We start from the raw sequence: 47,426 nt of genomic DNA on the forward strand, positions 1-47,426 counted from the left end.
ACCACGTGAGATGACCTCTTAGGCCCTGACCAGCGCGTTTATATCTTTCAGCGCTGTCAGGGTCTTCCCTGCTTGCACGGCGGAAAGTCCCTGGATCGGCCCTGGGACAGACGCGAAAGTCCCTGAAAAGTCCCTGGGATATCCCTGCGCAAGCAACCTTCCGGGGCCCGGGACCAGGGCCCCAATCCCTCGAAGGGACCGGCGAAGCCACCATTCGGCATAACGTTCAAGGCCCTCTCCTCCGCTCCACACAGCGGGGGAGACGAACGCGGGACGTAAGCTGACGTGATCAGTCAGAGGGGGATCATGGAAGCGCCGAACGTCATCGGAGACTGGCAGGACTATCAGTCCGATGAGTGGGCCGGCCTGCGTGTACGGGTGCACACCCTCACGAGGGGAGTGCCTCCGCAGGGTCGTAGGGACGAGGCGCAGGGGCTGACGTACATCTCGTTCCAGGTGACGTTCGAGAACCACCGTTCCACACATCTCTCCATCGATTTGTGCGACCATCCCCGCCACATTGACGTCCGTGTGGGACGAGACGGCCACGGCGCCTTCGTGGATGAGTACGGCTCCAGCGACATCGGAGGCTTCAACCTCTACCCGCAACGGCGGGCGACGGCCACCGTCTACGCCGCCGCACCCCCCGCGCAGTTGCGGCAACTGGACATCCAAATCAGTCCAGAGATCGACGGTGAGCAAGCGTTCGGATACCTCTGGGTCGGCGGACTTGGCATCCACGAGGGCTCAACGGGAAGGAACTCTCGCGCGTCAGCGGCTGATTCCGGCATGGCCCGCGAGGTGGAACGTTTCCTGGAGGAGACGGCTCCCGGTTCCTGGAGGAGACGGCTCCCGGTTCCTGAAACCACCATGTGCGACCGGGGGCGCCTGCAGCTCTGACCTTAACCGGGCCAGCGCTGTCTTCAGGTTTCGAACCCGAGACTTACGCATGACGAGCACGCTAGTGATCGTGCCGGGCTGTGTCGGCTGGTGTTGCCGAGTACCGTTTTGCCTGATCAGACCACCGGTGCAGGTCCGGCGGGTGCCGGTCCGTGTTGCACTGCCCAAAGGCGTCCCCGCTCCCCGTGCGCTCCCCTGGTGGCTGCTCGTGACCGGCTATGTCCGGTCAGCGACTGGCCCGTGGCTCCGGAACGGTCCTTGTCGCCATCCCACAGACACCTGGCCGGGGAGGTCACAGGGTCCTGGAGAGGGGGAAGTGGCAGTCGAGGATCTTGCGGGCTTCCCGCCGACGGGCGCGGCGGGGGTGGAGCAGGGCGACGCCGACAATGACGATGTAGACGGTGATCCAGATACACAGGGCGGTGATCAGTGTCCAGGGCAGGGGTCCGGTCGCGGGGAGGAGGTCGGTGAGAGTGGTGAGCATGGTGGTCTCCTGGTCGTTTGCCGGGCCGTGTGCTCCGGCGGTTCCCCTAGATCACCAGACCCCGTGCGCCTCGCCTGGATGAAGGTGGGAGGGCTCTATGTCCAAAACTGCGTCCTGCTTCCGGCGGTGTGGGTAGGTTCGCGGCATGTCTTCTACGGATGATCCGGTTTCCGCTGATCAGCAGCTCATCGACCATGCTCTTCGGCACGATTTGGTGGTGTCGGTGAAGCAGCTTGCGCTGTGGCGGCGGGCGGGTTTGTTGCAGGGGCACACGGTGCGGGCGCTGGGCCGGGGGCGCGGGAGTACGTCGGTTCCGAATGATGAGGCGTTCGGCCTGGTCGTGGCGCTCGCCCGGCTGGCACGGAGGGGTGCCCGGCCCTCGCATCTGGCGCTGGCGCTGTTCGGCGAGGGGCATCCAGTGCCGGAGGCGGCCGTACGAAATGCCTTCAAGAAGGCCGTGCGGGGGCACGGGACCGGCCTCGGCGAGGAGGATCCGGAGACCGGGGAGGACGAGGAAGAGTGGGCGGAGCGTGTCGCCGACGAGGTGGTCGCCTCCGGGCAGCGGGTCCGGCTGATTCCCGCGCGGGCCCGGCGGATCGACGAGGGCATCGCCCGGTACATGCGTGACCGTGGGGTGGTGTGGCCTCCCCCGGAGCTGGCCGGCCTGGACCGGAACCCGGAGCCGTCGAGTCCATCCGGTGGGGAGGTGACGGCCGCGGCGGTGACCACGGTGCTGCGCGGGGGTGCTTCCGTCACGCCGCAGGGGATCGGTGATGTGCTGCGGGCCATGCAGCCGGCGGGGTGGGGTAACCCCTGGGCGTCCCTGGCCGAGTACACAGTCGAGGACGTTCCGGATGCCTCCCAGGAGGTGTTCCTCCCCGACGGCGGGATGAGTACCGTCCCCGACGGGCCTGTTCTCGACACCCTGGTCGGTCTGGCGGTGACAGCGAACCTGAACGATCTGCGGGGCGCCTGGGCGGCGAGCGGGGCGACCCGGGAGTGGGCGCTGGACCTGTGCGGCCGGGTCGAGACGGAGCTGGCGGCCAACGAGCTGGGCAATGCGGCCTTCGAGTGGCTGATGGGCAGGACCTTCGTGTCGGGGATGGTACTGATGGCCGAGGTGGGCGATCAGCACTGGTCCCCGTCGGACCGGGCGAGGGACTCCCTGATGCTGCTGCTGATGCGGCAGGCGCTCCGCGATCTCGACGAGAAGGTGCCGGGCTGCCAGTGGGAGCTGCTCGAGTCCCCCGGGATCATGCCGGCCTCGCTGGTGTCTTTCCTCCGGCCGCAGCACGTCTCAGAGATCCGGTAGGACGATCATGGACCAGGGCACTCGTGAGACCGTGGTGGTAGCTGTGGCCGAGATGGCGGTGCTGCGTGCTCTGCAAGTCGCTGGCCGCCGGCTGCTCGCGCGGCGGAGCCGGGCGGTACGGGGCTCTCTGCAGGCCGTCCCTCCGTGGGAGCTGCATGTCCATGTGCCGGTTAGCGATACCGATCTGGATCTTCTCCTGCGGGACGCGTGGGTCATCCCTGAAGCCGTCGGCCTGCCCTCGATGATGATCGAGAGACTGGATCAGCATGTTCGGATTTTGCTCGCTGCCGGGCTCGGGTACCGCCGGGGCGACTTGATCAAGACGGTGTCTCGTCTTCCGCTGCAACAGCTTGAACTGCCCTGGAACGCGCACGCTGGGACGGATGAGACTCATGCCCCGGGCGGGTGATCCCGTGGAGCTGAGGACGGCAAGCGTCCTCTGGTATTGCACCGGTGAGACCGTCGAACCGTATGACCATTGCCCTCGGTGTGATGACTTCCATGATGTACGGGCTGATCGCAACGGCCGCTACGACTTCATGTGCGGCAGTGACCGGGCGGTCGAGGTCACACTGGTGACCAGCAGCGTGGCCCAGCAGAACCGGAGCGCCTGGGAGCCGTACCTCACCCAGCGGGCGGTACCCGAGCTGGATCTGGGCTGGCATGTGGTGTTCGCGAGCACGGCGAAGGCGACCTACGGAGGCCGCAAGGAGAACCCCCGATTCAAGGACGCCCTGACCGTCATCACCCCGGCCCTGGCCGAGCTGGAGCGGCGGGGCGTGTCCCGCTTCGGCCCCGGCACGGCCTGTATCGAGCAGCCACTCCACGAAGAGGCGTGCCCGTACGGCACCCTGGGCACCGCTGGGGTGACCTTCGGTTGTTCCATGCGCAGCGAGACAGGTGCCGGCTACATCAGCGCCGGGTTGTTGACAGGGTACGACCAGATGCCGGCTTTCAACCCGGACCACTGGGCCAAGAAGGCTGGGAAGAACCGCCGCCAGGGGAAGCCTCCGCCGCCTTCTCCGGTCCCGGAACCTCCTCAGATGGGCCCGGTGCTGCGGTCGTTCGATCCGGGCTTCATCGCTTTGCTGGAGGGGCGCCGGGCCGAGGACGAACGGAAGTGGTCCGAGACGATGCGAGCCCTGTTTCCCGGTCGCTACACCGATGCCGAGCTGTCCGAACTGGCCCACCGGGAGGTTAGTGAGCGGATCGCATGCGCACGATCCTTGACCTGGCGGACCGCGCTTCCGGCGAAGCCGCCGCCCATCGCCGACGCCGATGGTGGAACGGAGCTGGTGGAGCTTCTGGAGGTCGAGTTCGAGCTGCACGAGGACCTGGCCCTGAAGCTCAACGCGGCTTCTGACCGGCCGTGCCGAGAGGTGTTCTTCTGGCTCACCTGGATGCGTTCCTCCGCATGGCACCGCCTTGCCGACCCAGGCCTGCTGCCCCAGCGATCTCCGAACGTACCGGCCGGCATCACTGGCCTCTGGGTCGGCTGTCTGCTGGATAGAACCCACATCCTGCACTGGGACCGCGACGCTGGCTGGACGCGCCACCCGCTCCCTGACCCGCTGCCCACCCTCGAATTCCCTGGCTGCCCCTGACCAGGTGTCGAATGGCTTGGCGGCGTTCACGCATGCGGCCAGCAGGGTGGCCCCACTATCAGTTTGCCGTGCACCGAGGATCCGAACCTATGCAGTTTTGCCAGATAGGTATCGAACCGACCTGGTACGAGCCGATTGGGACGGTTGGTGTTGCAACATCGAAACCGCCCTACTCGGACTGATGTCTCCGGAATCACTTGCCAGCACCCCCTGGGGCGATCCACGAGCAGCACCTCCGCTGGACTGCCCCTTCTCGGTGCCGGAGCCGCAGTGCGGCGCGCTCTCTGTCCGACGCAGGGCCGCCTAGCAGCCTGGACCCGGAGCCCGCGAGCGAGTGCGGCGTGATGCCGCATGCCGGACAGGGCTCTGAGATCCGTCTCCCTCTGGGCATGGTCATCACCACAGCGGCACACGCCCCAGCCCTCCGCCTCCACTCGTTCGGCGACCCCATCGAGCACCCCGACCGGCACCTTCGCCGCCCCTCGGCGTGCCGCTTCACCAAGGCGCTGCCAATCTCGGTGTCGAGGTCCAACAGAGGGACTGCCGCCGGGCCGTCGCCGGTCAGGCCGGCTTACTTGCCGGCCTGCGCGGTGACCATGACCAGGTGCCCCAGCGACTCGACACGGACACTCACCAGCCGGTCGTCCACGCCGGACGGGCCGGACGGCGTGGGGCGGGACGGCTGCCGGCTACCGCTCGGCGGTCGCCGGCATGATGACGTCGGCCACGGCCTCCCGGGTGACCAGATGGGCGGCTTCGTCCTCGTCCGGCCCGACCCGCTTCGCCATGGTGCCGACGAAATGGGCGACGACCCCGCGCACAGCGGCGGTCACCACCTCTGGAACAGAAGGCCCTGAGGATGCGTGCACCAGAAATGCAACCCTTCTTTCTACTCACAGGTAACCACTCGCCATACCGGCACATAACAGGATCAAATCCTGCACTCTCTGAACCAAAGGTCTTGTTCGTGGCCATTGCCGCCGGAGAAGGCTCTCCCAACTTGGCCCAGGCGGGACGAGATTGGCACGCTACTGCCGGTCACGGGTCGACCTACGGCCCAGCGAACCCGGGAGGGGTGCGATGCTCACGGAGGGATACGGATCACGGAAGCAGTGGGAGCCCGTGAATGCCCGCCTGATCAACCTACTGGAGGGGCAGCTCTCTGTACGGGGCCTGACCTACGGTCAGCTGGCGGTGCTAATCGGCCGGGACTCATCAACCGTGTCGCGGGCGTTATCCGGGCGAGGGATCCCTTCTCGGGCTGTGACGGAGCTGATGGCCCGATCTCTCGGCCTGGACGAGCACACCATGATGGCAGTTAGGGGTGAAGCGGTGGCGATCAGGCGGAGGGGTCAGTCAGTTCGAGCCGCCGGGGGACCGCCTGACGGGATGCGCACCCACAGGGAGTTTCTGGATGCTCTCCAGGAAACGATTCGAGGGGCGAATCTCTCCCAGCGAGAGATTGGGCTCAGGAGTCACGGCACACTGAAGCGCTCCACTATCGGAGCGGTACTTCGCGGCGAGCGCAGTGCGCCACTCGAGCTCGTAATGACGATCATCGAGATTTGCGGCGTCGTAGCCCCCTCAGCCGTTGCCTCATGGGAGGAAGCCTGGTGCGACCTCGCAGAACCTGACCGGGAAAGGCGCCGACAGCGGAGGTGGGCGGGTTACAGCCTTCGACGGTACCTCCGCGGACTGCCAGCTCACCGAAGGCCGTCCGCCTGGGCCAGGTACGTGGAGGAGAGGAACCTCGATGACACCTTGAGGGGAAACCGCTGATAAGGAGTCCTCGCACCCCAGTCTCCCACCACAGGTTTTGGTGCTTACCTCCAATCCCTTAGCTACTGCTGGAGGAACTGACACAGGGCCGGAAGGGTTTCAAAGGCTCCCGCCCGCGCACCCTTCCGCACACCGGCTGCGCAGATGCACTCCCCTTGGACCGAGCGGCACGATCCGGGAAACCCGGCCCGGCCGCAAGAAGGGATCGGCTCAGTCGAAAGCCGGGCCGGACGGTGTCTGACCCGGCTTTCGACTGAGCCGCCTTCGGGATTGGAACCCGAGACCTACGCGTTACGAGACCGAGAGCGTTCGTGCCGCTTGGTGCCGCGCGGTGCTGCCCAGTGACGTTTTTCCTGATCAGAGTATGTGCGGCAGGTTTTCCCGTGCTGCCTTGTGTTGGCGCGTCCAAAGGCGTCTGTCCACCGGCTGTCCACCGGAGCACGCCTCTGGGCGGCTGCCAACGACCATCTGCTTGCGCCGGTGGGGCGGCCGGCACCGATTTCGCGCACCGTCCAACGTGCTTGTCAGAGTCCCACAACCGCCGCACGCGCTCCAGGCGGTGGTCAATGTGGGCCAGTGTGGGCTCGGCCAGTGGACGCGGCAGTTGGCCAGTCCGAACACTAGACATGCGTTCACCCTGCAAGCGGAATATCCAAGGCGTTCGTTCGATTGGCCTCCTTGCACAGATCACGGGAGGGGCGCTGGTGGCCGAGCTGATGATGTTCCGCCGGGACGCAGACGGACGGGATGTCGAACTGACCAGTTCGACGGTGGCGCTGGAGGTGGAATTGCAGCGACGAGTCGAGGCCGGCTTGGAGCAGATGCTCGGCATCCGCTTCCTGGCATCGGAGTACCCGACCGGCCCCTGGCACCGGGGACGGATCGACACCTTGGGGTTGGACGAGAACGGCAGCCCGGTGGTGATCGAGTTCAAGAAGGGCTCGGACAACGGGGTGCTGTCGCAGGCCGTCTCGTACTTGTCCTGGCTGGAATCCGCGCAGCACGAGTTCGAGGCGCTCGTGCGGAAGGTGCTGGGCGCGGAAGCCGCCGAAGCGATCGACTGGCGTCGTCCACGGATGGTCTGCATCGCTGCCGGCTTCTCGCACCACGACCGGGTGGCCGTGCAGCGACTGCCTGAGCGGATCGACCTGGTGCGCTACCGGATCTTCGAGGGTGGCCTTCTGGGTCTGCTGCTCGTTGACTCAGCGCCCGGTCTCCCGAGCGTCACCTCGCCCCGGCGGACCCGGGAGCGATCAACCGTGGTCGACAGCACCCTAGCGACGACGGCGCCTCCTTCGCCGGCGGGAATGAGCCTCGTTCCGGAGTGTCTGCGGGATCTATACGAGGAGCTGGACGAGGCACTCACGGCGTGGGGCGAGGTGGAAGTGGCGCCCTTGCGGCACTACATCGTCTATCGGCGGCTGGTGAACGTGGCATCGGTGATCTTCCGACCGAAACACGAGGCGATTCTTGTCTACCTCAGACTCGACCCGGACACGGTCGAGTTGGAGGAAGGCTTCACCCGGGACATGCGCGGCATCGGGCACCTCGGGACCGGGGACCTGGAGGTCCGCCTCGTCTCCGCGGCTGACCTGGAGAAGGCGGCGCCGCTGGTCCGACGGGCTTATGAGGCTTTCTGATAGTGTTGTCAAGCTGCCGCAGTCACCGGCGGTGTCACTTCGTAGCACCGTCGGTCACTGATCAGGGCCCAGATAACGTTGACGCGTCGGCGGGCGAGGGCGAGTACGGCCTGGACGTGCTTCTTGCCCTCGGCGCGTTTGCGGTCGTAGAACATCCGCGAGTTCGGGTCGTGTCGGACGCTGACCAGCGCGGAGGTGTAGAAGACGTACCCGATTCTACGCCTTCACGGATACCTGCTGGTCAGATGCGGTTACAGCGCAACCACAAGAGATCATTTCTCACAATCGTCTCTCAAGGTGAAGCGCCTCCCGCACGGCAAGGCGAAGGTGACGGCCACCGCGGGCCGCGCGCTCAGCACGATCGGGAACGTCGGGAGGGCTCTGAACCACCTCGACGGGCAGACCGCGACTACGTATGTGGTCACCCGGTATCGGACCTCCGGAAACCCGAACGTGCCGTCCGGAACCTACCTGGGGTCGACGGCCGGCCGGTCGGCGAACGGTGGTCTTCTGCGCCGGGCGAGCGGTGGCCCGGCGCAGCACTCCGACCAGGGCGGCTACATCCAAAGCCCGAGCACTGGCACCTCGGACAGCATCTGCGCAACGTGCGCGTCGGGCGCTGAGTCGATGGTGTCGAACACTGAGTACGTGATGACGGCGGCCGCCGTGCGGAAGTACGGCGTGAAAATGATGGACGCCCTCAACGAGGGCCGTCTGCCCATCGCGCATCTCGCCAAGGGCGGTCTGTCGCGGGCGGCGAAAGACGCCCGCGGGCAGCTTCGGGATCTCCTCGTTCGGAGGATGGCCGGTTACCAGCGGACCCCGTCCGAGAGGAGCCTGGGCGCGCCGTCGGACATCTCGAGCCTGGTGTCGGCGCTGAACCAGGTGGCGGGGCAGATCCGGGTGGCGTGCGCTCCATCCGCGCCCTGGTCCTGCGCCTGGCCCGCGGGCACCCGACCTGGGGCTACCGGAGCCTGCACGGTGAACTGCTCGTCCTCGGCGTGAAAGTGGCGGCGTCCACGGGCTGGGAGATCCTCGAGGACGCCTGAATCCCGCCGGCACCCGAGCGGACGTCCAGTACCTGGGCGGACTTCCTGCGTTCCCAGGCCGATGCCCTGCTGGCCTGCGACTTCTTCGAGACCAGCACTCTGTCCGGGACGCGGCTGTACGTGTTCGCCGTGCTCGAGTACGCCAGCCGGCGCATCCGGGTCCTGGGCGCCACCGCACACCCGACCGCCTCCTGGGTGACACAGGCCGCGAAGAACCTCGTCATGGACCTCGAGGACACCGGCTGCCGGGCACGGTTCCTCATCCGGGACCACGACGGCACGTTCCCCGCCCTGTTCGACACCGTCCTCAAGGACGCGGGGATCGACGTCGTGCTGACCGGCGTCCGGATACCGCGCATGAACGCGCTCATGGAACGCTGGGTACAGATTTGCCGGCACGAGCTGCTGGACCGCACCCTGATCTGGAACCAGCACCATCTGCTCCACGCCCTGCGCGAGTTCGAGCAGCACTACAACTCCCACCGGCCCCACCAGGGCATCGCAGGCGCCCGACCACTGCACGCCCTGCCCCCATCGATCACCAATTCGGAGCAGCTCACCCACCTCGACATACGCCGACGTGACCACCTCGGCGGCCCTCCACGAGTACCGACACGCGGCCTGACCGTCGTCGCCGTGGCCCTGCCCGACACCGAGTCCCCGCTGGCCGCGACCCGGCTGAAGTTCACCGGGCACGCCGCACGCAACCTCGGCATTCAGGTCCCCCGGACCTTCGTCACACCACCTGAGCGCTCCGCCTGCGCCGAAGCCGTCCAGGCGTTCCTGACCGGCGCTCCCGAGGTGACCGCCATCGCCGGCTTCAACGACGACGTCGCCCTGCGCATCCTCATGGCCCTGCGCGACCTCGGCCACCGCGTGCCGGACGATGTGGCCGTCATCGGCTTCGACGACAACGGCTACGGCGCCTACACGACCCCCGGACTGACCACCGTCCACGTCGACGCCGAGGCCCACGGCCGGCTCAGCGCCCGCCTCGCCCTGAACCTCGACACGGACGGCCTGCGCCCGCCGCCCGCGCGGGTCGTCGTCCGCGAATCGGTCTGACCGGTTCCTTCGCCGCGCGTTGCCGTCCCGGACACGACCGCGAGTCCGTGGTGCGCACCCGGCGCGGGCACGGCGGTGCGTCGCGGACACCGAGACCTGGCAGTGCCTTGGCCGGGGTGTCGACCGGTGCTGTGCGCAGGCCCTGGATTCCGGCCGTGCGTCTCCCGCCAGGTCCCAGCCTCCTCGCCCGTGCGGCGTGCCCCACCGGGCGATTGTCCTTCAGATACCCGCCAGCCTGGCGGGCCGGCCTGCGCCCGCGCGTCCGTCTGCTTGTCCGGCCGCCCCGGTGGCCGCTGTTCCTGGTACCGGACCACGGACCCGAGGCATCAGCACGGCCCCGGACCGCCCGCGCACCCGGTGATCGGTCCACCATGCGGTGCGGGCGGCCGGGCGCCCCTGCCCACCGGCCATCCGCGTCGGGGCTGCCGACGGCTCAGCGCTCGTGCCTGGAGGCGAGCGGGTCGCCGGCCTTGCGGACGGCCTCGGCGATCCAGGCCATGGCCTCGGGCACGTCATAGTTGCCGGCGTGCGGCTGATTCCAGGCGAGCTGGTAGTTCAGGTTCTCGACCTGCTTGTCGCCGGCGAGTGCACGGTCGAGGTTGACCGAGACGGTGAACGCGGTGTCCCGGTCGCGGGTGCCGTGCCGCACGTACCAGTTCGGTGCGGTGTCGGCCTTGGTGCCGATGAAGTCCATCGGGTTGATCAGGTGCACCTGGTCGTCGACGGTGGTGCTCTTCTTCGCGGTGTACTGCTTCCACGTGAGCCCGGTGTCGTCGAGGCCGCTGCCGTCGCCGGCCACGTCGTTGTGGTCCCAGCTGTACTCGGTGTAGTTCAGGTACTTCTGGCTGGGCGGGCCGAACAGGTCGGTCTCGGTGCCGCTGGTGGTGTTCCCGTCGACGCCCACCGCGTCGAAGGCGGGGGTCGTCTTCAGCGTGGCCTGGGTGGCGACGAAGGCCAGGTACTTCGTCATGTCGACGGAGCGGACCTTGCCGGTGGCGGCGTCGATGTCGATCCAGTCGTTGACGTACGACTTGGTGGTGCCTTGGGAGGTGATCTGGAAGGTGCCGCCCAGCGGCGGGATCGTGTGGGCCGGGTCGGCCTTCAGGTAGGTCTCGGCGGAGTCGATGACCTCCTTCTTGATGGTGTCGAGCATGGTGGCGGCGGTGAGCCGCGAGCCGTCGGGGTTGCGCAGTCCGAGGCTCTTCTCGTACGCCGCGAACCGGGACGCTATCTCCTGGGCCGCCTCGGGTGAGGGGTTGGAGCCGGTGGCGTCGCGGGTGGCAAGGACGTTGTACAGCCACTCGTAGGCGATGTCCGCGTTGCCGAGGTCGGTGATCGGGCAGTACGCGTTGACGGCGAACACGTCGTCGCGCAGGGTGCTGCGCCCCTTGGCGTCGATCCCGGCGGCGCCGATCGCGGCGAGGTAGGGGTCGTACTCGGCGCTGTTTCCGGAGGCGCCCAGGATCGACACCAGGGCGCCGCCACCGCTGGTGCCGTTGATGACGATGCGCTCCGCGCTGCCGGGCATCGCGGCGTCGTTGAGCCGCAGGTAGCGGACGGCGGCCTTGGCGTCGACCACGGCCGCGGGGGCCTTGCCGGGGGCCGAGCCGTCGGCGCCGGCCAGGCCGCGGCTGCGGTTGGCGACGTCAACGAAGACATAGCCCGCCTTCAGGGCGGCTCCGACGTTGCTGGTCGCGCTGGTGTAGGAGGCGCCGGCGGTCACGCTCGCCCGGAGGTAGCTGGCCTTCCACCCGCTGTTGTTGACGGCGAAGTAGACCGGGGTGCGCTGGTCGCCGAAGGCCCTCTCGGGGACGAACACGTTCATGCTCTGGTAGCCGCAGGCGGTGTCGGTGATCGTGGTGCTGCCGCCGCCGGGGCCGCCGGGCTGCTGGGCCGCCGCCGCGACCGGGTTCGCGACGTAGCAGATCTGCTTGTACCAGCGCACGTCCATCGGACTGCCGTCCACGGTGACGGTGATCGTCGTGTAGGCGGCGGAGTCGAAGTCCAGCGCGGCGTCCTGCGCGTCCACCGCGTGACCGCGACCGGCGGCGGGAGCCGCCACCGCGACAGAGGTCGGCACCGCGACGGTCGCGAACACCAGCGCGCCCGTCAGCGCCACGCCTCTGCACAGATGCAGGTGGGTACGGGACATGGGTCTCCCCTCATCGAGCACCAAGTGCTTCGCCGATGCCTCGGATTGGAGGCGTCCCGCACGCTACAAGATTGTTAACAATATACACAGCAATCTCGCGGTCATTTTCTGCCGCTCACGCCGGCCCTCCTCCAGCGAGAGGCTGCACGCGTCCCGCTCGACCGGCTTTCCTATGCCTTATGACACGACCGTTGACAAGTTGATCGCACGAGCGTAAAAAATCGTCACCAGCCGCATTTTTCCTTCGACTTCTGAATGCGCCCGCATCTCAGCCCGCCATCCCGAGCCGCCGGGTGCGTCGAGACCAGCAGTAGCCGTCTGCCCCTGTGACGTGCGCGTACCAACCCGCCGTACGCCCGACACCGGTATCACTATCACCACACACAGCGCGGCCGTCATCGATCATGCCGTTCGAAGCCGAAGCCGAAGCCGCATCCGTGCCGGGAGGGGCCGTCAACCAGCGGTGTGGTCCGTTGGGCGGCTCCCGGCCCGGGACGTTCGCGCGGGCACTGCGGCAACTTGTCGCCCTCCGGGCGCACGCACAAGGAGAAACCATGCTCAACAGTCCGCGCAGAACCGTGCTCGCCGTCACCGCGACCGGCGTGCTCGTCGCGGCCACCGTGCTCACCACGTCGGCGAACGCCGAGACTTCGGCAGCCAAGGGCTCCGCCTCCGCTCTGGGTCCGACGGTGACGCACACCGGCAGGGGTCCCACCGGTTACCAGGTCACCTTCCGCGTCAAGGACGCCTCGGCGGCCTCCATGCGGATCAGGGGCACCTGGACGTTCGCCTCCTCGGCGAGCACCAGCACCGACCCGACGAATGCCGCCGCCGTCACCGCCGCCGACTGGCAGCCCGGCGACTTCCCCCTGCAGTCGCCGAACCAGCCGAGCGAGAACTGGGCCGTCGCCTCCATGGAGCAGGATGCCAACAGCGGCGTATGGTCCTACACCGTGCCGCTGCCCTCCGGCACCTTCGACTACCAGTTCTACGCGGACTGCGCCTCGGCGACGCTGAGCGGCTGCACGGCGACGACCGATCCCGCCAACCCCGCCTGGAACACGACCGGGTCGGCAGCCGTCTACAGCCAGGTGTACGTCCCGTCGGACAAGAAGTCCGGCACCGCCGACCAGTCCTGGCAGGCGGACGTCCCGGCCTCCCGGCGCGGCAAGCTCACCGACCTCAGCTACCCGACCGCGAACGCCACCAGCGGCTCCAACCAGATGGCCGTCTACACACCTCCCGGCTACGACCCCGAGCGGTCGGAGCCCTACCCGGTGTTCGTGCTCAGCCACGGCGGCGGAGAGAACGAGGTCGCCTGGTCGACGCGGGGCCGCCTGGAGCAGATCGTCGACAACCTGATGGCGGACGGCAGGATGCAGCCGGCCGTGGTCGTCATGCCGAGGGGCACCGGGGTGTCCTCCGCCGCCTACACCGCGGAGATCACCGACACCGTGCTGCCCTACGTCGAGCAGCACTACCACGTCGGCACCAGTGCCGCCGACCGGGCCTTCGCGGGTACCTCCGCCTACGGCACCCAGGCCAACAACCTGCTCTTCAAGGACACCACCACCTTCGGTTACTACGGCGTCTGGTCCCCCGCCGCGGGAGCGCCGGCCGTGACCGTCACCGGCACCGGCAACACCCCGATCGACTCCGCGTACACCGCCGACGACCTGAAGAAGGTGCTCGGCATCCACCTCGCCATCGGCCAGCAGGACACCGGGGGCAACGCTCCGATGATGACGGCCACCACCGAACGCGAGGGCCTCATCAACGCCGGTGTGCCGTTCACGTACTACTCGGCCGGCGGCGGCCACACCTGGTCGTTCTGGCAGAACACCCTCTACGACTTCCTCACCCGCGTCGGCTTCCGCGCCACCACCACGGCCGTCACGACCGGCTCCGACAAGCTCACCGCCACCGTCGCCGCCGCCACCACGGAGCCGGCCACGCCCAGCGGCACCGTCCAGTTCCAGGCCGACGGCGTGGACATCGGCAAGCCCGTCAAGCTGCACGGCGGAACCGCCGTGCTCCAGGCCGGCGCCTCGGCGTGGTCGGGGAAGACCGTGACCGCCGTCTACGGCGGCGACGATCTGTACAACGGCAGCACCAGCGCCGGCTGAGTCCGTCCGCCACCACCGAGAAGGACAGAAGGGACCTGCCGTGTTCCGTGCACGACGGCACCACCGGCTCGACAGTCACACTCCGGGGAAGCGGACGGCCCTCGCCCTCGCCTCCCTGTCCGCCGCACTCGTCTGCCTGGTCTCCCTGTCGTCCTCCTCGGCGACCGCGCGGGGCGAGCACCGCCCCGCCGAGACACTGCCCACGGTGGTGCGCACCAGCGGCGGCGCGGTGCGCGGCGACAGCACCGAGGGAGTACGGCGGTTCGACGGCATCCGGTACGGACGGGCGCCGGTCGGTGACCTGCGGTGGCGGCCACCGGTCGCGGCCGCCGCCTGGAAGGGCGTCAGGGACGCGAGCGCACCCGGGGCCGACTGCGTACAGACCGCCGCCGCCTGGCGGCCCGCCGCGGCCTCCACCGACGAGGACTGCCTCTTCCTGAACGTGTGGACACCCGCCGAACGACCGACCGGCGGCACCCTGCCGGTGACCGTCTTCTTCCACGGCGGCGGCTTCGTCAACGGTTCCGGCACCGACATCGACCCGGTCTCCTACGTGCGGGCCGGCGGCATCGTCGTCACCGTCAACTACCGCCTCGGCGCACTGGGTTGGCTCACCCTGCCCGGCCTCGACACCGAGACCGGGCAGGGCACGTCCGGCAACTACGGGCTCCTCGACCAGGTACTGGCCCTGAAGTGGGTCAAGGCGAACGCCGCGGCCTTCGGCGGCGACCCGTCGAAGGTCATGGTGACGGGGCAGTCCGCGGGGGCCGAGTCCATCTGCGCCCTCCTGGCGTCCCCCTCCGCGGCGGGCCTGTTCCAGCGCGCCGCCATGGAGAGCAGCCTGCGATGCGCGGTCAACACCCGGACCGCCGCGCAGACCGCCGGTGCCGCCTTCACCGAGGCCGCCGACTGCGCGGGCACCGGTGCTCAGGCGGTGGCCTGCCTGCGCGCCAAGTCCCCGGTCCAACTCCTCGACGCCCAGAAGAGCGCGGGGAGTTGGCGCCCGGTCGTCGACGGCACCGTACTGCCCCGGTCACCGACCGACGCCTTCGCCTCGAGCCGGTTCCACCGGATGCCGATCCTCATCGGCTCCACGCAGAACGAGGCCGGTGCCTTCGTCTACGAGCAGTACGACCTGACCTCCCACCCCGTCACGCCCGCGCAGTACGAGTCCGCCGTGCGCGCCGCCTACGCAACGGACGCCGACGCGGTCCTCGCCCACTACCCGCTGGCCGGCTACAGCACCCCCGGACAGGCCCTGGCCGCGGTCCGCGGCGACAGCGGCTTCTCCTGCCCGAAACTGGCCCACGCCGACGCGCTGGCCACCCACTCCGCCGCCACATACGTCTACGAGTTCCGCGACACCACCGCACCACTGCGTTCCTATCAGCTCGTGCCGCCGTCATTCGGACTGGGCACCCAGCACTCCGCCGAGCTGCTCTATCTCTGGGGCGCCCCAGCCCTGACCCCGCTGTCGAGGACGCAGCGCGCGCTGGCCGACGAGATGATCGCCTACTGGCAGCACTTCGCCGAGACCGGTGACCTCTCGCCCTCCGGCCTGCCCCGGATCTCCGCGTACAGGGCCGGTACACCCACCGAGGTGGCCTTCACCAGCCACGGTTCCGAAGCCGTGAGCGACGAGGCGGCAGCACACCAGTGCGCCTTCTGGTCCACCCTGGTCTGACCCAGTACAAGGCAAGCCGCGTGCAGCTGAAAGGCGAGTGGTACTTCGATCGACCGAGCACGCTCAGCCCGCGGCCGAACACTCCCGACAGGTCGTGGAGAGTGCCGCGGCCCGCTGCCGCGGCAGTGGCAGCCGGGGCACGTACCGATCTTCCACCCCAACTCCACCAGCCCCAACTGGCCGGTCATCGACACGGACATGGGACGGCCTCTCGTCGACGCGCAGGCCGACGACACCACCACCGGACTGTTGTCCGATCCTGGCAACCCCGCCGCAGACCTCCGCGAGCGCGGGATGGGTGTCCGAACCGTCAGGCCGCCTTCTGCGCGAAGAGCCAGTCGCGCAGTGGGGTGATCTTGTAGGCGGGTTCGAAGGAGGCCATGTGTTCGCTGTTCATGGCCGGGTCGGAGGAGGTGGAGTCGGAGACTTCCAGGACGGTGCCGGTCTTGAAGGTGGCGAAGTTGATGCTGTCACCGGCGGCGAAGAGCTTCTCGGCGGCGGCGGCGTACTTCGCGGCGGACCAGGTGGCGTCCCAGGTGGCGCTCTGGTAGGAGACTCCGGCGTCCTTGAGCAGGTCCTTGACGTCGGCCTGGCCGCCGGAGGCGTTCTCGTCGCCGCCGGCGGCGATGTAGAAGAACTTCTCCTTGGCGAGGTTGTCGAGTTCGCTGATGTCCCACTGGCCGGAGACGAAGAGTTCGGCGGCGAACAGGTCGGGGTGCTTGGCGGTCAGGTACATCACCGTCATGCAGCCCATCGACTGCCCGGTGCCGTAGATCCGCTTGTCGTCGATGCTGTACTTGCCGGTGACCGAGGTGAGCAGCCGGGTGGTCATCTCGACGTAGTCGGTGGTGGTGTAGCTGCCGTGGTCGTCGATGATGACGGAGGGATACTCGGGGACGAGGACGAAGCTCTCGTGCTTGGCCTGTTCGTCGGCGCTGGCCCAGATGAGTGCGCCGTACTGGGACAGCGGGGCGGTGACGTCCTGGCCGACGAGGCTGGAGTCGGCGATGTAGAGGACCAGAGGGTAGGACTTGGCGGCGTCGTAGTCGTCGGGGATGTACAGGTTGTAGGGCAGGGACTCACCCGTCTGGGAGTCCTCGTAGGTGAACTGCTTGAACGTGCTCTTCACCTGCGAGGTCAGGTCGTCCAGGCTGGGCGGCTCCTCGGTGCTGGTCGCCGTGGCGGTCTCGGTGGTCTCGGTGGCGGGGGTGCCGCTGGAGGCGGCGGCGGAGCCGGCCTCGCCAGTGGCGGAGCTGTCGGAGGAGGTGCCGCAGGCGGTGGCGCCGAGGAAAACAGCGCCGAGCGAGGCGGCGAGGAAACCGCGTCGTGGCAGGTGAGAGGTGTTCATGCCGAAGATTGTCCGGACGCCGTCTGAGGAAACCGTAAGGCGCGCCTGTACGACAACTGTGAAGCCCTGGCGTTCGTCGGCCGTCCTGGGCGCCGGGGACGGCGGGAACAGCGTCCGCACAGATTCCCACAGCACTTCCACTGGTTGCCCTGCCATATTCGTGCAGGGGCTCGCCAGTAACACACGAAGCCAACCCTCCAACTCCTGAGTGGAGTTGTGACCGCGCGCCGTCGGAAGAGATCCGCCAGTGAGGCTGAACGACACAGGCGACGAGAGCCGTGGCCACCGCAGACCGCTGCGCCGACGGGCCTTCCTGGGAGGTTCGGTCGCCGCGGCGGCGGCGACCGCCGCGGGCGGCGCCTGGGCGGTGGCCGCTGACGCGGAGACCGGGGGCGGCAGCGACGGGCTGCGGGTCGGGGCGGGACGGGCGGTGATCGAACTGCCCTCGTCGCTGCTCCCACTGGACGGCTTCACCACCGTCCACGACGACCTCTACGTACGGGTGCTGCTGGTACACGGCGCCGAGCGGAGCGTCGCACTGGTCGTCCTCGATCTGACCTCGATCAGTTCCGAGGGGGTCGCCGCGCTGCGGACGATCGTCTCCGACGCGGCCGATGTCGAGCCGGCCGACATCCTCATGACCGTCACCCACACCTTCTCCACCCCGCACATTCAGCCGTGCAGCGGAGTGTCGTCACCGTTCATGGCGCAGGTCTCGCAAGCCGCCTCCACCGCGGTCGCGGCAGCGGTCACGTCCCTGCGTGCGGGCAGGGTGGGGCACGGCTCCGGCGAGTGCGACGTGAACGTCAACCGGGACGTGCTGACGGCCGACGGCTGGTGGCTGGGGACCGGCGAGTCCGGAACCTCCGACAAGAGCGTCGGCGTGACCCGTTTCGACGACGCCGACGGCAACGCGATCGCCGTCCTGGTCAACTACGCGGTGCAGTCCTCGGTGATGCTGGACTCGGTCATGGCGAGCGGCGACCACCCGGTCACCACCGACCTGGCGGGCTCGGCGGTCGCGCACGTGGAGAAGCAGTTCGGCGGCGACACCGTGGGTTTCTTCCTGGTGGGCGCGTGCGGCGACCAGGCACCGGCGTTCCGGTCCAAGCGGTACACCGTGGACAAGGACCGGAACTGGTCCCAGACGGACGCCTCCGACGCCGGCTGGCTGCTGCTGACCGTCCAGGGTGAACGGCTGGGCACCGAGGTCGTCCGGGTCACCCGGGCGATCAGGACCGGCTCCGATTCGACACTTGAGCTGGTCACCTCCTCCGTCACCGTCGGCGCCGTGCAGCAGGGGCGTGCGACGGCGCCCACGAAGGAGTACACGTTCACTCCCGACGGAACGGCCGAGGTGCCGCTCTGGGCGCTCCAGATCGGCAACGGGGTGTTCACCGGGGTGGCGCCCGAACTGTCCGCGGAGACCGGCCTGAGCATCAAGAAGCACTCGCCCTTCGCGTACACAACGGTGCTGTCGATGCTCGACGGCGGTGCCAAGAACATGGCGGACTCGCGCAGTTACGCCCGCATCACCTACGAGGCCGTCGACTCCGCCTATGCCCAGGGGTCGGCGGAGCGGGTCGCCACGAAGATCGGTGACCTGCTGCACGACTGACCCATTCCCCCACCAGTTGAGCAACGGACAGCAGGAGGAGAACGGACCATGAGAAGGCGCGCGTTCGTCGCGAGTGCGGCAGGGGCCGCTGTGGCCGTGATCGGAGGGGCGGCGGCGTACGGCTCCGCGTCGGCGGCTCAGGAGCCGGACAGCAGCGGGCACATCACCGGTGCCACCGCCGTCACCGAGGTTTTCGGAGACGGGCTCAAGCTCATCGCCGTCGCGCTGCAGTACGACGCGGTGATCAAGAACGCGAAGCTGTCGACCGGAACGTTCACGGTGGCCGACCGCACCGTCACCAAGGTGTACGCCAGTACCGCGCCGGCCCCCGCGGAGAAGGGCCGCGACGGCCGGTACGTCATCGTCGAGATGTCCCCGGACGACGAGGCCGCGGCCCTGACCGAGAGCGGCATGGGCGGTTCCGGCGGGACTCCGCCGAGCGGCTCGCCCAGTGGTTCCCCCAGCGGGTCGCCGAGCGGCTCACCGTCCAGCGGCACCGGCCAGCAGGGCGGAGGCACCAAGGAGGCCGTCGCCACCGTCGTCCAGGCGGGGGATGTCGTCACCGCGCGGGGCACCGTCTACCCCGCCGACGCCACCGGTGTCACCACCACCGCCGTGACGAACCTGGTCGTCGACGACTTCGAGCAGCTCACCTTCACCGATCCCGCGACCGGCAACACCCTCGACTACAACCTGTACACGCCCAAGGGCTACGACAAGCGGAAGTCCTACCCGCTGGTGCTGTTCATGCACGACGCCAGTGTGCTGAGCACCGAGACGACCACGACCCTGACCCAGGGCAACGGCGCCGTCTGCTGGGCCTCACCGCAGGACCAGGCGAAGCGTCCGGCATTCGTTCTGGCGCCCCAGTACTCCAGTGTGGTCGTCGACGACCACGGCGGCTACACGGTGACCGACATGCTCGACACCACGGTCAACCTGGTCAACAGTCTCACCGAGACCTACAGCATCGACACCGACCGCCTCTACACCACCGGCCAGTCCATGGGCGCGATCATGTCGATCGTCATGGACATCGAGTATCCCGACCTGTTCGCCGCCTCCTACATCGTGGCCGGCCAGTGGGACACCAGCCTGGTCGGTCCCATGGCCGACGACAAGCTGTGGATCACCGTCTCCCAGGGCGACGAGAACGCCTATCCCGGCCAGAACGCCATCACCGCCGCGCTGGAGGAGGACGGCGCGACCGTCGCCCGCGCGGTGTGGGACGGCACCTCGACCGAGAAGGAGTTCGCGGCCGACGTCAAGAGGCTCCTCGCGCAAAAGGCCGCCGTCAACTACGTGGCCTTCGAGGCGGGTACGGTCGTACCCGCCGACCAGGAGGACAACTCGCTGAACAACCACCTCAACACCTGGCGCATCGCCTACGGCATCGAAGGCATCCGGGAGTGGATCTTCCAGCAGCGCAAGTGACCCGCGGGGAGCCGGACCGGCCGGCCGGCTCCCCGCAGTCCGCGGCCTCAGCAGCCGCACCCGGGCGGGCAGTCACCGCACCCGTCCGCCGTCGCACCCGCCGCCGGAGCGCAGCACCCCTTGCCCTGCCAGGCGTCGCGGCCCTCCTTCACAGCGAGGGCGGCGATGACGAGGGCCGCGGCGGGATCGGCCCAGGACCAGCCGAGGGCGGCGTTCAGCACCAGGCCCGCCAGGAGCGCCGCGGACAGGTAGGTGCACAGCAGCGTCTGCCGGGAGTCGGCGACCGCGCTCGCGGAGACCTCCACCGTGCGGCGGCCGGCGGGCAGGACCCAGCGCCCCTTGCCGGTGTCCCAGTAGGACAGGCGGCGTTCGTCGACGCGCAGGGTGAGCAGGCGGGACTGTCCCGGGCGCAGTTCGATCCGTTCGAAGGCGGCCAGGGTCCTGACCGGCATGTCGACGGGTGCGTGCGGCGGCGGGCCGACGTAGACCTGCGGCACCTCGGCGCCGCGCCGCTCGCCGGTGTTGGCGACGGTGAACGACACCTCCAGGCCGTCGCGCACCTCGCTCACCGACAGCCGCCCGTAGCCGAACCGGGGCGAGGCGGCCGAGCCGAGCTGGCTGCCGTCGAGGGAGAGCGAGGCCGCCCCTCGCCACGCCTGGATCATCAGCCGGTACTCGCCGGTCGTCGGCGGGGTGAGGGTGCCGGTCCACACATAGGAGGAGCCGACCGGGAGTGCCTGGTCGCCGGTGAAGTCGACGGTCGGGTCGATGGTGGCGGCGCCGCCCGCGGCCGGGGTACGGGTCAGCCCGTGACCGGTGCCGCCGTCGGGCGTGAGCACGTCGGCCGGCACGGTGGTGCCGGTGAGGTCCACGCCGACGGCGTGGCGCGGGTCGGTGTCCCCGCTGCGGCGCAGGGCGTCGAGCAGGGAGACCATGCGGTCCTCGAAGCCGTAGGCCCGTTCCCCGGAGACGGACACGGCGACCTGGGCGGCGGTCGGTCCGATCAGCGCCAGTGAGCGCAGCGCGGCCCGGCCGAGCGGCAGCGCGCCGTCGTTGGCGAGCAGGACCGCGCCCTGGGTGGCGACCTCGCGGGCGGTGCGGGCGCCGGCCTCGACATCGATGGCGGCACGGGCGGACTTGCGGCTGCCGTCCAGCAGGCCGAAGCGGTCGTACTGGCCGAGGATGCGGGTGATTGTGGTGTCGAGGGCCGACTCGGGGATGGTGCCGTCCTGGACGGCCTGCTCGAGCGGGTCGCCGAAGTAGGTGCCGTCCGGCATCTGCATGTCGAGGCCGTCCTCGACGCTGATGCTGTGCACGGAGTTCCAGTCCGAGGTGACGAAGCCCTCGAAGCCGAGTCCGCCGCGGAGGATGTCGGTCAGGGTGGTGCGGTTCTCGGTGTTCCACTCGCCGTTGAGGTGGTTGTAGGCCGCCATCACCGAGGAGACCCCGGCGCGGACCACCGCCTCCCAGGCCGGCAGGTACATCTCGTGGAGGGTGCGGTCGTCGACGCGGAAGTCGAAGTTGGTCGCCGGGTCGTCGGGGTCGGAGCGGTTCAGTTCGCCGTTGCGCTGGTTGTTGGCGAGGTAGTGCTTGGCCATGGCGAGCATGCCCTGGGCCTGGACGCCTTCGATCTGGGCGACGGCGAGTCGCGCGTTGAGGTGGGGGTCTTCGCCGGTCTGGTCTTTGTTGCGGCTGAAGTAGAGGGCCCGGGACAGCTCGATCTGCGGGGCCAGCAGGACGTCCATCCGCAGGGCGCGGCCCTCACGTCCCATCACCTACCCGTACTCGCGGGCCAGTTCGGGATGAAGGAGGCGGCCAGCGTGGACACCGGGGGGAGACCGGTGGCGGAGGCGGCGACGTTGACGCCGGCCGGGCCGTCGCTCATCCGCAGTGGCGGTATGCCGAGGCGCGGCACGCCGGGCAGGTAGCCGGCCTGGCCCAGGCGCTCGGGGTCGGTCGCGCCGTGCACCAGGGAGATCTTCTCGTCCAGGGTCAGTCGGGCCAGCAGTCCGCGGACCTCGGAGCCGGCGTCAGCGGGTCTGGCCACCGCGGCAGGTTCCAGCAGCGCGAGGAAGGCGACGGCAGCCGCCGCGGAGCCGAACCCCTTCAAGACGTCCCGGCGGCTGCGGACGGACGGGATGTGGTCGTCGGAGTGAGGCATGAGGGCGTTCCCTTTCCCTGCGGCGCACGTCGTCAGACACACCGCCCGGCGCTCCCCTGACACAGGGCAGGCCGAAGAGGTCGCCTGGCCCCGGGTGCCGGGCGGGTGCGGACCGAGTGTCGACGGGGCGGCGCTCGTGGCCAACGCTTCAAGCGAGCGCGGTAGTTGCCGAGAGTCGCGCGTTCGACTACCGAAACTCCTGCTGACCAGCCGGTCAACAAGACGGTGACCGCACGAGATCCGCCTTCAGAGGCTGAAGAAAAATATGTCGCGCATATTGCTGACAATATTGCCGCCCGGTTACGTTCGCAGTCGGCCACAGACAACTCACATCCAACAGCCCGTCCCGCCGGTCACTTGGTGGCGGCCCCTTACTTGGAGGTTGTGTGTTCAAACGTGTCTTGAGGCGCCCGCTCGCCGCGCTCGCGGCGTCCGCCCTGCTGCCCGCCCTGGCTCTGGTGGCCTCCGCGTCCACCGCCAGTTCGGCGTCCGGACCGGACGCGGACCGCGCCGCTCCTGTCGTGCGGACGGACAGCGGCCTGGTCCAGGGGGTGACCACCGACCGGGCGGACCGTTTCCTGGGTCTGCCGTACGCGGCCCCGCCCGTACGTGACCTGCGCTTCGCGCCGCCCGCCGCGCCCTCCTCCTGGAAGGGCGTGCGCGAGGCGGACCAGCAGTCGCCCGCCTGTCTGCAGTTCCAGCCCTCCGGCATACGGGAGGAGCAGGCCGTCAGCGAGGACTGCCTCTACCTGGACGTCTACCGCCCCAGTGGCACCAAGCCCGGTGCGCGGCTGCCCGTGCTGGTGTGGTTCCACGGCGGTGCCAACACCCAGGGCACCGGCGTCATCTACGGCGGCGGCAGCATGGCCGCCAAGAGCGACGTCATCGTCGTCACCGTCAACTACCGCCTCGGCGCCCTCGGTTTCCTCGCCCACCCGGCGCTGAGCGAACAGACGCCGGGTGGTTCGGGCAACTACGCCCGGATGGACCAGGTGGCGTCCCTGAAGTGGGTCCAGGACAACATCACGCGCTTCGGTGGCGACACCGGCAACGTCACCATCGCCGGCCAGTCGGCGGGCGGCGGCGCCGTCTGCGACCTGATGGCCATGCCGTCGGCGCGCGGCCTGTTCGACAAGGCCGCGGTGCAGAGTTCGCAGTGCCTCCAGTCGCAGTCGACCCTCGCGGCCGGCGAGCAGAGCGGGGTCGGCTACGCCGAGGCGGTCGGCTGCACCGACGAGGCCACTGTCGTGGCCTGCCTGCGCAAGGCGTGGCCGGGCACCCTGATCGCGCACCAGGGCGAGTACCTGGGCGGCTCCAAGGTCGGCGGCTCCGTGCTGCCCAAGACGTTCCGGCAGGCGCTGGCCGACGGGACCTGGAACGCGGTGCCGGTGCTGACCGGCAACACCCGCTCTGAGAACCGCCTCGCCTCCGAGGCGCTCGCCGACCTCACTCCGGAAGGGTTCGCGGAGCAGGTCCGCGAGGACTACGGCGACCGGGCCGACCGGGTGCTGGAGCTGTATCCGCTGGCGGACTTCGACAACCCCTGGGACGCCCTTACCCAGATCCGGACCGACGTCCAGCGCGCGTGCACCAACCAGCAGGCCGCGCAGCTGATCTCGGCCAAGGCGCCCGTCTACCGGTACGAGTTCGACGACCCGACCTCGCCGACGCTGTACGGCTTCGCCATCCCCGGCAAGGACATGTCAAACGCGCACAGCGCCGAACTCGCCTACCTCTTCGACTTCGCCCTCGGCGAGAAACCCCTCACCGCGCGGCAGGAGAAGCTGGCCGACCAGATGATCGCCTACTGGGGCGCGTTCGCCCACAGCGGCGCTCCGAAGGCCAAGGGTGAGCCGGCCTGGCCGCGGTACACCGAGGCTGCCGACTGGCCGGTCATGCAGCTGCGCACGGCCGGTGCCAGCAAGGTGATCAGCAGCTACTCGGCCGACCACCACTGCGACTTCTGGCTGTCCTGACGTCATCGCGTCGCCGACCGTTTCCGGCACACCCGCACGCAGAAAGCAGGGAGCCATGAGACCGTCCACCACCCCGTCCACCACCCGGCGCGGCACCGTCCGCGCCGCCCTGACCGCCCTCGGGCTGCTCGCCCTCGGACTCACCCCGCTCGCCGCCCAGGCCCAGTCGTCCACGTCGGCGGGCGGCCGTCCCGTCTCGGACGTGGTGCAGACCAGCCAGGGCAAGGTCCGCGGCACCGACCGCACCGGCTACGACGCCTGGCTGGGCATCCCCTACGCCGACGCCGGCCGCTGGGAAGCGCCCCGGGCCGCCGCGAAGTGGTCCGGCGTCCGCGACGCCACCTCGTTCGGCGACCGGTGCGCGCAGAACAGCGGCTGGGACCCCGGCTACGAGCAGACCATCACCACCGAGGACTGCCTCGACCTCAACGTCTACGTCCCCGACTCCGCCCGCGCCAGGACACCGGTCCTGGTGTGGATCCACGGCGGCGGCTTCACCGGCGGCGCCGGCCAGGACACCAACCCGCGCAAGTTCGTCACTCAGACCGGCGCGATCGTCGTCACCATCAACTACCGCCTCGGCGTCCTGGGCACCCTCAACCTCCCCCAGCTCCAGGCGGAGAGCGAGGACGGCCCCGGCAACTTCGGCCTCCTCGACCAGCAGGCCGCCCTGCGCTGGGTGCACTCCAACATCGCCCGCTTCGGCGGCGACCCAGGGAACGTCACCATCGCCGGCCAGTCCGCCGGCGCCGGCTCGGTCTGCGACCACCTCGCCTCCCCCACCGCCAAGGGACTCTTCTCCCGCGCCGTCATCATGAGCGGCGGCTGCAGCCTCCAGTCCGCCGCCTCCGGCCAGGCGCAGAGCACCGCCTTCGTCAAGGAGACCGGCTGCGCCACCGCCGCCGACATCCTGGCCTGCCTGCGCGCCAAGCCCGCCGCCGACCTGCTCGCCGCGCAGAAGAAGGCCGGCGTCAGCCTCTCCACCGGCGGACGCGCCTTCCCGGTCGACCCGGCCACCGCGGTGCGGACCGGCCGGTTCAACCGGGTCCCGGTCATGCTGGGCCAGACCGACAGCGAACGCGGCCTGTCCACCTTTCAGAACTACGACTACCTCGGTACGCCGATGACGGCCGGCCAGTACGAGGACGCCGTTCGCTCCGCCTACGGTGAGGACGCCGACGCCGTACTCGCCGAGTATCCGCTCAGCGACTACGCCACCCCGGGCGAGGCGTGGACCGACGCCCAGAACGGCTCCACCTCCTACACCCGCTGGCAGCTCACCCGTACCCTGTCGAAGTGGGTGCCCACCTACGCCTACGAGTTCGCCGAGAGCGACACCCCGCACTTCACGTCCATCTTCCGCATCCAGCAGGAGAGCCGGGCCGCCCGCGACTTCCCGTTCGGCGGCGCGATCCACGTCGACGACCTCGGCTACCTCTGGGACTACCTCGGCCAGACCCTCCCCTACGACGACGACCAGCTCGAACTCTCCCGCCAGATGATCGAGTACTGGGACCGGTTCACCGCGTCCGGCGACCCCAACGGCCCGGACACTCCGTCCTGGCCCAGGTTCAGCGACCGGACGGGCACGCTGATGTCGCTCGTCGCCTGCGACACCGCACCGGCGAGCGGTGACGCCCCGGCCGCCTGCTCCAAGGCGAGCCGTGACTTCCCCGAAGAACACAACCTCGCCTTCTGGCAGAAGCTGCTGTCCTGACCGGCCCACACGCGAACCGGGCCCGGCACGCATCCCGCGCGCCGGGCCCGCCCGTGTGCCGTACAGCGCACCCGGGGCAGCACCTCCTCCCCGAAGCCGCGCAGCGTGCGCTCCAGTTCGTCGAGGCCGCCGCGGTTGGCGAGCCACATGCGGTGCACTCCGCGGTCGGTCAGTTCCTCGATCCGCCGAATCCAGTCGGAGGCGTCGCCCGCAATGCCCCAGCGGTCCATCGCGAAGCCGGCCAGCCCCAGCTCGGGCGAAGAAGAACCGCGTCGAGCTGTGCTTCACCCCGACCTACGCCTCCTGGGCCAACCCGATCGAAGCCCACTTCGGACCGCTGCGGCAATTCACCGTCGCCAACTCCCACCGCCCCAACCACACCATCCAGACTCGAACCCTGCATGCCTACCTGCGCTGGCGCAACACCAACGCCCGCCACCCGGACGTCCTCGCGGCCCAGCGCAAGGGAACGTGCCCGGATCCGCAGCGAGAAGGGCATCCGCTGGGGCGGCAGACCCATCACCGCCGCGGCCTGAACGAACGAACAGCACAGCCCCCACCCCCTCCCCCACAGACAACGTGCCTTGCGAGGAGCGCCACATGGACCACCAAGACGTTCAGGCCGCCTTGGCGCAGATGCTGGAGGTACTGGAGCCCCGCACGGGCGAGGACTGGACAGTGCCGGCCGGCCCGCTGGAATGGAGCTGCCAGCAGACGGCCGCGCACATCGGCCACGACCTGCTGGCCTACGCGGGCCAGCTCGCCGCGAGCCCGGCCGACGCCTACCTCCCCTTCGATCTGCGCGTGCGACCCACCGCCTCGCCTGCCGAGGCGCTGCAGGTGGCCGCCGCCTGCGGCGGGCTACTCGGCAGCGCGCTGGCCACCGCCGACCCGTCCCTGCGGGCCTGGCACTGGGGCCCGTGCGACCCGACGGGGTTCGCGGCGATGGGCGTCGCCGAGATCCTGCTGCACACCAACGACATCACCCGCGGACTGGGCGTGGACTGGCTGCCGCCGGCACTGCTATGCGCGGCCGTGCTCGACCGACTGTTCCCCGACGCCCCGCCCGGCGAGCCCGTCCGAGTGCTGCTGTGGTGCACCGGACGCGGGGACCTGGACGGTCTGCCCCGCCGGACGTCGTGGGTGTGGAAGGCGGCACGGCTCGACTGAGCACACTCAACTCGGTGAACCTATGCGGTCACAGCACTTAAGCCGATGCTCAAAGGGTTGAAGCCCATCACGTTCGGCTAGGTAAGCAAAGAGCATGTCAGGGTCGTGAAGCGGCCCACCGGCCCGCCCAAGCCCGTCGCCCTGATTCCGCTCCTGCTGGAATACGGTTACTCAACCAATAAGACAGCACGGACACTCGGGCTGGGCGGAGCAGGGCAGCCCCTCGGACGCACCTTGTACGCGATCCTCGCCCGGCGCACCGGAGTCACCGCGCGCACGATCACGTTGATCGCCCTCGGTGGCCTCACCACCGCGATCACCGACGTCCTCATGCTCGTCTGCGGCGACGGGCTCAAGGGCCTGCCCGACGCGGTCGAGACGGCCTGGCCCAGGACGATCGTGCAGACCTGCGTGGTCCACCTGCTGCGGAACTCCATCCGCCATGCCGCCCGCCACGACTGGGACAAGATCGCCAAACTTCTCAAGCCCGTCTACACCGCGGCGACCGAGGAAGCCGCCCTGGAGCGGTTCGCCGAGTTCGCCGACACCTGGGGCCGGAAGTATCCGGCGATCGTGAAACTGTGGAAGAACGCCTGGGAGGAGTTCACTCCGTTCCTGCGGTTCGACACCGAGATCCGCCGCATCGTCTGCACCACCAACGCGATCGAGTCTTCCAACGCCCGCATCCGGCGGGCGGTCAAGGCCCGCGGCCACTTCCCCAACGAGCAGGCCGCCCTGAAGTGCGTCTACATGGCCATCATGTCCCTCGACCCCACGGGCAAAGGCCAGGCCCGCTGGACCATGCGCTGGAAGACCGCACTCAACGCCTTCGACAACACCTACGACGGCCGACTCTCAGCAGCCCATCAGCAACCCCAACCACCCTGGTTGCACCGCTCGTTTGACAGACCCCGTCGCGGACTGCTGCCCGCCGAGCACAAGGTCGATGCCGGCTACACCTCCCTGCCCCACCTGGAACAAGCCACCCGTGAACACGAGGTCACAGTCTCCGGGCCGCTGCGGAGCAACTCCACCCGTCAGCACCGCCAGAACGAGGGCTTCGCCCGAGACGGCTTCCACATCGACTACGACCGCCAGCAGGCCAACTGCCCCCAGGGTCAAGTCAGCCAGGGCTGGCATGGCCCCTACCCGACCTCCTCGCCCATCGCGGCCCCGCTGATCGTGGCCCGGTTCACCAAGAGCCAGTGCCGTCCCTGTCTCGTCCGATCCCGCTGCACGTCTACCGTCGACAGCGCCCGCACCGTGGGTTTTCCCCCGCGCGAACTCCGCGACCTGCAGCTCCGCGTCCGCACCGAGCATCAGACGCCTCAGTGAAAGGCCCGTTACGCGGTCCGCTCCGGAGTGGAGGGCACGGTCAACGAGTTCGCTCACGGACACGGCATGCGCCGCTGCCGCTACCGAGGACAGGGAAAGGCACACGTCCAGCACGTTCTGACGGCCATCGCCGTCAATATCGAACGCCTCAGCAGACTTCCACCCACCGAGGAAGCCCCCCACGCCTCGCCGACCAACCACGTTCCAGAACTTCCTCGACCAGTGCGCGATCCCCCGGCCGAAGTCGTGGCGAAGCCTGGGCAGCTGACCTCGACGACTCCAAGATCCCCGACAGAGTCAAGCTCAGAGCAGGTTGGAGATCTCCAACAGGTTGCCGTCCGGATCACGCACGTACACGCTGCGCAAGGAACCCTGCGCTCCGGTGCGTTGAACGGGTCCTTCCTCGACCTCGATGCCTTGGGCGTCCAGCTGGGCGAGTACCTTCTCGATCGGGGTACCTGTGGTGAAGCAGAGGTCGGCGCTACCGGGGGTGGGCATTGCCGCCTTCGGCAGGAACTCGTTCCCGTAGGGGTGAAGATTGATCTTGCTGCCGCCGAAGTTGAGCGCGCGGCGCCCTTCCCCGAACGTCACTGCCTCCATGCCGAGGGCACGGGTGTAGAAGTCGACGGTGGCGTCGATGTCCCTGACGGTGAGCACCAGGTGATCAAGACGGTCCAGCGTGAACTGTTTCGCCTGGTTCGTGTGTCCTGCCATTTCCGCCTCCTGTGTGGTGATGGCCGCTGTGTCCGATGCTCGTACGGATGACAGGGCCTGGTCGCATCCGGTGACGAGTGCGAAGGATGCTCCGACGACTACGACGGCAAGCGCCGCACGCTTCTTCGTTCTCGCAGTGTCCTCCCTGATGGATGGGTTCACCGGCAGCGACATCACGCCGACCAGAGGCTGAACCGTGACCGGGCGAGTCCGTGCACGTCCGGATCACGACAGGAACCTGAACAGCGGGCTGTCCGGTGGCAGGCGTTCTATGCGGTGCGGGACCTTCCGCATACGGGCCGTCATCGACTCAAGGCCGTCGGGCGAACCCAGTTCGATGCCAACGAGTGCCGGACCGGTCTCGCGGTTGTTGCGCTTGATGTATTCGAACAGGGTGATGTCGTCATCCGGCCCCAGCACGTCGTCGAGAAACTGGCGCAGTGCCCCTGGCTCCTGCGGGAATTCGACGAGGAAGTAGTGCTTGCGCCCCTCGAACAGCAGGGCGCGCTCGACGATCTCCGCGTATCTACTCACGTCGTTGTTGCCGCCCGACACGATGCACACGACCGTCGCCCCTGGTTCCAGCCCCGGCGCGCAGTCGAGCGCGGCCGACGCCAGCGCGCCGGCCGGCTCGCTGATGATGCCGTCGGACTGGTACAGATCCAGCATCTCCACACAGACACGCCCCTCGGGAACGGCCAGCATGTGTGGCGGGTACTGGGAGACGACCGCGTACGTATGGGTGCCCACGGTGCTCACCGCGGCTCCGTCGACGAACGGGTCCACGGCCGTGACAGTGACCGGGCGTCCGGCAGCCAGCGCGGCCGCCATGCTGGCCGCGCCCTGCGGTTCCGCTCCGACGATCCGCACCGACGGGTGCGCCTCACGCAGCCAGGCGACAGCACCCGCGAGCAGGCCGCCGCCACCGACGGGGACGATCACCGCGTCCGGGACGCATCCGAGTTGTTCCACGGCCTCCTTCACGACCGTGCCCTGTCCCGCGATGATCCGCGGGTCGTCGAACGCGGGAACCAGCGTGGCACCGGAGGAGTGGGCGTACGCCGTCGCGGCAGCTGCCGCTTCGTCATAGGTGTCGCCTTCGACGATCAGGCGCAGGTGCTCGCCACCGATGGACCGCACCCGCTCCCGCTTCTGTCGCGGCGTGGTCCGCGGCAGATACACGGTGGCTCGCACTCCGAGCAGCGCGCAGGCCAGCGCGACGCCCTGCCCATGGTTGCCCGCGCTCGCGCAGACCACACCGCGCCGTCGCTCGTCGGCGGGGAGTCGGGCTATGAGGTTGTAGGCCCCGCGCGCCTTGTACGACCGTACGGCCTGCTGGTCCTCACGTTTGAGCCAGACGTCGAGTCCGTAGCGTGCGGACAGCCGTTCGCTGCGTTGCAGCGGGCTCGGGCGGATGACGTCCGCGAACCGCTCCGCGGCCGCCGTCACGTCCGATGCACGGACCAGGCCCTTCTCCATGGCCTCAGTCACCCGTTTCTCCTGTCGTATCGTTGTGCGCATGGCAGCCCGAGGTAGTTCCGCGCCGTCCGGCGCCGAGGCGAATGAGGGATCGAAGCAGGCTCCGCTGCTCGTTCTCGGAAAGATCACCGAGATCCTCAACGCCTTCACCTTGGCGCAGCCGGCGTTGAGCCTGCGGGAGATTCAGCAGCGAACTGGTCTGCCGGCCTCGACCGTGCAGCGTCTGGTGACCAATCTGGTGGCGAACGGTTTCCTCGACCGCTCCGAGGACAAAGTGCGTATCGGTGTCAGGATGGCGTACTGGGCGGCCGCCGCGTCGAAGGACCTGGATGTGCTCAAGGTGGTCAACCCGGTCCTGAAGTCCCTTCGGGACCGGACCGGGGAGACGGCGTGCTTCTTCCGTGCTGAGGGCACCCAACGGGTGTGCATCGCCGTCGCGGAGACCCCGCACGCCCTGCGGCGCGAGATGTCGGTGGGCAAGATCGCTCCCGTCACCGTGGGATCGTCCGGGCGTGTCCTGCTGGCCTGGGACCCGGCCCTCGCCGACCGGGTACTCCAGGACGAACTGCCACGGCTTACCGAGAGCACCGTCACCGACCGGGACGAACTGCGCAAGCTCGTCAAACAGACGCATGCCGAGGGGTACGCCATCACGGTCGGGGAGCGCATCGACGGCGCGTCGGGGCTGGCCGCACCGGTCTTCGACGCGGCCGGGGACCTCCTCGGCGCGCTGATGGTGCACGGCCCGACCCTGCGTATGCCGTACGAGAGGTGTGTCGAGTGGGTCGACCTGGTCGTCGAGCATGCCGAACAGATCACCCGCGCGATCGGTGGACGGTATCCGAGCTGAGCCGCAGGCGTCGGGCGATGGTTCGGCCCGCCGCCCTCATTGCGGCCTCATCGCCCGCTACGACGACCTCGGTGAAGGTGTCCCGCATGGTGGCGAGGCCGGGATCGACGGATCCCACGATCGCGAAGCACGGCGTGGCCCCGGCACGGGCCAGCACGGCGGACACGATTTTTCCCTCGCCGCTCTGCGTATCCAGCCTTCCCTCTCCCACCACCACCGCGTCCGCACCCTCGAGTTGCTCGTCGAAGCCCAGCGCGTCGAGTACGAAGTCGGCGCCGGAGAGGAGTTCAGCGTCGAAGCGGGCCCACATCGCGCCGGCGAAACCTCCGGCCGCGCCGGTCCGGGGCACGTACGAAGGATCGCGCGGCAGCCTCTTGGCGTGGTCGTGCAACCGGAGCGTCAGGATCGCCACCTGTCCGGGGTCCGCGCCCTTCTGGGGGCCGAATACCCGTGCTGCCTCGACGTAGGGCGTGGTCACATCGGTGAGTACCTTCACCTTGGCGCCGGACAGACCACCACGCTCTTCGATCGCCTTCAGGGCACCGATGCCTCCATCGCTGGTGGCGGACCCGCCGGCGGCCACGACGATCTCGCGGGCGCCGTGGCGCACCGCGTCGACCATCAGCATGCCCACTCCGCGGGTGTCGGCTACCACCGGATCCCGGGGGCCGTCGTGCAGGACGTCGATACCGCACACATCGGCGAGTTCGATGAACGCCGTCCCGTTCGCAGCAAGAGCGATCCGGCCGTCGCATGCCGATCCCCAGGGGTTGCGGGAGGGCGTGGTGCGATAACGCAGTCCGAGGGGTTCGGTGAGTGCGGCGAGTGTGCCCTCGCCTCCGTCGGCGACGGGCATGAGCACCGGTGTCGCCGAGCTGTCCGCCAGACCCTGGCCGATCGCCTCGGCGACCTGGCGTGCGGTATAGGTGCCTTTGAAGCTGTCCGGTGCGACGAGGACCTTCATCGCCATGCCTCCGGGTTCACGGCGTGAGGCGGCATCTGACCGCGTGCCATGGCCACCGCGTTCTCGGCGCACAGTGCGGCCATGGTGGACCGGACCGACCGGGTCGCGCTGCCGATGTGGGGCAGCAGCGTGGTGTTCGGGAGTTCCGCGAGACCGTCCGCCAGCGCCGGTTCGTCCTCGTACACGTCGAGGCCCGCCCCGGCGATCTCGCCGGCGCGCAGTGCGGCGACCAACGCCGTCTCGTCGACCACCGGACCGCGGGAGGTGTTGATGAGACAGGCCGTCGGCTTCATCGCCCGCAGGATTCTGGCGTCGACGAGATGGTGGGTCTCGGCGGTGAGCGGGACATGCAGCGACAGGAAGTCGCTCGTGCGCACCAGATCGTCCCAGTCCGCGTACTGGACCCTCCCGGCCAGATGTCCGAGCCGGTCGGCCGGCAGGGCGCCGCCGCGCACGGTGTAGCGGACCGTCATGCCGAAGCCCAGGGCGCGTTCCGCCGTCGCTCTGGCGATCCGCCCGAAGCCGACCAGACCGAGTGTCGCGCCGCTGACGTCGTGCCCGAGCAGGAGCTCGGGTTGCCAGCCCTGGTATCCGCCCGCGCGCAGAAAGCCGTCCGCCTCCACGCAGCGGCGTGCCGTGGCGAGCATGAGCAGCATCGCGATGTCAGCGGTGGCGTCGGTCAGGACGCCGGGGGTGTTGCCCACGACGATGCCGCGTCGTGTGGCCGCTCGGACGTCGACGTTGTCGTAGCCGACCGCGTAGTTGGAGATTCCTTTGATGGTCGCGTTCTCCAGGACTGCCTTGTCGAACACGTCCGTCAGCTGTGCCACGACGACGTCGAACGCGCCGGACGCGCAACGCAGACGCAGTTCCTCTGCGGACAGTCGCTGGTTGGGCACTTCGACGTCGCCGGCCGCCCGCAGAATGCTCATTCCGGGCTCGGGGATGGGGGTGGTGACGAGAAACCTCACTGGCAGGGCTCCGTATCCGGTGCGGTGGCCCACGGGAACGCGGTGGTGCTGAGGTGAGCCGCCTGCCCCGCGCGGGAACGGTTGGGTTCGGCCAGTTCGGCCAGCAGCGCGTCGGCCAGTTCGACGAACGCGCCGAAGGTCTTGGGCGTCAGCCAGTCGGGACGCAGCGCGAAGAGCAGATCCTCGGTGGCGGCGTTGCCACTGGCTCCGGGCGCGAAGGGGCATCCGCCGAGTCCGCCGAGGGCACCGTCGAGTTCACTCGCGCCGGCCGCAGCCGCCGCCAGCGAGTTGGCGACTCCCATTCCCCAGGTGTCGTGTCCGTGGTAGACGATCCGCCGCTGGGGTGACCGCTCGTTCACCTTGGAGATCAGGCTGCTCACCTGCTGCGGCACCGCCTGGCCTAGGGTGTCGCAGATGACGATGTCTTCCGCTCCGTGAGTCCGGGGGTCGTCCGCGATCCGCAGAACCGTCTCCTCGGGGACGAGACCGTCGAAGGGACAGGTGAACGCCGTGGCGACGCACAGCTGAATACGGCCGTCCACCGCCCGTGCGTGCTCGATGGCCGCGGGCATGGCGGCGAGGCTGTCCTCGGTGCTCCGGCCGATGTTGGCCTGGTTGTGCCGGTCGGAGGCCGACAGGCAGTACTGGAAGTTCACCGCTCCGGCCCTGGCCGCTTTCTCCACGTGCCTCGGTGTGGCGACCCAGACCCAGGACCGGGCGAGTTCGTCCGGCTCCAGCCGCTCGATGACCTCCAGGGTGTTGGCCATGGGCGGCACAAGGGCCGGGTTGGCGAGCGAGCCGATCTCCACACTGGGAATTCCGAGCGAGAGCAGCTCACGGACCACGGCGACCTTCCGGTCGGTGGAGAGCGGTTTGCCCGTGAGCTGCAACCCGTCCCGCAGCGTCACGTCGCGGAGGGTGACATCGTTCGCCGGTCGCACTGATGAGTTCATGCCTTCTTCTCCGTCACGTTGACGATGGCGTCGATTTCCTCGTCGCTCTTGCCGAGCAGGCCCGACAGCACCTGCCGGGTGTGCTGCCCGAGGTCGGGGCCGAGTGAGCGCACGGGCAGGGAACGGTCGCCGAGAACCGGGACGATCCCGGGGAAGTCGATCTCTCGGATGTCGCCTTCGGCGACCGTGACCGGCAGGCGCTGGAGCATGCCCCGGGCGGCGAACTGCTCGTCCGTGCAGATGTCCGCCGCGGTGTAGATCGGCCCCGCGGGAACCCCCGCTGCGTCGAGAGCCTTCAGCACCTCGTCCCGAGGCATCGTCCGGGTCCAGGCGCCGATGGCCGCGTCCAGTTCCTCACGTCGTTCCCAGCGCTCCGCGTTGCTTTGCAGTGTGGGGTCGTCGGCCAGCTCCGGGCGGCCGATGGCGTGCATGTAACGGCGGTAGATGGAGTCGCCGTTGCCGGCGATCACCACGCTGTGGCCGTCACCGCACTCGTAGGCGTTGGTGGGTGCGATGCCCTCCATCCGGCCGCCCACCCGCTGCCGTTCCAGGCCGTAGGCCAGGTAGTCGGGCACCAGGGACTCCATCATGGAGAAGACCGCCTCGTACAGGGCGACGTCGACGGTGCGCTCGTGCAACGGCATGCGCGTACCGGATCGTTCGCGCTGGAACAGTGACATCACGACGCCGAGTGCCGCGTACAGGCCGGCGAGCGAGTCGCCCAGGGACACGCCCACCCGGGACGGCGGCCGGTCGGCCTCACCGACCAGGTGCCGCATGCCGGCCATGGCCTCCGCCACCGCGGCGAACCCCGGCCGGTCCGCCAACGGCCCGGACTGACCGAACCCGGAGATCCGGGCCAGGACGACGTCCGGGTTGGCTTCCTCCAGACGGGCGGGGCCCAGACCCCAGCGCTCCAGAGTGCCAGGACGGAAGTTCTCGATCACGACATCGCAGTGACGCACCAGATCGAGCACCGTGTCGCGGCCGTGCTCGCTCTTGAGATCGAGCACCACGGACTTCTTGTTCCGGTTGATCGTACGGAACAACATGGAGACATCACCGGCATACAGTCGCCAGTTCCGCAGTTCGTCTCCCGTTCCGGGGCGCTCCACCTTGATCACTTCGGCACCGAAGTCGGCGAGCACCCGGCCGGCCGTGGGGGCTGCAATGTAGTTGCCGAGCTCGAGCACGCGCACTCCGTGCAGGGGCAACTGCGTGGCCTGGTCAGTCATGGGGTCCTTACGGGTCGGAGATTCAGAGAACCGCGCTCAGCACGAGAACGGGGCCCATCGCCACCACGGAGGCGACGGATACGCCCACCGAACAGGTCTTGAGGGTGCCCCGGGTGGTCTGGCCCATCAGGGTCTGCAACAGCCAGAACGTGTTGCTCGTGAGATGCACGAGGAACAGCGATCCGGCGCCCGCGGCGAGTGCGATGAGGACAGGGTTGATTCCGAGGGACGGAGCGACGGGCGCGAGCAGGCCGGCAGCGGTGATCGCGGAGATGGTCACGGATCCGACCGCGACATGGAGCACGGCGGCGACCAGCCACACCACCAGCAGCGGAGCCCAGGTACCCGCCGTGAAGTACTTCCCGAGGATGTCTCCCAGCCCAGCGGCGGCGATCGTCGCGGCGAGGCAACCGCCCACACCGTTCAGAAGGAGGATCTGACCGCTGTCCGCCAGCCCTTTCGACAGTGCAGCGTCCACGGCCGGTTGTCCAAGGACGCGCCGGGTCAGGACACATGTCGCGACGAGCCCGAGCAGCAGCGCGACGACCGGACTGGAGACGAACTCGACGACCGGGTTCTTCCAGTGGACGACATCGGCGAGCGCTCCGGTGGCGATGAGGACAAGCGACGCGAGAAGGGGTGAGAACAACAGCAGCAGCTTGGAACCGGACCGCACCACCGGCTCCGTCTCCGTGCGTACCGCGCCCGGCGCGGCCTTCACCGCAGTACGCACACCGCTCGCAGCCGGGGACTCCGCGTCACCACCATGGCCCCCGGTCCCGGCGAGCTCCTCGGCGCCGCCGCCGTCCTCCTCGTCCAGCTCCGGCTTCCACCAGCCCCGCGTCAGGACGAAGCTCATGACGGCAACGGCGATGAAAACGGTCGGAATCACGACGACCAGTCCGAAGAACAGGTATTCGCCCAGCGGGACATCGAGCAGAGCCGCCAGGGCCAGGGCGCCAACGCCTGGGACCGTGAACACGATGCCGCACTCGAGGCCGATGGCGAGCGCGGTCGCCATCCGGGCGGTGCCGTAACGGCCGAGCTTTCCGGCGATGCCTTTGGCCAGCGGCCCGGTGATCACCAGAAGAACGTCGAGGAAGATCGACTGCAGGAACGTGGCGATCGTCAACGCCAGAGCGTACGGAACCCGTTTGGGGCCCGCGACTCGCAACAGCGTGCCGACGAGGCGTTCGATGGCACCGAGATCACGCAGCAGGGCCCCGATGAGCACGCCGAACGCGACCAGAAGGCCGATCTCGGCCATGACGTCACCGAATCCCTTGGTGACCGTCTCCACGGTTTTCTCGACCCCGAGTCCCGTTGCCAGGCCGAGGTAACAGGCGCCGAGTACCAGCGCGACCACAGGGTTCACCCGCAACCGCACGATCAGGAACACGATGGCGATCACGGTGATCGCGGTGTTGAGCAGAACAACGCTGTTCGACATGCACACCGTCCGGTTCGTCCAGAAAAGTCTTCTACGCGAAGCGGGCCGGCCCGTTCACTGGCTCGCATTATGAGCATGCGCCCAGAATGTGGGTCAACAGTCAGGCGTGAAGTTTCCTCGACGAAGGCCAGCCACCCTGCAACCGACACGGACAGCGCCGCTTGACCGGGGGCGCCGGGACGGTAATCCGCACCACGACGCGTTGTGCCGAAGCCGTGCACATCGCGAGAAGAAAGCGCACGCAACCGGCAGTTCACCCGGCGCGCCGGACCGTGCCGCCCGACAAGCGAGCAAGCGCACCGGGCCGGCCTGCTCGAACAGGTCTTCTTTCGGGTCGAGCAGCACTGCAACGTGTCCCCGGCTACCGCGGTCGGGCCTGCTCCGGTCCGTCCGCAGGTGCCCTGTACACCGTCTATCAGAACGCGGCATCGCCGCTGGTCAGCCGATGGAAAGTGGAAGATACCGCTGTCTCGCATCCAGGCCGCCGATGATGCCGGGGGCGGGATCGACTGGGACGTGTCGGTGGGCTCGACCGCAGTGCGGGCTCATCAGCACGCCGCCGGTGCGAGGAAGGCGCCGCCAGTCCTGGATCTGATCCCCAGAGGGGGGAGGATCGGGGGACGAACCAGGTCGATCCGGTGCTGCGGAAACTGGCCGTCCGGCTGGAGGAGTGGCCAGATCGGCGAATGCCTGGGACGCTCCCCGCAGCGGATTCATCACCAGGATCCCTCTCGGCGCCGACGGACGCTGCCGGCCCCTCGCCTTCGTTCTGACACCCGGACACTACGGTGACGGCCCCCAGCTCGAGCACGTGCTGGAGCAGATCTCCGTACCTCGATCCGGAGTGGGACGGTCCCGCATCCGGTCCGACCGCGTGCTGGCCGACAAGGCCTGCACGTCGCGAAAACAACCGGCATTACCTGCGACGACGTGGAACCCGGCACACCATCCCCGAACCTCAAGAGGGCAGCGGTGGTCAGCCCACCGCCGCCCGCGGGCCGGACCGGCCGGCGTCAACGGCTCGATCCGGTCCCCCATCTCATCAGTGATCACTAATCGGACAGACACAACCGATCAGCAGTCCTACGGCACCCGGCCGAGCGCCCCTACCAGCGGCCGGGCCGCCGGGGCACCGCAGTGTCGGCCTGGCTGACCAGCGGACTGTTGCGCCGGGTCGGCCTGATCCACGCCATGAGAGTGCAGGGCCCGCCGGGAGACCGACGGGGCGACGTCGATCGCCGCTGAGAGGTATTGGCGCAGAGGGACGGCAGCCCCGAAGCCCGCGTTGGGCCGCGACCTCCTCAACGGATTTTTTGCGAGAACGGGCTCTCCCTCGGCCTCCCACCACCATCACTCTGACGGGCCGAAGTCAGTAACGACACGATGTGTCCCAGGGTCAACCGGATCCACCTTTGCCCAGCTCGGCGAGCCGATGCCCATCTCGACTTCCAGGCCGGATGCCGTGGAGTAGCGGCGCTCTGTGATCGCTCCCCACGACTGGCACCGCTCAGCCGGCCCAGCCCGAGCCCGGTGGCCCAGGCGTCGCTGCTGAGATAGCGGGATTCGTCTGTGGTGAACAGGACGAGGTCGACGTCGGAGTCGGGCCGGGCGGCGTTACGGGGGCAAGAACCCACCATGAGCAGACCGACGACGTCTATGCGATCCCTCGCCCAGCGGGCGATGCGATCGATGACCTCGTCGATCTCTGCGACCCGGTGGACCGGACGGGAGCCACCGGAGCGATCCGTAGCGACACCGGCCGTCGCCCTGTGGCGGCCAGGCGTCGGAGTCCCGCGCTTGGCCCCTGACGAGCGGGATACGCGAGGCGCGTCCCGCTCCGGCTGGGACCGTCACGCACTCGGGGCGACGCCACCGCTGCGCGAGTGTGCCATCGTCCGCAGGGCAGGCAGCAGGTACTCCTTGCACAGCGGGTAGTTCTCCGAGACCGGGAAGTGGCCGATGCCCGGCATGCGGCCGCCCTCGGCGCCGGGGATACGGTCCAGCGTGGCCTGGGTCTCCTCGGAACTGCAGGCGTAGTCGTACTCACCGGTGTAGAGGTGGACCGGGCAGGCCCGGGTGTCGATCTCGTGCTCGCGACCGCTCAGGTCGAGGCCGTTGCTGTAGAAGTACGTATCGCCCCGGTAGATGCCCGGACCCCCCTGGCTGTACATCCACCAGACCTCCTTGCGAGCCGCGAGCGGGCTCTGCGGAGCCATCAGGCCGTAGACCCACGACGGCACCACCTGGTTGCTGTTGACGTCCGGGGCGAGCGGCCAGTCGTGGAACCTGCCCTCGACGGTGGACGCGCCGGAGAAGCCGACGACGCCACCGAGTTCGTCTCCGTGCAGCCGCGCCAGTTCCAGCACCAGTGAGCCGGCCATCGAGCAGCCGACGACGATGGGCCGGTCGAGGCCCAGCGCTCGCACGAACGACATCACCGTCGCGACATAGCGCTCGCTGGTGAGGAGGTACTCCCGCTGCCACCAGCCGTCCGGCGGCAGGGACTTGCCGTGCCAGGGCAGGTCGAAAGCGAGCACCCTGAAGTCCTCCAGGACGTCGGGGTCGTTCTGCAGGTGCCGGTACTGCCGCGCGTCGGCGCCCGCGGTGTGCAGGCACACCACGGGGGTTCCGCTGCCGGAGTCCTCGAAGTAGACGCGGTGCGGCTCGTCGAGAATGTCCAGGTGCAGATACCGGCCGACGACGGGCTCGACGTAGGTCATGCGAGGACTCCTTGCTGGTGGCCGGGAGCGGGCGCACGCATCTGCTGCAGAACGACGTCGATCACCCGCAGATGCCGGATCAGCTCGGTGCGCCCTTCCCGGATCTCGAAGTCGTCCCGGCGCCGGTCCATGGCCAGGACGTGCTGACTGTGGCGCGGTGGCGTCGGGCTGGTGAAGTCGCCCCAGGCCGCGGACGAACCGGCGAGGACCACGTATGGCTTCCCGCAGTGGCCTCCTTCAGCGGTGAACCGGCCGTTCTCGATCTGGTAGGTACGCGACTCATCGTCACACAGCAGGGTCAGACAGACACTGCCCCAGCGGCTCACCAGCCGGAACTCGGGGTCGTCGGCCACGCGCCCCAGCCACTGCTGTTCCTGCTCCGGGTCGAGAAAACTCACCTGCGTGATCCTTGTCCGATGGTTCGCTCGGGCCGTGGTCGGGCGGTCACTCCGCCTCCTTGCCCAAGAAGTCCTCGTCGTCGAAGGCGGAGACGAGCGAGATGAGCGCGCCGAGGTAACTGTGATGCCGCAGGCCCATGGACATGCCGGTCGCCGAGCGGGTGAAGTTCGACTCCCACGGGCCACCGGGCAGGCCGCGACCCGACCACGGGGGCGCCGAGATGTTGGAGAAATGCGTCTCGATCCACGGCTTGCCGGTCTCCTCCAGCGCGTGCCGGACCGCCTCGCCCGTCTTGGTCAGCCCGGCCGGGTTGAGGATGTAGGCGTCGGTCCGGGGAGCGGACTCGTGGATGGTGTCCAGGATGGCACCCTCGTGGTTGGACGTCATCGTCTCCACGGTCACCCCGAGTCCGGCGCCGGCCTCCTTGACGTAGTCGTGGAGGGCTTCGATGGAGGAGATGGGTCCGTAGACGCGCTTGTTGCGGTGGCCCAGGTTGGGCATGTTCGGGCCGTCGATGAGGGTGATGTGCAGTGCGCGGGCGCCGGGCCGGCGCCATCCGTAGCTGGTGCTGGAGTCAGTCATGGGTCCTCCGGTGTGCGGGTGTGGGTGGGCGGGCCGGTCGGTGCGCGATCAGCCGCGGTAGAGGATCTTGGTCTGTGACAGGGCGTCGTACTGCAGTGTCGGCCGGTGGACGCGCTTCTGGATCCGCCAGCCGTCAGCCGTGCGAATCAGCTGGTCCCGGTAGTCGATGGCACGGACCTGGACCCGGCCGACGCCCTCGGTGCCCTGGTGAAGCGTGGCGACGACCAGGCTGTGGGCCGTCGCCCGGTCGCCGTCCACGGTGATGCGCGCGTTGCCGAGGGCATGGTTGGTCGCGTCGTACGCCTTCATGCGGTGCAACCACGTGGCGACGCCCGTACCACCGCGCAAGGCGTCCGGCTCGTCGTTGTAGTACGACATGGCGTCGTCGGTGAAACAGCCGGCGATGCCGTCCCAGTCCTTGTCGTCCAACGAGCCCAGATACCGCTCCAGGGTCTCCCTGACCAGGAACCTGTCGATCGCGTCGGTGGGTGTCGCATCGGTCATGCCGCTCTCCCTTGAGCTATGCCGCGCCGATCTCGCGAGGTTCCCTCACTGCGCGGCCGCCACTTCGACACCCGGACCGTATGACAATGTTTCATCGAGGGTCAATGGTTGAGCACACGATGACCCCTCGGTGGCCCACGTGAGGCCGTATGGGCGGGAAAAATAGGGGCATATGATGCTGTAACTCGGGCTGTCGGTGCACGACTGCCTCTTGTCGAGCCTGAGGAATTGTCTTACGGTCCTTGCTCAGCGGAGGTCAGCAAGGCAACTTTCTCCGCGCCGGGGCCTGAAGACACACATCAGGAACGCCGTCTCCTGGTGGGGCGACCCTCTCAGTATGACAATCCGGTGGAACTGCGGTCCACGCTCGCCGGAGTATGGCGAGCGAGCGTCTATCCGAGGAGACTCCCGTGCCCGACAGCCGACTGACTGCCCCGTCCACAACGGCCCCGTCCCGCTTCCGGCTGGCCTCCGCCATCCGCGCGGCGATCAGCGACGGCACCCTTCAGCCGGGTGAGCGTGTCAACGAGCGGGAGCTGTGCGAAACCCACGGCGTGTCCCGCACGACCGTGCGGGAGACCCTGCGCCAGCTCGAAGCCGAGGGCTTTTTGACCCTGGAGCCGCATCGCGGCGCCGTCGTGGCGAGGATGTCCTACGCCCAGGCCGAGGCCCTCTTCGAGGTGCGCGAGGCGTTGGAGTCGCTGGCCTGCGGCCTCTTCGCCGCCCGCGGGGACCTCACGCACAAGCGCAGGCTCTCCGAAGCCCTGAAGGCAACGGAGGCGGCGATGCAGGGCGGCTCGCTCGACGAGGTGCTCGAGGTCAAGGACAGGTTCTACGACGCCTTGCTGGACGGGGCGGGAAACCCGGAGCTGACGACCTCCCTGCGCCTGCTGCACGCACGCATCCGCATGCTGCGCCGGTACTCGCTGTCGGTGCCGGGACGCCACGAGCGCACGCTGGCGGAGATCACCGACATCTGCCGCGCCATCGTCGCCGGAGACGTCGAGGGTGCCCGCAGGGCCGGCAGCCGGCACGTGGCACAGGCCCGGTACGCGGCCCTGCCGACGATCTTCGCGCAGGAGGAGCAACTGGATGCCTGACTGCGCGACGGGCCGGGCACGGTCTGGCGCTTCCGCCCGGAAAGAGGCAGACCTGCCGCGGCAACGAACACCGATGACGAACAGAAAGCAGATCACATGACCACCGTCAACAAAGAAGCGCTCGAGTACGTCAACGAGATGGCCAAGGCCCGTGGCTATGTACTGCCATACCACAAGCTCATGGCCAACGCGGACATCGATGTGCTCAAGGCGGCGAACCACTTGGTGACCGCCGCGTACACCGCGGAACGCAGCCTGGACAAGGCCACCAAGGAACTCATCTTCATCACCAGTCTCACGATCATGCGGGCCTCCGCCGGTCACATCGCCAGTCACATCCGGGTGGCGCTCGACCTCGGTGTCACACCCCAGCAGATCCTGGAAGCCATCGAGATCACCCTGCCCGAGGCCGGTGTGGTCACCTTCCAGCACGGCTTCTCCGTCTGGGCCGACGTGGTGGGAGCCACTGGTATCGAGCCCACCGTCGCCACTCACGACGGTTCCGCCCAGTAAGCCACCGGCCCGACCTCTCGTCGCGAGGTCCCGCGAGGCGCCCGCAACCGCCCGCGGGACCGCCGCAGAACACCGTCGTTCCCGCAGAAAGCGACCGCGCCATGCCCAGAACAACCCCAGAGCCCGCTCAGGCAGCTCACTCCGCCACCGAGGCCCCGTCGGAGGCCGCGGAGCACAGGGCTGTGAGCAAGGTGATCCGTCACCTCGTGCCCCTGGCCGTGATCGGCCTGTTCGTGTCCTTCGTCGACCGCACCAACATCGCCGTGGCCGGACCCGCCATGGAATCCGCCCTCGGGCTCACGCCAGCCGTCTTCGGTCTGGCTTCTGGGCTGTTCTTCGTGGGGTACGTCCTCTTCGAGGTCCCCTCCAACCTCGCCCTGCGGCGCTACGGCGCCAAGATGTGGATCGCACGCATCATGGTGAGCTGGGGCGTGGTCTGCATGCTCACCGCGCTGGTGCAGGGGGTGACGTCCCTGTACGTGACACGTCTCCTGCTGGGCATCGCCGAAGCCGGCTTCTACCCGGGCGTCCTCTTCTACCTGAGCCTGTTCCTGCCCGCGCGTCGGCTCACCCGCGCCTACTCCCTGTTCCAGATAGGCATCCCCGTCTCCCTGGCACTGGGCAGTGTCCTGACCTCCGCCCTGCTGACCATGGACGGCCTCCTGGGCATCGCCGACTGGCAGTGGGTCTTCATCATCGAAGGCGCCCTGGCCGTGGTGATCGGCGTCGTCAGCTTCGTCAAGATGCCCAGCACGCCCAAGGCGGCCACCTGGCTCTCCGACGAGGAGAAGACCGCCTTGCAGACGGCCATCGAACGCGACCAGAACCTCGACGAGGCTGACGACGCTCACGGGACACAGGCCGTCTGGGCCATCCTCCGCAACCGCCAGGTCTGGTACTACAGCGTCGTGTACATGCTAATGATGCTCGGGTTCTACTCGGTGACCTACTGGCTTCCCCAAGTCATCGAGCTGAAGATGCACGCGGGAACCGTGACCTCCGGACTGCTCTCCGCCATTCCCTGGACCGTGGCCACGATCGCCCTGGTCATCGCGTCCCGACGCCTGCAGAACCGCAGCCGCCGTACCACGCTCGCCATCACCCTGGCAGTCTCCGCGGCCGGCATGCTGCTGGCGAGCCTCACCGACAACGCCGTCTTCGCCCTGCTCGGTCTCTGCATCGGCGCGTGCATCCAGGTGGCCGTCCCGCTCCTCTACAGTTTCCCCTCCCAGCACTTCCCCGGCGCCAAGGGTGCTGTCGCCCTCGCTCTGGTCAACTCCATCGGCAACATCGGCGGCTTCATCGGCCCGTACCTCCTCGGTCTGCTGCGCGAAAGCACCTCCTCGGACCGGGCCGGGCTGCTCGTGCTGTCCTCCAGCTTCATGCTTGCCGCCGTGCTGTCGCTCGGGCTTCAGCGGCAGCTGCGCAAGTCGCCGGCCTACATCCCCGAGACCGGGTGACACCTCACCTCCGCGCCCGCACCGGGTGCAGAGACCGCAGCATTCATCACGCGCAGGTCTCAGCGGGACCGCGCTCTCTGGTCGGCCGACGGCACATGGAAAGCCGTCCTTGAAGAGTTGCAGATCGAGGCGGATGCCGGTGACCCGGACAAGGCGCTTGCCCGTCAGGTGTCCCTGCAGGAGTGGGCCGTGAACATCGCCTCCACCACCTGCCGGGCTCATCAGCACGCGGCTGGGGCACCCCGCACGCCTCCGGCCGACCACCCGCAAAAGGGGGCGGAACGCGTGAGGAGACAGATGGGCGCGAGGCGTTGGGACGCTCGCGGGGCGGGCTGACCAGCAAGGTCCATCTGCTCTCCGACGACCGGGCCCGCCCGCTGCACTGGCTGACCTCGCCGGGCCAGCGGGGCGACAGCCCGATGTTCGCCCCGGTGCTGGACGGCTTACGCATCCGGCGCCGCGGCGCCGGCCGCCCGCGCAGCCGACCGGACCGGGTACGCGGCGACAAGGCGTACTCCAGCCGCGGCAACCGTGCCTACCTGCGCCGTCGCGGCATCAAGGCCACCATCGCCCAGCCCGACGACCAGCGGGCCCACCGCAAGCGTCGGGGACAGGCCGGTGGCCAACCCCCGGCCTTCGACAAAGCCCAATACCGCCGTCGCAAGGCGGTCGAGCGGTGCGTGAACAAGTGGAAACAGTTCCGCGCGGTGGGTGAGGTCGACTCGGGGCGCCCTGCTGATGCTTCCACCAGTGGGTTTCCCCGAGCCGCCTCCCGAACCCGGCGTGCCCGTCTCCGGGCACCGGGCTCTCCACAAATCCCGTTCCGGGCTGTTCAGTTCCTCATGCCGTAGTGGGCCACGGAGCCGGAATGAGTTTTCCCCGGTATCGGTATCTGGTCGTGCTTACCTTGGCCGGGTTGAACAGTTCCGCTTTCTCTGTGACGGGCCACCAGCCGCCGTCGTAATAGCGTCGACGGAGCTGTTTCCAAGTGATCCCGGGGTGCTTGCGTCGGATCCATCGTGTCACTCTCATCCACGCGTAGTGGCTGAGGTAACAGAAAGCGACGTTCGACACTCCGGGACGGAAATACGCGCACCATCCCCGCAACACCGAGTTCAGTCGGTGAAGCACCGACTCCAGCGACAAGCTGACGTTCTGTCGTCCGGTCAGTTCCTTCGCCTTGCCCGTGACGGAACGCACTGATTTCCGTGCCGGGTAGGTGTAGATGTACTGCCGATCAGTGCCCAGTTTCCGGTGACGCTGGATGCGCCATCCGAGGAAATCAAGGCCCTCGTCAATGTGCGTGATATTTGTCTTCTCCACCGACAGGCGAAGGCCCATTGGCTTCAATGCCTCTGCGACCTCGTCGCGTAGTTCCTCGGCATGATCTCGGCTCCCGAAGACGAGTACGAGGAAGTCATCCGCATACCGGACCAGCCGGTAGTTGGGCAATCCTCGGCGCCGTCTCCTGCGCCGATCCTCGGAGGTGCCATCTGGTCCTCCGAGGCCCTGGGCGATGTGCTCGTCCAGGACCGAGAGCGCGATGTTGGCCAGCAGCGGCGACAGAATCCCGCCCTGCGGGGTCCCGGTGCGTGTGTCCGTGAAGGCCCCGTCACGGGACAGGATCCCGGACTTTAAGAACGCCTTCACCAAGGACAACACCCGCTTGTCCCCGATTCGATTCCGCACCCGCTCCATGAGGGCCGGGTGCGCGATCTCGTCGAAGCACGCCGTGATGTCGCCCTCCACCACCCACTCGTATCCGTGGCTGGCGAGGTAGCGAGTCTCGGCGATCGCATCGTGAGCTCGGCGGTTCGGGCGGAACCCATAGGAACACGGGAGGAAATCCGCTTCGAATACCGGCTCCAGCACCAGTTTCAAGGACGCCTGGACCACTCGGTCCGCCACGGTCGGAATCCCGAGACGACGAAGCTTGCCATTCGCCTTGGGAATCATCCGCTCGCGGACAGGAACCGGATGGAAGCTGCGGTCTCTGACCTGGGTCCGCAGCTTGTCGAGGAAAGCCTCGACTCCTTGCCCGGCTTCGATGGAGCGGGCGGTCTTCCCATCCACTCCGGCCGTGCGGGCACCCTTGTTTCCCCGGACAGGGTCCCACGCCACCAACAGGAAGGCGGGATCGGCCACGAGGTTGAACAGGTCGTCGAACCTGCGATGAGAATCATCGGCAGCCCAACGGTGCAGCTTGGTCTGGATCTCCAGTACCCGGCGTTCGGCCTTCATCAAGGCCCATTCCAGCTCGTCGGTATTCACCGGCGACAGCCTCCTGGCATTCCAGTCTCCTTACTGCTGACTTGCTGGCCCCCTTCCCCATGTGACCGGCTTTCCCGGCCTCGGAGTACTACGGAGCCTCCGTCCTGCCCCACGGCCATCAGCCGGCGATGGGCCTGCCCCGATCGGACTGGATGTCCGATATAGGGGCGACCGCGGACAGTTCCCACGTTCACCACGAATCGATCGACAGGTGAGGTGCCCAGCTCTACCCCGGCAGCATCGCCACGCTTACGCCGCAGACTTTCAGCGTGGCCTCCCCACCGATGAGTAGAGTCGGCTTCGGAGTCGACCACCGACGAGCGCTGGTGATCGTGCACTGCGTCCGGCCCAGATCCGCCAGGTTCGAGCCGGTGTCGTAATTACGGGGCGTCAGGCACTGATTTCTCGCGTGCACCTTCCTGTCTCGCTAGCCGGACCCGGACCGTCTGGCAGTACCAACCCGTCCCGGCGTTGTCGGGGCCGCTTACCGTTCGGCTCGGCATCCCCCGAACCGAACTGCCCCCAGCTTCAACCGGATTGCTACGACAACCCGGCGGTGAAGGTCTCTCACCTCACTCGATTCCATGGCGCCTCGTGGCGCACCCACCCGTTATGACAAGCGCGACTACATCTTCAACGGCACCCTCGCCGTCACCGCGATCGTCATCTGGCTCCGCGACACCGTTTAAGAGGTCATCTCACGTGGT

General features: G+C 68.5%; 38 protein-coding genes and 7 pseudogenes. 24 read left to right on the top strand and 21 right to left on the bottom strand.

What is annotated here, in order from left to right:
• Positions 1–306 precede the first annotated feature (306 nt).
• Entirely contained in the window at positions 307–900 is a 594-nt protein-coding gene (locus J7I94_RS18075; RefSeq protein WP_251075337.1) for a hypothetical protein, read from the top strand.
• A 292-nt stretch (positions 901–1,192) separates the two neighbouring features.
• Here the strand turns inward: J7I94_RS18075 and J7I94_RS18080 are convergent, their stop codons facing one another.
• Positions 1,193–1,384, bottom strand: coding sequence for a hypothetical protein (locus tag J7I94_RS18080; RefSeq protein WP_215168162.1), 192 nt, complete (start codon positions 1,382–1,384; stop codon positions 1,193–1,195).
• 223 nt (positions 1,385–1,607) lie between these two features.
• On the opposite strand from J7I94_RS18080, the gene J7I94_RS18085 reads away from it, so the two are divergent.
• The 3 genes from J7I94_RS18085 to J7I94_RS18095 are packed head-to-tail and all read left to right on the top strand — an operon-like array spanning position 1,608 to position 4,300.
• Positions 1,608–2,696 carry a hypothetical protein gene (locus tag J7I94_RS18085; protein WP_308114608.1) on the top strand — a complete coding sequence of 363 codons (1,089 nt, stop codon included), beginning with the start codon at positions 1,608–1,610 and terminating at the stop codon, positions 2,694–2,696.
• Between the two features lie 7 nt (positions 2,697–2,703).
• Positions 2,704–3,105, top strand: coding sequence for a hypothetical protein (locus J7I94_RS18090; RefSeq protein ID WP_215168163.1), 402 nt, complete (start codon positions 2,704–2,706; stop codon positions 3,103–3,105).
• 4 nt (positions 3,106–3,109) lie between these two features.
• The gene (locus J7I94_RS18095) at positions 3,110–4,300 is read left to right on the top strand and encodes a hypothetical protein (protein ID WP_215168164.1); all 1,191 of its coding nucleotides are present in this window, start codon (positions 3,110–3,112) and stop codon (positions 4,298–4,300) included.
• Between the two features lie 689 nt (positions 4,301–4,989).
• On the opposite strand, the gene J7I94_RS18100 is transcribed toward J7I94_RS18095, so the two are convergent.
• Positions 4,990–5,136: a hypothetical protein gene (locus J7I94_RS18100; protein WP_215168165.1), complete on the bottom strand. Its 147-nt coding sequence runs from the start codon at positions 5,134–5,136 to the stop codon at positions 4,990–4,992.
• Positions 5,137–5,320: 184 nt separating this feature from the next.
• On the opposite strand from J7I94_RS18100, the gene J7I94_RS39540 reads away from it, so the two are divergent.
• Both J7I94_RS39540 and J7I94_RS18110 read left to right on the top strand, forming a co-directional pair.
• On the top strand, positions 5,321–6,079 hold the full coding sequence (locus J7I94_RS39540; RefSeq protein WP_374198398.1) for a helix-turn-helix domain-containing protein: 759 nt from the start codon (positions 5,321–5,323) through the stop codon (positions 6,077–6,079).
• Between the two features lie 704 nt (positions 6,080–6,783).
• Positions 6,784–7,719 carry a DUF5655 domain-containing protein gene (locus tag J7I94_RS18110; protein WP_215168167.1) on the top strand — a complete coding sequence of 312 codons (936 nt, stop codon included), beginning with the start codon at positions 6,784–6,786 and terminating at the stop codon, positions 7,717–7,719.
• 8 nt (positions 7,720–7,727) lie between these two features.
• Here J7I94_RS18110 and J7I94_RS18115 read toward each other — a convergent pair.
• Positions 7,728–7,940, bottom strand: a pseudogene (locus J7I94_RS18115) (IS110 family transposase); the annotation flags it as partial.
• A gap of 76 nt (positions 7,941–8,016) precedes the next feature.
• Here J7I94_RS18115 and J7I94_RS18120 point away from each other — a divergent pair.
• From J7I94_RS18120 to J7I94_RS38405, 3 genes and pseudogenes are all read left to right on the top strand, one after another.
• Positions 8,017–8,724 carry a hypothetical protein gene (locus J7I94_RS18120; RefSeq protein ID WP_215168168.1) on the top strand — a complete coding sequence of 236 codons (708 nt, stop codon included), beginning with the start codon at positions 8,017–8,019 and terminating at the stop codon, positions 8,722–8,724.
• Positions 8,619–9,393, top strand: a pseudogene (locus tag J7I94_RS38400) (integrase core domain-containing protein); the annotation flags it as partial. The gene J7I94_RS18120 and the pseudogene J7I94_RS38400, both read left to right, overlap by 106 nt.
• A 50-nt stretch (positions 9,394–9,443) precedes the next feature.
• Positions 9,444–9,833 (top strand): annotated as a pseudogene (locus tag J7I94_RS38405) (substrate-binding domain-containing protein); the annotation flags it as partial.
• Between the two features lie 433 nt (positions 9,834–10,266).
• Here the strand turns inward: J7I94_RS38405 and J7I94_RS18130 are convergent.
• Positions 10,267–11,985, bottom strand: coding sequence for a subtype B tannase (locus J7I94_RS18130; RefSeq protein ID WP_215168169.1), 1,719 nt, complete (start codon positions 11,983–11,985; stop codon positions 10,267–10,269).
• Positions 11,986–12,539: 554 nt separating this feature from the next.
• Between J7I94_RS18130 and J7I94_RS18135 the strand changes: the two genes are divergently transcribed.
• On the top strand, positions 12,540–14,111 hold the full coding sequence (locus J7I94_RS18135) for an alpha/beta hydrolase-fold protein (RefSeq protein WP_215168170.1): 1,572 nt from the start codon (positions 12,540–12,542) through the stop codon (positions 14,109–14,111).
• Positions 14,112–14,151: 40 nt separating this feature from the next.
• Complete coding sequence (locus J7I94_RS18140) at positions 14,152–15,795, top strand: carboxylesterase/lipase family protein (protein ID WP_215168171.1); 1,644 nt, start codon at positions 14,152–14,154, stop codon at positions 15,793–15,795.
• Positions 15,796–16,105: 310 nt separating this feature from the next.
• On the opposite strand, the gene J7I94_RS39020 is transcribed toward J7I94_RS18140, so the two are convergent.
• Positions 16,106–17,143, bottom strand: a complete 1,038-nt coding sequence (locus tag J7I94_RS39020; protein WP_215168172.1) for an alpha/beta hydrolase-fold protein — start codon at positions 17,141–17,143, stop codon at positions 16,106–16,108.
• A gap of 247 nt (positions 17,144–17,390) precedes the next feature.
• Here J7I94_RS39020 and J7I94_RS18150 point away from each other — a divergent pair, with 247 nt between their 5' ends.
• Positions 17,391–18,761, top strand: coding sequence for a hypothetical protein (locus J7I94_RS18150; protein WP_308114610.1), 1,371 nt, complete (start codon positions 17,391–17,393; stop codon positions 18,759–18,761).
• A gap of 90 nt (positions 18,762–18,851) precedes the next feature.
• Entirely contained in the window at positions 18,852–20,195 is a 1,344-nt protein-coding gene (locus tag J7I94_RS18155; protein ID WP_308114611.1) for an alpha/beta hydrolase-fold protein, read from the top strand.
• A 47-nt stretch (positions 20,196–20,242) separates the two neighbouring features.
• Here J7I94_RS18155 and J7I94_RS18160 read toward each other — a convergent pair whose 3' ends face one another.
• Both J7I94_RS18160 and J7I94_RS18165 read right to left on the bottom strand, forming a co-directional pair.
• Positions 20,243–21,967, bottom strand: a complete 1,725-nt coding sequence (locus tag J7I94_RS18160) for a glycoside hydrolase family 3 N-terminal domain-containing protein (protein ID WP_215168174.1) — start codon at positions 21,965–21,967, stop codon at positions 20,243–20,245.
• Complete coding sequence (locus J7I94_RS18165) at positions 21,967–22,356, bottom strand: twin-arginine translocation signal domain-containing protein (RefSeq protein ID WP_215168175.1); 390 nt, start codon at positions 22,354–22,356, stop codon at positions 21,967–21,969. The genes J7I94_RS18160 and J7I94_RS18165 overlap by 1 nt, the downstream gene beginning before the upstream one ends.
• Before the next feature lie 401 nt (positions 22,357–22,757).
• Here J7I94_RS18165 and J7I94_RS18170 point away from each other — a divergent pair, with 401 nt between their 5' ends.
• The 6 genes and pseudogenes from J7I94_RS18170 to J7I94_RS39340 all read left to right on the top strand — a co-directional run.
• Positions 22,758–24,332 carry a carboxylesterase/lipase family protein gene (locus J7I94_RS18170; RefSeq protein WP_215168176.1) on the top strand — a complete coding sequence of 525 codons (1,575 nt, stop codon included), beginning with the start codon at positions 22,758–22,760 and terminating at the stop codon, positions 24,330–24,332.
• 55 nt (positions 24,333–24,387) lie between these two features.
• The gene (locus tag J7I94_RS18175) at positions 24,388–26,049 is read left to right on the top strand and encodes a carboxylesterase/lipase family protein (RefSeq protein WP_251075339.1); all 1,662 of its coding nucleotides are present in this window, start codon (positions 24,388–24,390) and stop codon (positions 26,047–26,049) included.
• A 256-nt stretch (positions 26,050–26,305) separates the two neighbouring features.
• Positions 26,306–26,585, top strand: a pseudogene (locus J7I94_RS38425) (IS630 family transposase); the annotation flags it as partial.
• A gap of 64 nt (positions 26,586–26,649) precedes the next feature.
• The gene (locus tag J7I94_RS18180; protein ID WP_215168177.1) at positions 26,650–27,219 is read left to right on the top strand and encodes a maleylpyruvate isomerase N-terminal domain-containing protein; all 570 of its coding nucleotides are present in this window, start codon (positions 26,650–26,652) and stop codon (positions 27,217–27,219) included.
• A gap of 315 nt (positions 27,220–27,534) precedes the next feature.
• Positions 27,535–28,083: pseudogene (locus J7I94_RS18190) on the top strand (transposase); the annotation flags it as partial.
• A 498-nt stretch (positions 28,084–28,581) separates the two neighbouring features.
• Positions 28,582–28,644: pseudogene (locus tag J7I94_RS39340) on the top strand (hypothetical protein); the annotation flags it as partial.
• A gap of 213 nt (positions 28,645–28,857) precedes the next feature.
• Here the strand turns inward: J7I94_RS39340 and J7I94_RS18200 are convergent.
• Positions 28,858–29,268: a VOC family protein gene (locus J7I94_RS18200; protein ID WP_215168178.1), complete on the bottom strand. Its 411-nt coding sequence runs from the start codon at positions 29,266–29,268 to the stop codon at positions 28,858–28,860.
• A gap of 225 nt (positions 29,269–29,493) precedes the next feature.
• A complete protein-coding gene (ilvA, locus tag J7I94_RS18205; protein ID WP_308114612.1) occupies positions 29,494–30,759 on the bottom strand; it encodes a threonine ammonia-lyase IlvA in 1,266 nt (421 codons plus the stop codon).
• Between the two features lie 28 nt (positions 30,760–30,787).
• On the opposite strand from ilvA, the gene J7I94_RS18210 reads away from it, so the two are divergent.
• Entirely contained in the window at positions 30,788–31,597 is an 810-nt protein-coding gene (locus J7I94_RS18210) for an IclR family transcriptional regulator (protein ID WP_215168179.1), read from the top strand.
• On the opposite strand, the gene J7I94_RS18215 is transcribed toward J7I94_RS18210, so the two are convergent.
• The 11 genes and pseudogenes from J7I94_RS18215 to J7I94_RS18260 all read right to left on the bottom strand — a co-directional run bounded on the left by J7I94_RS18215 (position 31,563) and on the right by J7I94_RS18260 (position 41,375).
• Positions 31,563–32,567, bottom strand: a complete 1,005-nt coding sequence (locus tag J7I94_RS18215) for a glycerate kinase (RefSeq protein WP_215168180.1) — start codon at positions 32,565–32,567, stop codon at positions 31,563–31,565. The genes J7I94_RS18210 and J7I94_RS18215 overlap by 35 nt on opposite strands.
• Entirely contained in the window at positions 32,558–33,532 is a 975-nt protein-coding gene (locus J7I94_RS18220; RefSeq protein WP_308114613.1) for a D-glycerate dehydrogenase, read from the bottom strand. Before J7I94_RS18220 ends, J7I94_RS18215 begins: the two co-directional genes overlap by 10 nt.
• A complete protein-coding gene (locus tag J7I94_RS38430; protein WP_251075340.1) occupies positions 33,529–34,485 on the bottom strand; it encodes a hypothetical protein in 957 nt (318 codons plus the stop codon). Before J7I94_RS38430 ends, J7I94_RS18220 begins: the two co-directional genes overlap by 4 nt.
• On the bottom strand, positions 34,482–35,720 hold the full coding sequence (locus J7I94_RS18225) for a CaiB/BaiF CoA-transferase family protein (protein ID WP_215168182.1): 1,239 nt from the start codon (positions 35,718–35,720) through the stop codon (positions 34,482–34,484). The genes J7I94_RS38430 and J7I94_RS18225 overlap by 4 nt, the downstream gene beginning before the upstream one ends.
• 22 nt (positions 35,721–35,742) lie before the next feature.
• Positions 35,743–37,170: a GntP family permease gene (locus J7I94_RS18230; protein ID WP_215168183.1), complete on the bottom strand. Its 1,428-nt coding sequence runs from the start codon at positions 37,168–37,170 to the stop codon at positions 35,743–35,745.
• 945 nt (positions 37,171–38,115) lie between these two features.
• Positions 38,116–38,238, bottom strand: a pseudogene (locus J7I94_RS39345) (IS5/IS1182 family transposase); the annotation flags it as partial.
• A 233-nt stretch (positions 38,239–38,471) separates the two neighbouring features.
• Positions 38,472–38,807, bottom strand: coding sequence for a hypothetical protein (locus J7I94_RS39545; RefSeq protein WP_374198399.1), 336 nt, complete (start codon positions 38,805–38,807; stop codon positions 38,472–38,474).
• A 213-nt stretch (positions 38,808–39,020) separates the two neighbouring features.
• The gene (locus J7I94_RS18245; RefSeq protein ID WP_215168184.1) at positions 39,021–39,890 is read right to left on the bottom strand and encodes an alpha/beta fold hydrolase; all 870 of its coding nucleotides are present in this window, start codon (positions 39,888–39,890) and stop codon (positions 39,021–39,023) included.
• The gene (locus J7I94_RS18250) at positions 39,887–40,288 is read right to left on the bottom strand and encodes a hypothetical protein (protein ID WP_215168185.1); all 402 of its coding nucleotides are present in this window, start codon (positions 40,286–40,288) and stop codon (positions 39,887–39,889) included. The genes J7I94_RS18245 and J7I94_RS18250 overlap by 4 nt, the downstream gene beginning before the upstream one ends.
• Positions 40,289–40,334: 46 nt before the next feature.
• Entirely contained in the window at positions 40,335–40,871 is a 537-nt protein-coding gene (locus J7I94_RS18255) for a type II 3-dehydroquinate dehydratase (protein ID WP_215168186.1), read from the bottom strand.
• A 48-nt stretch (positions 40,872–40,919) separates the two neighbouring features.
• Entirely contained in the window at positions 40,920–41,375 is a 456-nt protein-coding gene (locus J7I94_RS18260; RefSeq protein WP_215168187.1) for a nuclear transport factor 2 family protein, read from the bottom strand.
• A gap of 410 nt (positions 41,376–41,785) precedes the next feature.
• On the opposite strand from J7I94_RS18260, the gene J7I94_RS18265 reads away from it, so the two are divergent.
• From J7I94_RS18265 to J7I94_RS18280, 4 genes are all read left to right on the top strand, one after another.
• Complete coding sequence (locus J7I94_RS18265) at positions 41,786–42,475, top strand: GntR family transcriptional regulator (RefSeq protein ID WP_215168188.1); 690 nt, start codon at positions 41,786–41,788, stop codon at positions 42,473–42,475.
• Between the two features lie 96 nt (positions 42,476–42,571).
• Positions 42,572–42,988 carry a carboxymuconolactone decarboxylase family protein gene (locus J7I94_RS18270; protein ID WP_215168189.1) on the top strand — a complete coding sequence of 139 codons (417 nt, stop codon included), beginning with the start codon at positions 42,572–42,574 and terminating at the stop codon, positions 42,986–42,988.
• 182 nt (positions 42,989–43,170) lie between these two features.
• A complete protein-coding gene (locus J7I94_RS18275) occupies positions 43,171–44,448 on the top strand; it encodes an MFS transporter (protein ID WP_215168190.1) in 1,278 nt (425 codons plus the stop codon).
• 311 nt (positions 44,449–44,759) lie between these two features.
• Positions 44,760–45,299: a transposase gene (locus tag J7I94_RS18280; RefSeq protein WP_215168191.1), complete on the top strand. Its 540-nt coding sequence runs from the start codon at positions 44,760–44,762 to the stop codon at positions 45,297–45,299.
• Here the strand turns inward: J7I94_RS18280 and ltrA are convergent.
• On the bottom strand, positions 45,289–46,719 hold the full coding sequence (gene ltrA / locus J7I94_RS18285) for a group II intron reverse transcriptase/maturase (protein ID WP_215168192.1): 1,431 nt from the start codon (positions 46,717–46,719) through the stop codon (positions 45,289–45,291). The genes J7I94_RS18280 and ltrA overlap by 11 nt on opposite strands.
• Positions 46,720–47,426 lie beyond the last annotated feature (707 nt).

This window comes from Streptomyces sp. ISL-12, from assembly GCF_018614415.1.
Classification (GTDB): domain Bacteria; phylum Actinomycetota; class Actinomycetes; order Streptomycetales; family Streptomycetaceae; genus Streptomyces.

Coding starts and splice junctions, on each gene's coding strand:
- J7I94_RS39545 (WP_374198399.1), bottom strand. CDS start 38,807: ATGGTGGGTTCTTGCCCCCGTAACGCCGCCCGGCCCGACTCCGACGTC.
- J7I94_RS18245 (WP_215168184.1), bottom strand. CDS start 39,890: ATGACCTACGTCGAGCCCGTCGTCGGCCGGTATCTGCACCTGGACATT.
- J7I94_RS18225 (WP_215168182.1), bottom strand. CDS start 35,720: ATGACTGACCAGGCCACGCAGTTGCCCCTGCACGGAGTGCGCGTGCTC.
- J7I94_RS18210 (WP_215168179.1), top strand. CDS start 30,788: ATGGCAGCCCGAGGTAGTTCCGCGCCGTCCGGCGCCGAGGCGAATGAG.
- J7I94_RS18175 (WP_251075339.1), top strand. CDS start 24,388: ATGAGACCGTCCACCACCCCGTCCACCACCCGGCGCGGCACCGTCCGC.
- J7I94_RS18090 (WP_215168163.1), top strand. CDS start 2,704: ATGGACCAGGGCACTCGTGAGACCGTGGTGGTAGCTGTGGCCGAGATG.
- J7I94_RS18260 (WP_215168187.1), bottom strand. CDS start 41,375: ATGACCGATGCGACACCCACCGACGCGATCGACAGGTTCCTGGTCAGG.
- J7I94_RS18165 (WP_215168175.1), bottom strand. CDS start 22,356: ATGCCTCACTCCGACGACCACATCCCGTCCGTCCGCAGCCGCCGGGAC.
- J7I94_RS18075 (WP_251075337.1), top strand. CDS start 307: ATGGAAGCGCCGAACGTCATCGGAGACTGGCAGGACTATCAGTCCGAT.
- J7I94_RS18200 (WP_215168178.1), bottom strand. CDS start 29,268: ATGGCAGGACACACGAACCAGGCGAAACAGTTCACGCTGGACCGTCTT.
- J7I94_RS18215 (WP_215168180.1), bottom strand. CDS start 32,567: ATGGCGATGAAGGTCCTCGTCGCACCGGACAGCTTCAAAGGCACCTAT.
- J7I94_RS18130 (WP_215168169.1), bottom strand. CDS start 11,985: ATGTCCCGTACCCACCTGCATCTGTGCAGAGGCGTGGCGCTGACGGGC.
- J7I94_RS18230 (WP_215168183.1), bottom strand. CDS start 37,170: ATGTCGAACAGCGTTGTTCTGCTCAACACCGCGATCACCGTGATCGCC.
- J7I94_RS18270 (WP_215168189.1), top strand. CDS start 42,572: ATGACCACCGTCAACAAAGAAGCGCTCGAGTACGTCAACGAGATGGCC.
- J7I94_RS18180 (WP_215168177.1), top strand. CDS start 26,650: ATGGACCACCAAGACGTTCAGGCCGCCTTGGCGCAGATGCTGGAGGTA.
- J7I94_RS18135 (WP_215168170.1), top strand. CDS start 12,540: ATGCTCAACAGTCCGCGCAGAACCGTGCTCGCCGTCACCGCGACCGGC.
- J7I94_RS18160 (WP_215168174.1), bottom strand. CDS start 21,967: ATGGGACGTGAGGGCCGCGCCCTGCGGATGGACGTCCTGCTGGCCCCG.
- J7I94_RS18255 (WP_215168186.1), bottom strand. CDS start 40,871: ATGACTGACTCCAGCACCAGCTACGGATGGCGCCGGCCCGGCGCCCGC.
- J7I94_RS39020 (WP_215168172.1), bottom strand. CDS start 17,143: ATGAACACCTCTCACCTGCCACGACGCGGTTTCCTCGCCGCCTCGCTC.
- J7I94_RS18080 (WP_215168162.1), bottom strand. CDS start 1,384: ATGCTCACCACTCTCACCGACCTCCTCCCCGCGACCGGACCCCTGCCC.
- J7I94_RS38430 (WP_251075340.1), bottom strand. CDS start 34,485: ATGAACTCATCAGTGCGACCGGCGAACGATGTCACCCTCCGCGACGTG.